The organism is Stenotrophomonas sp. FR024 (assembly GCF_047500745.2).
GTDB classification, from domain to species: domain Bacteria; phylum Pseudomonadota; class Gammaproteobacteria; order Xanthomonadales; family Xanthomonadaceae; genus Stenotrophomonas; species Stenotrophomonas maltophilia_A.
In genome coordinates this window covers 152,146-202,487 of the sequence record NZ_JAXAXM020000004.1, presented here as the reverse complement: position 1 = coordinate 202,487, position 50,342 = coordinate 152,146, and the positions used below count along the sequence as shown (strand labels likewise).

The 50,342-nt window shown below is 63.9% G+C and carries 44 protein-coding genes and 1 pseudogene; 34 read left to right on the top strand and 11 right to left on the bottom strand.

The window, feature by feature from the left end:
* Positions 1 to 179: 179 nt before the first annotated feature.
* The 7 genes from ndk (at position 180) to der (ending at position 6,811) form a co-directional block, all read left to right on the top strand.
* Positions 180 to 605 (top strand): nucleoside-diphosphate kinase, encoded by a 426-nt coding sequence (gene ndk, locus ACMZ91_RS06590; protein WP_008265389.1) that lies wholly within the window; start codon positions 180 to 182, stop codon positions 603 to 605.
* Between the two features lie 10 nt (positions 606 to 615).
* Entirely contained in the window at positions 616 to 1,821 is a 1,206-nt protein-coding gene (gene rlmN / locus ACMZ91_RS06585) for a dual-specificity RNA methyltransferase RlmN (RefSeq protein ID WP_005409296.1), read from the top strand.
* Positions 1,808 to 2,593, top strand: coding sequence for a type IV pilus biogenesis/stability protein PilW (gene pilW / locus ACMZ91_RS06580; RefSeq protein ID WP_262220586.1), 786 nt, complete (start codon positions 1,808 to 1,810; stop codon positions 2,591 to 2,593). Before rlmN ends, pilW begins: the two co-directional genes overlap by 14 nt.
* A gap of 18 nt (positions 2,594 to 2,611) precedes the next feature.
* A complete protein-coding gene (locus ACMZ91_RS06575; protein WP_197655989.1) occupies positions 2,612 to 3,484 on the top strand; it encodes a RodZ domain-containing protein in 873 nt (290 codons plus the stop codon).
* Between the two features lie 65 nt (positions 3,485 to 3,549).
* Entirely contained in the window at positions 3,550 to 4,188 is a 639-nt protein-coding gene (locus tag ACMZ91_RS06570) for a YfgM family protein (protein ID WP_032130493.1), read from the top strand.
* Complete coding sequence (gene bamB / locus ACMZ91_RS06565) at positions 4,188 to 5,396, top strand: outer membrane protein assembly factor BamB (protein ID WP_032130494.1); 1,209 nt, start codon at positions 4,188 to 4,190, stop codon at positions 5,394 to 5,396. The genes ACMZ91_RS06570 and bamB overlap by 1 nt, the downstream gene beginning before the upstream one ends.
* A 17-nt stretch (positions 5,397 to 5,413) precedes the next feature.
* Positions 5,414 to 6,811: a ribosome biogenesis GTPase Der gene (der, locus tag ACMZ91_RS06560; RefSeq protein WP_049453247.1), complete on the top strand. Its 1,398-nt coding sequence runs from the start codon at positions 5,414 to 5,416 to the stop codon at positions 6,809 to 6,811.
* A 138-nt stretch (positions 6,812 to 6,949) separates the two neighbouring features.
* Here the strand turns inward: der and ACMZ91_RS06555 are convergent, their stop codons facing one another.
* The 3 genes from ACMZ91_RS06555 to ACMZ91_RS06545 all read right to left on the bottom strand — a co-directional run bounded on the left by ACMZ91_RS06555 (position 6,950) and on the right by ACMZ91_RS06545 (position 9,353).
* Complete coding sequence (locus tag ACMZ91_RS06555; protein ID WP_414577724.1) at positions 6,950 to 7,732, bottom strand: lysine transporter LysE; 783 nt, start codon at positions 7,730 to 7,732, stop codon at positions 6,950 to 6,952.
* A 95-nt stretch (positions 7,733 to 7,827) separates the two neighbouring features.
* Positions 7,828 to 8,463 carry a LysE family translocator gene (locus ACMZ91_RS06550; RefSeq protein WP_049462682.1) on the bottom strand — a complete coding sequence of 212 codons (636 nt, stop codon included), beginning with the start codon at positions 8,461 to 8,463 and terminating at the stop codon, positions 7,828 to 7,830.
* A gap of 74 nt (positions 8,464 to 8,537) precedes the next feature.
* On the bottom strand, positions 8,538 to 9,353 hold the full coding sequence (locus ACMZ91_RS06545; protein ID WP_414577721.1) for an AraC family transcriptional regulator: 816 nt from the start codon (positions 9,351 to 9,353) through the stop codon (positions 8,538 to 8,540).
* Positions 9,354 to 9,442: 89 nt separating this feature from the next.
* Here ACMZ91_RS06545 and moeB point away from each other — a divergent pair, with 89 nt between their 5' ends.
* The 8 genes from moeB (at position 9,443) to ACMZ91_RS06505 (ending at position 21,423) form a co-directional block, all read left to right on the top strand.
* Positions 9,443 to 10,579, top strand: coding sequence for a molybdopterin-synthase adenylyltransferase MoeB (gene moeB, locus ACMZ91_RS06540; protein ID WP_049462684.1), 1,137 nt, complete (start codon positions 9,443 to 9,445; stop codon positions 10,577 to 10,579).
* 523 nt (positions 10,580 to 11,102) lie between these two features.
* A complete protein-coding gene (locus ACMZ91_RS06535; RefSeq protein ID WP_414577719.1) occupies positions 11,103 to 12,935 on the top strand; it encodes a monovalent cation:proton antiporter-2 (CPA2) family protein in 1,833 nt (610 codons plus the stop codon).
* 168 nt (positions 12,936 to 13,103) lie between these two features.
* Positions 13,104 to 13,982, top strand: a complete 879-nt coding sequence (gene folD / locus ACMZ91_RS06530) for a bifunctional methylenetetrahydrofolate dehydrogenase/methenyltetrahydrofolate cyclohydrolase FolD (protein WP_005409307.1) — start codon at positions 13,104 to 13,106, stop codon at positions 13,980 to 13,982.
* A 510-nt stretch (positions 13,983 to 14,492) separates the two neighbouring features.
* On the top strand, positions 14,493 to 15,950 hold the full coding sequence (gene guaB / locus ACMZ91_RS06525) for an IMP dehydrogenase (protein WP_005409308.1): 1,458 nt from the start codon (positions 14,493 to 14,495) through the stop codon (positions 15,948 to 15,950).
* 107 nt (positions 15,951 to 16,057) lie between these two features.
* Positions 16,058 to 16,534 carry a hypothetical protein gene (locus tag ACMZ91_RS06520; protein WP_414577728.1) on the top strand — a complete coding sequence of 159 codons (477 nt, stop codon included), beginning with the start codon at positions 16,058 to 16,060 and terminating at the stop codon, positions 16,532 to 16,534.
* Complete coding sequence (gene guaA / locus ACMZ91_RS06515; RefSeq protein WP_414577717.1) at positions 16,531 to 18,096, top strand: glutamine-hydrolyzing GMP synthase; 1,566 nt, start codon at positions 16,531 to 16,533, stop codon at positions 18,094 to 18,096. Before ACMZ91_RS06520 ends, guaA begins: the two co-directional genes overlap by 4 nt.
* A gap of 281 nt (positions 18,097 to 18,377) precedes the next feature.
* Entirely contained in the window at positions 18,378 to 19,703 is a 1,326-nt protein-coding gene (locus ACMZ91_RS06510; protein WP_414577715.1) for a hypothetical protein, read from the top strand.
* A 334-nt stretch (positions 19,704 to 20,037) separates the two neighbouring features.
* Positions 20,038 to 21,423, top strand: coding sequence for a hypothetical protein (locus ACMZ91_RS06505; protein ID WP_414577713.1), 1,386 nt, complete (start codon positions 20,038 to 20,040; stop codon positions 21,421 to 21,423).
* 296 nt (positions 21,424 to 21,719) lie between these two features.
* Here the strand turns inward: ACMZ91_RS06505 and ACMZ91_RS06500 are convergent, their stop codons facing one another.
* Both ACMZ91_RS06500 and ACMZ91_RS06495 read right to left on the bottom strand, forming a co-directional pair.
* Complete coding sequence (locus tag ACMZ91_RS06500) at positions 21,720 to 22,076, bottom strand: hypothetical protein (protein WP_414577711.1); 357 nt, start codon at positions 22,074 to 22,076, stop codon at positions 21,720 to 21,722.
* A 553-nt stretch (positions 22,077 to 22,629) separates the two neighbouring features.
* Positions 22,630 to 23,547 carry a LysR family transcriptional regulator gene (locus ACMZ91_RS06495; RefSeq protein WP_414577709.1) on the bottom strand — a complete coding sequence of 306 codons (918 nt, stop codon included), beginning with the start codon at positions 23,545 to 23,547 and terminating at the stop codon, positions 22,630 to 22,632.
* A gap of 96 nt (positions 23,548 to 23,643) precedes the next feature.
* Between ACMZ91_RS06495 and ACMZ91_RS06490 the strand changes: the two genes are divergently transcribed.
* The 8 genes and pseudogenes from ACMZ91_RS06490 to ACMZ91_RS06455 all read left to right on the top strand — a co-directional run bounded on the left by ACMZ91_RS06490 (position 23,644) and on the right by ACMZ91_RS06455 (position 31,810).
* On the top strand, positions 23,644 to 24,483 hold the full coding sequence (locus ACMZ91_RS06490; RefSeq protein ID WP_414577707.1) for a type 1 glutamine amidotransferase domain-containing protein: 840 nt from the start codon (positions 23,644 to 23,646) through the stop codon (positions 24,481 to 24,483).
* A 98-nt stretch (positions 24,484 to 24,581) separates the two neighbouring features.
* Positions 24,582 to 25,313: a hypothetical protein gene (locus ACMZ91_RS06485; protein WP_414577705.1), complete on the top strand. Its 732-nt coding sequence runs from the start codon at positions 24,582 to 24,584 to the stop codon at positions 25,311 to 25,313.
* Positions 25,314 to 25,392: 79 nt separating this feature from the next.
* Positions 25,393 to 25,872, top strand: a complete 480-nt coding sequence (locus ACMZ91_RS06480) for a hypothetical protein (RefSeq protein WP_414577704.1) — start codon at positions 25,393 to 25,395, stop codon at positions 25,870 to 25,872.
* A gap of 564 nt (positions 25,873 to 26,436) precedes the next feature.
* Positions 26,437 to 27,723 (top strand): alpha/beta hydrolase, encoded by a 1,287-nt coding sequence (locus ACMZ91_RS06475; RefSeq protein ID WP_414577702.1) that lies wholly within the window; start codon positions 26,437 to 26,439, stop codon positions 27,721 to 27,723.
* Between the two features lie 175 nt (positions 27,724 to 27,898).
* A complete protein-coding gene (locus ACMZ91_RS06470; RefSeq protein WP_032129299.1) occupies positions 27,899 to 28,933 on the top strand; it encodes a radical SAM protein in 1,035 nt (344 codons plus the stop codon).
* Entirely contained in the window at positions 28,930 to 29,976 is a 1,047-nt protein-coding gene (locus tag ACMZ91_RS06465; protein WP_414577700.1) for a hypothetical protein, read from the top strand. The genes ACMZ91_RS06470 and ACMZ91_RS06465 overlap by 4 nt, the downstream gene beginning before the upstream one ends.
* Positions 29,977 to 29,979: 3 nt before the next feature.
* Complete coding sequence (locus tag ACMZ91_RS06460; RefSeq protein ID WP_414577698.1) at positions 29,980 to 30,525, top strand: hypothetical protein; 546 nt, start codon at positions 29,980 to 29,982, stop codon at positions 30,523 to 30,525.
* A 501-nt stretch (positions 30,526 to 31,026) separates the two neighbouring features.
* Positions 31,027 to 31,810: pseudogene (locus tag ACMZ91_RS06455) on the top strand (3-hydroxybutyrate dehydrogenase).
* A 144-nt stretch (positions 31,811 to 31,954) separates the two neighbouring features.
* Here ACMZ91_RS06455 and ACMZ91_RS06450 read toward each other — a convergent pair.
* The 4 genes from ACMZ91_RS06450 to ACMZ91_RS06435 all read right to left on the bottom strand — a co-directional run bounded on the left by ACMZ91_RS06450 (position 31,955) and on the right by ACMZ91_RS06435 (position 34,439).
* A complete protein-coding gene (locus ACMZ91_RS06450) occupies positions 31,955 to 32,983 on the bottom strand; it encodes a hypothetical protein (protein ID WP_414577696.1) in 1,029 nt (342 codons plus the stop codon).
* A gap of 213 nt (positions 32,984 to 33,196) precedes the next feature.
* Complete coding sequence (locus ACMZ91_RS06445) at positions 33,197 to 33,655, bottom strand: SRPBCC family protein (RefSeq protein ID WP_414577694.1); 459 nt, start codon at positions 33,653 to 33,655, stop codon at positions 33,197 to 33,199.
* A 2-nt stretch (positions 33,656 to 33,657) separates the two neighbouring features.
* Positions 33,658 to 33,972: an ArsR/SmtB family transcription factor gene (locus ACMZ91_RS06440; RefSeq protein ID WP_005416268.1), complete on the bottom strand. Its 315-nt coding sequence runs from the start codon at positions 33,970 to 33,972 to the stop codon at positions 33,658 to 33,660.
* Between the two features lie 11 nt (positions 33,973 to 33,983).
* Positions 33,984 to 34,439 (bottom strand): SRPBCC family protein, encoded by a 456-nt coding sequence (locus ACMZ91_RS06435; RefSeq protein ID WP_414577693.1) that lies wholly within the window; start codon positions 34,437 to 34,439, stop codon positions 33,984 to 33,986.
* 165 nt (positions 34,440 to 34,604) lie between these two features.
* Here ACMZ91_RS06435 and ACMZ91_RS06430 point away from each other — a divergent pair, with 165 nt between their 5' ends.
* Positions 34,605 to 35,129, top strand: coding sequence for a GNAT family N-acetyltransferase (locus ACMZ91_RS06430; protein WP_414577691.1), 525 nt, complete (start codon positions 34,605 to 34,607; stop codon positions 35,127 to 35,129).
* Between the two features lie 141 nt (positions 35,130 to 35,270).
* Positions 35,271 to 37,040, top strand: coding sequence for an oleate hydratase (locus ACMZ91_RS06425; RefSeq protein ID WP_414577689.1), 1,770 nt, complete (start codon positions 35,271 to 35,273; stop codon positions 37,038 to 37,040).
* Positions 37,041 to 37,083: 43 nt separating this feature from the next.
* Here the strand turns inward: ACMZ91_RS06425 and ACMZ91_RS06420 are convergent, their stop codons facing one another.
* Both ACMZ91_RS06420 and ACMZ91_RS06415 read right to left on the bottom strand, forming a co-directional pair.
* Positions 37,084 to 38,274: a hypothetical protein gene (locus tag ACMZ91_RS06420; RefSeq protein ID WP_414577687.1), complete on the bottom strand. Its 1,191-nt coding sequence runs from the start codon at positions 38,272 to 38,274 to the stop codon at positions 37,084 to 37,086.
* A gap of 177 nt (positions 38,275 to 38,451) precedes the next feature.
* Positions 38,452 to 39,453, bottom strand: coding sequence for a helix-turn-helix domain-containing protein (locus tag ACMZ91_RS06415; RefSeq protein ID WP_414577685.1), 1,002 nt, complete (start codon positions 39,451 to 39,453; stop codon positions 38,452 to 38,454).
* A 261-nt stretch (positions 39,454 to 39,714) separates the two neighbouring features.
* Between ACMZ91_RS06415 and ACMZ91_RS06410 the strand changes: the two genes are divergently transcribed.
* The 9 genes from ACMZ91_RS06410 to ACMZ91_RS06370 all read left to right on the top strand — a co-directional run bounded on the left by ACMZ91_RS06410 (position 39,715) and on the right by ACMZ91_RS06370 (position 50,305).
* Positions 39,715 to 42,291, top strand: coding sequence for a TonB-dependent receptor plug domain-containing protein (locus tag ACMZ91_RS06410; RefSeq protein WP_414577683.1), 2,577 nt, complete (start codon positions 39,715 to 39,717; stop codon positions 42,289 to 42,291).
* Between the two features lie 52 nt (positions 42,292 to 42,343).
* The gene (gene msuE, locus ACMZ91_RS06405; RefSeq protein WP_049403172.1) at positions 42,344 to 42,925 is read left to right on the top strand and encodes an FMN reductase; all 582 of its coding nucleotides are present in this window, start codon (positions 42,344 to 42,346) and stop codon (positions 42,923 to 42,925) included.
* A gap of 157 nt (positions 42,926 to 43,082) precedes the next feature.
* The gene (locus ACMZ91_RS06400; RefSeq protein ID WP_005409341.1) at positions 43,083 to 43,445 is read left to right on the top strand and encodes a DUF3088 family protein; all 363 of its coding nucleotides are present in this window, start codon (positions 43,083 to 43,085) and stop codon (positions 43,443 to 43,445) included.
* 14 nt (positions 43,446 to 43,459) lie between these two features.
* The gene (locus tag ACMZ91_RS06395; RefSeq protein ID WP_414577681.1) at positions 43,460 to 44,437 is read left to right on the top strand and encodes an MsnO8 family LLM class oxidoreductase; all 978 of its coding nucleotides are present in this window, start codon (positions 43,460 to 43,462) and stop codon (positions 44,435 to 44,437) included.
* Positions 44,438 to 44,455: 18 nt separating this feature from the next.
* A complete protein-coding gene (locus ACMZ91_RS06390) occupies positions 44,456 to 45,799 on the top strand; it encodes an LLM class flavin-dependent oxidoreductase (RefSeq protein WP_414577679.1) in 1,344 nt (447 codons plus the stop codon).
* A 4-nt stretch (positions 45,800 to 45,803) separates the two neighbouring features.
* Positions 45,804 to 47,024, top strand: coding sequence for a M20 aminoacylase family protein (locus tag ACMZ91_RS06385; protein ID WP_121503103.1), 1,221 nt, complete (start codon positions 45,804 to 45,806; stop codon positions 47,022 to 47,024).
* On the top strand, positions 47,021 to 47,572 hold the full coding sequence (locus ACMZ91_RS06380) for a GNAT family N-acetyltransferase (RefSeq protein ID WP_049399083.1): 552 nt from the start codon (positions 47,021 to 47,023) through the stop codon (positions 47,570 to 47,572). The genes ACMZ91_RS06385 and ACMZ91_RS06380 overlap by 4 nt, the downstream gene beginning before the upstream one ends.
* Positions 47,569 to 49,314 (top strand): amino acid ABC transporter permease/ATP-binding protein, encoded by a 1,746-nt coding sequence (locus ACMZ91_RS06375; RefSeq protein ID WP_164079682.1) that lies wholly within the window; start codon positions 47,569 to 47,571, stop codon positions 49,312 to 49,314. Before ACMZ91_RS06380 ends, ACMZ91_RS06375 begins: the two co-directional genes overlap by 4 nt.
* Before the next feature lie 16 nt (positions 49,315 to 49,330).
* Entirely contained in the window at positions 49,331 to 50,305 is a 975-nt protein-coding gene (locus tag ACMZ91_RS06370) for an ABC transporter substrate-binding protein (RefSeq protein WP_414577676.1), read from the top strand.
* The last annotated feature ends 37 nt before the right edge of the window (positions 50,306 to 50,342 follow it).

The window sequence follows — 50,342 nt, the reverse complement described above, 5'->3', positions numbered from 1 at the left end:
CGGCAACCGCAGGCAGCCCGTGGGGCGCCAGCCTGCCGGCCAGCGGCCGGCACTACCACGCTGCCGCTTTATCTTTTACAATTCGCCTACGTTTATCAGGCTAAGCCCGCGTCCCGACGCGGGTTTTTTTCATGTTACCCTTCGGGCCATCAGCGGCCCGATTCCATTGGAGACATCCCATGGCGCTGGAGCGCACCCTTTCGATCATCAAGCCGGACGCCGTTGCCAAGAACGTCATCGGCGAAATCTACGCCCGCTTCGAGAAGGCCGGCCTGAAGGTCGTGGCCGCCAAGTACAAGCAGCTGTCGCGCCGTGAAGCCGAAGGCTTCTACGCCGTGCACCGCGAGCGTCCGTTCTTCAACGCGCTGGTCGAGTTCATGATCTCCGGCCCGGTGATGATCCAGGCCCTGGAAGGCGAGAACGCCGTCCTGGCCCACCGCGACCTGCTGGGCGCCACCAACCCGAAGGAAGCCGCTGCGGGCACCATCCGCGCCGACTTCGCCGAATCCATCGATGCCAACGCCGCCCACGGCTCGGACTCGGTCGAGAATGCCGCGATTGAAATCGCCTACTTCTTCGCCGCCACCGAAGTCGTTTCGCGCTGAGAGTAATGCCGTGAACGAGGTCGTACAGTCCCCCGCCATCCAGCCGCTGCCGAAGTCGGCACCCACGGCTGGCAAGCAGAACCTGCTCGACCTCGATCGCGCGGGCCTGGAGAAGTTCTTCGTCGAGGTTCTCGGCGAGAAGAAGTTCCGTGCCCATCAGGTGATGAAGTGGATCCACCATCGCTACGTCACCGACTTCGATGAAATGACCGACCTCGGCAAGGTCCTGCGCGCCAAGCTGCAGGCCCATGCCGAGGTGCTGGTTCCCAACATCGTGTTCGACAAGCCCTCCGCCGACGGCACCCACAAGTGGCTGCTGGCGATGGGCGTGGATGGCAAGAACGCCATCGAGACCGTGTACATCCCGGACAAGACCCGCGGCACGCTGTGCGTGTCCTCGCAGGTCGGTTGCGGCCTGAACTGCACGTTCTGCTCCACCGCCACCCAGGGCTTCAACCGCAACCTGACCACCGCCGAGATCATCGGCCAGGTGTGGGTTGCCGCACGCCACCTGGGCAACGTGCCGCACCAGATGCGCCGCCTCACCAACGTGGTGATGATGGGCATGGGCGAGCCGCTGATGAATTTCGACAACGTCGTGCGCGCCATGAGCGTGATGCGCGACGACCTGGGTTACGGCCTGGCCAACAAGCGCGTGACCCTGTCGACCTCCGGCCTGGTGCCGCAGATCGACCGCCTGTCTGCCGAAAGCGACGTGTCGCTGGCGGTGTCGCTGCATGCGCCGAACGACGCGCTGCGCGAGACGCTGGTGCCGCTCAACAAGAAGTATCCGATCGCCGAGCTGATGGCCTCGTGCGCACGTTACCTGCGCGCCAACAAGCGCCGCGAATCGGTCACCTTCGAATACACCCTGATGAAGGGCATCAACGACAAGCCCGAGCATGCCCGCGAGCTTGCCCGCCTGATGCGCCAGTTCGACAACGCGGTGCAGGCCAAGGATTCGGGCAAGGTCAACCTGATTCCCTTCAACCCGTTCCCAGGTACCCGCTACGAGCGTTCGGAAGAAGCGCACATCCGTGCCTTCCAGAAGATCCTGCTCGACAGCAACGTGCTGACCATGGTCCGCCGCACCCGTGGCGACGACATCGACGCCGCCTGTGGCCAGCTCAAGGGCCAGGTGATGGACCGCACCCGCCGCCAGGCGGAGTTCAACAAGACGCTGCAGGCGGGGAAGGGGAGCGATGCCGCGGCCTGACCGCCTCTGGCTGGCTCTGTTCGCAGGCATGCTGGCCGTTGCGGTCGGCGGCTGCAAATCCCATCCCAAGGCCAAGCTGGGCCCCAGCGAGGCGCCGGTCTACTCGGTCCGTGATCCGGACAGCGTGCGGCGCCAGGTGCGCCTGCAGGACCTGCTGGCCCTGGCCGCCCGCGACATGCAGGTGGGCAACCTCGATGCGGCCGAGCGCAAGGCGCGCGAGGCGCTGAAACTGGCCCCCGAGTCGCCCGATGCGCTGGTGCTGCTGGCCGGCATCGACGAGCGCCGTGGCCGGACCCAGCAGGCTGGCGAGAGCTTCCGCAGGGCTGCCGAGCAGGCGCCGCAGCGCGGGGACATTCTCAACAATTACGGCGCGTGGCTGTGCCAGCAGGGCCGGCCGGCCGAGTCGCTGGTCTGGTTCGATCGTGCGCTGCAGGCGCCGGGCTACGCCACGCCGGCCGAGTCCCAGGCCAATGCCGGGGGCTGTGCGCTGGACGCCGGCCAGTTCGAACGTGCCGAGCGCGACCTGCGTGCGGCGCTGGCAACGCTGCCGGGAAACCCGGTCGCGCTGGAGGCGATGGCCCAGCTCAGCTTCCGCCAGGGCCGCTTCATGGAGGCCCGGGCCTTCGCCGAACGTAGGATTGCGGCTGCACCCGCAACGCGTTCCGTGTTACAACTTGCGTCTCAAATCGAAGCGCGGCTGGGTGATCGGGCGGCATCTGACCGCTATCTTCAGCGCATTCGACAGGAATTTCCGCAGGAAGCGGGCTCCTAACTCCAGGGTTGATGCATTGTGATTGATGACCAGACTGTGAGCGCTCTCGAGACTGCGGCCGGCTGCGGCAGCCGCCTGCGCCAGGCCCGCGAGGCGGCCGGACTGACCCTCGAAGATGTCGGCTCGCGCCTGCGCATGCCGGTCCAGGTGGTCAAGTCGCTGGAAGAGGAACAATGGCAGAAGCTGGGCGCGCCAGTGTTCGTGCGCGGCCAGCTGCGCAGCTACGCGCGCCTGCTGGACGTGGATGTGAGCCAGCTGCTGGAGCAGGCCCAGGTCGGCCCGGTGGTTCCACCCACCCTGGTCAGCCATACCCACACCCCGCGTGCGCGCCGCATTGCCGAGAATCTTGGCCGTCGCGTGCTGTATGTCGGCATCACCGCGGTGCTGGCGGTGCCGGTGTGGTTCGCCACCCGTGGTCATTTTGATGGCAGTGCGACGCCGTCGCCGAACACCGCTTCGCTGGACGCGATCCCGGCCGCTGTGCCGGTGACCCCGTCTGCCGCCGGCGTCGAGCCGGCCGCCGTGGCTGACGTGGCGAGCGCCCCGGCCAGCAAGCCGGCCGCCACCCCGTACGTAGCCTCGCTGGCCCCGGTGCCGCGTTCAGCCCCGGCACCAGCGGCTGCCGCCAACACGCTGGACATGCAGTTCAGCGGCGACAGCTGGGTCGATATCGGCGGCCCGGACGGCGCTACCGTCGAGAAGGCGCTGATCAAGTCCGGCGAGAGCCGCAGCTTCATGCCGGGCCAGGTGACCCGGGTGACCCTCGGCAACGCCTCGGCGGTCCAGGTTCAGCAGAACGGCGCTATCGTCGATCTGACCCCCTACCAGCGAGCCAACGTGGCACGCTTTCAGGTATCCTCTGAAGGCTCCGTAGTCCCGGTTTCGCACTGAGGCGCGGTTTCACCACCTTCGATTAATTCCAATGGTCCCTCCCGATGGGCGGGGCGAGAGTACGCATGGCGATCGACGATCTGCTCGACGAGCACGAACAAAGTGAACGCGTCCGCAGCTGGCTGCGGAAGAATGGCGCCAGCATCCTCGGTGGCGTAGTCATCGCCATCGGTGCCATTGCCGGCTGGCAGTGGTACCAGAAGGATCAGGGCGGCAAGCTGGCCTCGGCCAATGTCGAGTACCAGAAGGCGCTCGTTGGCCTGCAGCAGAACAAGCTCGACGACGCCTCCAAGGCGGTCAAGGCGCTCGAAGCCGGCCCGTCCAGCATCTACGGCGACCTCGCGGCGCTGCAGCTGGCCAAGGCCCAGGTCGACGCCGGCAAGAACGAAGAAGCCCTGGCCACCCTGCGCGGCGTGAAGGTCGAAGGTGACCTGCAGCGGGTGGTCGACCAGCGTGTGGCCCGCCTGCTGGTGGCCACCGGCAAGAGTGACGAGGCGATCAAGCTGCTGGGCAGCGCCACCGACAGCAGCAGCCTGGAAATCCATGGCGACGCGCTGATGGCGCAGGGCAAGCGTGATGACGCCCGAGGCCAGTACGAGAAAGCGCTGAAGTCGCTGGACGTGGCAGCGCCGCAGCGGCGCCTGCTGGAAACCAAGGTTATGGACGCCGGCGGCACCGTTGCCGCCCCTGCGGAGTCGGTTTGATGAGTCAGAAGGTCATGATCACCCGCGTCGCCACCGTGCTCCTGATGGGCATGGCCCTGACCGGCTGCAGCACCGTGAAGGGCTGGTTCGCCGGCAAGGACGCGGCCGCGAAGAAGGCACAGGAACCGGCTGAGCTGGTCAAGTTCGAGCCGACCGTGAAGGTCAACAAGGCCTGGTCGGTCAACCTCGGCAAGGGCGAGCGCCGCATCGGCGTGCGCCAGGGCCCGGCCGTGGCCAACGGCCACGTGTTCGCTGCGGCACTCACCGGTGGCGTGCACGCCATCGACCTGCAGACCGGCAAGAAGGTCTGGACCTGGGAGCCGAAGAAGGAAAAGAAGAAGGCCAAGCTGCGCCTGTCCGGCGGCCCGGGGGTCGGTGAGAACCTGGTCGTGATCGGCACGCTCGATGGCCAGGTCATCGCCCTGGACATCAACGACGGCAGCGAGAAGTGGCGCGCCCGTGTTCCGGGTGAAGTCATCGCCGCGCCGGCCATCGCTCAGGGCGCGGTCTACGTGCGCAGCAATGACGGCCGCATCACCGCATTCGATGCCGGCAACGGCACCCAGAAGTGGTTCAACCCGAGCGAGCTGCCGGCGCTGACCGTGCGTGGCAACGCGCCGGTGGTGACCGGCCCGGGCGTGCTGTTCATCGGCAAGGACGAGGGCGCGGTTGCCGCCCTGGCCCAGCAGGATGGCCGCACCCTGTGGGAACAGAATGTGGGCAACGGTGAAGGCCGTACCGAGCTGGAGCGCATGGCCGATGTCGACGGTGCGCCGGTGCTGGATGGCAATACCCTGTTCGTGAGCAGCTTCAAGAACCAGACGATGGCCATCGAAGGCCCGACCGGTCGCCCGCTGTGGGCGCGCGACCATGGTGGTGCCGGTGGCGTGGCGGTCTCGTCTGGCAATGTGTTCGTCACCGACAACAAGGGCGGCGTGTTCGGCCTGGACAAGGCCAGCGGCGCGGCGATGTGGTCGCAGACCGCACTGGCCCGTCGCTCGCTGACCGGCCCGGCACTGCACGGTGACTACGTCGTGGTCGGCGACTACAAGGGATACGTGCACTGGCTGCAGACCTCCGATGGTGCGATGGCGGCACGGGCAAAGAGCGGCGGTGACGCCCTGCTGGCCCAGCCAATCGTCGTAGACGGGGTGCTGCTGGTGCAGAACGTTGATGGCAAGCTGACCGCCTTCCGGTTGGCAAATTAAAAATTGGAGTAATCGCGATGCTGCCTTTGGTCGCCCTGGTTGGACGGCCGAATGTCGGCAAGTCGACTATTTTCAATGCGCTTACGCGCACCCGTGACGCGCTGGTCCATGACCAGCCCGGCGTCACCCGCGACCGCAACTACGGTGTCTGCCGTCTGGACGAGGACAATCATTTCCTCGTCGTCGACACCGGCGGTATCGCGGAAGAGGAAGAGGGTCTGGCAGGGGCTACCACCCGCCAGGCCCGTGCCGCTGCGGCGGAAGCCGACCTGATCCTGTTCGTGGTCGATGCCCGTGAGGGTACCTCGGCGATGGACGACGAGATCCTGGCCTGGCTGCGCAAGCTGTCGCGCCCGACGCTGCTGCTGATCAACAAGATCGACGGCACCGACGAGGACACCGTGCGTTCGGAGTTCGCCCGTTATGGCTTCGGCGAGATGCTGACCGTGTCGGCTGCGCACCGCCAGGGTCTGGACGACCTGCTGGACGAAGTGGTCCAGCGCCTGCCGGAAGAAGGCAGCGGCGAAGAGCTGGACAACGATCCGAACCGCATCCGCATCGCCTTCGTCGGCCGCCCGAATGTGGGCAAGTCGACGCTGGTCAACCGCATCCTCGGCGAGGAGCGCATGATCGCCTCCGACGTGCCGGGCACCACCCGCGACTCGATCGCGGTGGACCTGGAGCGTGATGGCCGCGAGTACCGCCTGATTGACACCGCCGGCCTGCGCCGTCGTTCGCGCGTGGACGAGGTCGTCGAGAAGTTCTCGGTGGTCAAGACCATGCAGTCGATCGAGCAGTGCCAGGTGGCCGTGCTGATGCTCGACGCCACCGAAGGCGTGACCGACCAGGACGCCACCGTGCTCGGTGCCGTGCTCGATGCCGGCCGCGCGCTGGTGATCGCCATCAACAAGTGGGATGGCCTGACCGAGTACCAGCGCGAGCAGGCCGAAACCATGCTGTCGCTGAAGCTGGGCTTCGTGCCGTGGGCCGAGTCCGTGCGCATCTCGGCCAAGCATGGCTCAGGCCTGCGTGAGCTGTTCCGTGCGGTGCACCGCGCGCACGAATCGGCGAACAAGACCTTCACCACCAGCGAAGTGAACAAGGCGCTGGAAGTGGCGTACGAGACCAACCCGCCGCCGACCATCCGCGGCCATGTCTCCAAGCTGCGTTACGTGCACCCGGCCGGGGCAAACCCGCCGACCTTCATCGTGCACGGCACGCGCCTGAAGGAGCTGCAGGAATCGTACAAGCGCTACCTGGAGAACTTCTTCCGCAAGCGCTTCAAGCTGATCGGCACCCCGGTGAGCTTCATCTTCCGCGAGGGCACCAACCCGTACGAGGGCAAGAAGAACGTCCTCACCGAGCGGCAGGTCAAGGCCAAGCGGCGCTTGATGAAGCACGTCAAGGGCAAGTGATGCAGAAGAAGGCGGCCTGAGGGCCGCCTTTCTTGTTTGTGGTAGTGCCGGCCGCTGGCCGGCAACCCGATGATGCCTGGCGTGTTCACGAGGTTGCCGGCCAGCGGCCGGCACTACCCCCACGTCTACAGATCTCGATCAGGGCGGACTGCTGCGACGAGCGCGGCAATGCGGCAACGCGCATGGGATGCCTCGGCCGCGCCGCGATGTTGAAGCCGGTTGCACCTGGCTTGTGGCGGGGATCGATTCCGGCAGCTGCACCTGCCCCGTGATGCTTGCCCAGACCAGGGTCGTACCCAGTGCACCTGCCAGGTACGCCACCGACACCGCCCCGATCAGCAGGCCCGCGGCATGCTCCAGCCATGGAAGCAATCGGCAACACCCCTGTGCCCGGGGCGGATGGCTGCCGAGCCACGCCATCAGCAGGCCGAGCGACAGCGCGACGCCACTCAGGCCGGCCACGTAAGCGGCCTGGGTGCCCGTGTCGGCAACGAGGCCGGTAACCAGGGCTGCAATCGCGAACTGCAGCATCCAGTTGCTGCTGCTGGCGAGCGCCAGCAGGCATCCTGCTTCGGCGTGCCGCCAACGGGAGCGAGCGCGCAGGCCCCAGGGCATCTGCAGGGAAAGCGGAGAGAACGGGGTCAAGCCTGCGTCGCGCAGGCACATGCCCGCCAGGCGCAGCAGCAGGAGGCAGCCCGCGCACTGCATCGCCAGCGTCCACAGGCCGCGGTTTCCCAGCATGCCCGCTGCAACGAAAGCCGTCGCACAGATGACGCCCGTACCGATGGCGATACCGAACGACGCGGCCATGGCGGCGTGCCCGCCGGCGCCCATCGCGGTGCGCAGGATCTTCGCGTGATGCGAAGCAGGCAGGAGCATGGCGAAGCCGTACAGCACCGCGACGACGAAGAACTGCTGCAACGTAAACCTGCCACTGACCTACAGAAAGTGCAGAGTGTGGGCGGGTGTGAACGCGCGGTATTGAACGCCATTGCGACAGGCGCGAATCGCCGGCATCAGCCGGCCCACAGCGACACGACGATCCATAGCGCCAGTGCGATCATCAGAAGCCCTGCGGCCCGCTCCAGCCAGGGCAGGGCGCGTGCGAACCGACGCAGCACCCACGGGTGGCCGACCAGCGCGGCGACCACCAGATCCCAAAGCAGGACGATGCTGAACATCCACGCGCCATAGAAGAATTTCGTTGCGGCGTTGGCCTGCGGGCCGTTGAGCATTGCCGCCAACGTTGCGTAGAACAGCGCATTCTTCGGGTTCAGTAGCGCAGACAGGGCGCCCAGCCCTGCCGCCTTCCACCATCCATGTGCACCGCCCGCTGGCGATCCGGCGGCAGCTTCAGATGCCTGCAGCGTCGTCGAACCCGCATGGCGCAGGAACAGCGTGCCGAGGTACAGCAGGAAGCCGCAGCCCGCCAACTGCACCGCAATGAATCCTGCGCTGCCCGCGCGCAGCATGGCCATTCCAGTGAAAGCCGCCACGATGAAGACGCCATTTCCGAGGGCGATGCCTGCGCAGGCGCCACTGCCGGTGCGCCAGCCAGAGGTGATCGCAGTGCGCGCAACAAGGAAGAAGTCGGGGCCGGGTGAGAGCAGGGCGAGAAAATGTACGGTGGCGATGACCAGGAACTGTTCCATCGGGTCCGGCGGCGGCTGGCGGGGGCGCCAGTGTGGGGATGCGCCGCGCGATGGTATTGAACGTTATTGCAGGCTCAGCGCCGGTACTGGCCCGGGGTCGCACCGGCGTGGGCCTTGAAGACCCGCTGGAAATGACTCTGGTCGGCAAAGCCCAGTGCATGCGCGACCACGGCCAGTGACTGGCCTTCGCACAACCGTCGGCGGGCCTCCTGGATGCGCTGGTTGATCTGCCAGGCGTGTGGGGTCAGGCCCGTGGCACGTCGGAAGGCGCGGATCAGCTGGTAGCGGCTCATGCCTGCCAGCGATGCGAGCTCCTGCAGGGCCGGGGTGTGTTCGAGCCGCTGGCGCAGAACGTCCATCACCGGCTGCACCCGCTGCTGTAGTGCGGCATCTTCAGGCGGGCCGGCGACGGCTACACCATCGTGTTCATCCAGATCGCCGACGAACGCGATCAGGGCCGCTTCCTTGACGCTGACCGGATCGTCGGAGAACAGCGTCTCGTTGAGCTGGCAGTATTGCTGGTAGCGCGGGCGATGGTGGGAGATCCGGATCGGTTCCTGCTGCCAGTCGGGTCCGGGCAGGCCGTCATACTCGGCGCGGACCTCGGCCATCCAGCGCGCATCCAGATGCAGCATCTGGTAGCTCCAGACCTGGCCGGGCAGGGGGTTGCAGGCATGCACGCGGCCTGCGGGTACGCCGACCAGGCTGCCGGGCTGCAGCAGGCGCGGTCCTTCCGCCGCGCCGGTGAACACGCTGTTGCCGGCGTCCACGGCGCCGATCGAGAAAGTGTCATGGCTGTGCGGGCGATGGCAGGCGCGGCTGTCGCACGCCCGTCGGCTTTCGACGAAGGGCATGCGCGGGTCACGCCAGAATTCGGTGGCAGAGTGCATGCAGCGGTTCCGGGATGCAGGGAGCAACGCCCGCATGGTGCCATGTTCGGGGCAAGGCGCGTCGAGGGTGTCTGCGCGATAATGCGGCCATGAGCATCCAAGAGCTTTCCCCCGCGCAGGCGCGTGAACGCCTGGCCCACGGCGCCGTGCTGATCGATGTGCGCGAGACGCATGAACGGGCCGGGGGCATGGCCGAGGGCGCGCGTGGCGTGGCCAAGGGCGAGCTGCAGGCCGACCCGGCCGCGCATCTGCCGCGGCACGACCAGGAAATCCTGTTGATCTGCCAGAGCGGCAAGCGCTCGGCCGATGCCGCGCAGTTCCTGCTGGAGGCTGGATACACCAATGTGGCTTCCGTGACCGGCGGTACCGTGGCCTGGCGCGAGCAGTCGCTGCCGCTGGTGCAGCCGCTGGCCAGCGCCGCCGACCGCGACTTCTTTGATCGCTACTCGCGCCACCTGCTGCTGCCGCAGGTGGGCGAGGCCGGCCAGCGCCGGCTACAGCAGTCGCGAGTGCTGGTGCTGGGTGCCGGTGGCCTGGGCGCGCCGGCCGGTTTCTATCTGGCCGCGGCCGGGGTAGGGCACTTGCGTTTCGCCGACCACGACCGCGTGGAGCGCAGCAACCTGCATCGGCAGATCGTGCATACCGAAGCCAGCGTCGGCCAGCTCAAGGTCGATTCGGCGCGTGAGCGGCTGCTGGCGCTGAACCCGTCGATCGAGGTCGAGGCGGTGCCGGAGCGGGTCACCTCCGAAAACGTGGATGCGCTGCTGGAGGGCGTGGACGTGGTGCTGGACGGGTCGGACAACTTCCCGCTGCGCTACCTGCTCAACGATGCCTGCATCAAGCACGCCAAGCCGATGGTCTACGCCGCCATTGAGCGCTTTGACGGCCAGGTAAGCGTGTTTGACGCCGGCCGCCAGCGCGGCGTGGCGCCTTGCTACCGCTGCCTGTTCCCGGAGCCGCCGCCGCCGGAGTTTGCGCCGAACTGTTCCGAGGCCGGCGTGCTGGGTGTGCTGCCGGGATTGGCCGGCGTGCTGCAGGCCACCGAGGTGCTGAAGCTGCTGCTGGGCATCGGCGAGCCGCTGGTCGGCCGCCTGCTGCGCTTCGATGCGCTGGGCATGCGCTTCCGCGAGACCGGCATCCGGCCGGACCCGCATTGCCCGGTGTGCGCGCCGGGTGTGCCGTTCCCGGGGTATATCGATTACGCGGCGTTTTGCCGGGGTGGGTGAGGCTGGCCGGGGAATGCCTTGGTAGATGCCGACCTTGGTCGGCGCTCTCGTGCCAACCAAGGTTGGCACCTACCGAAGCGGGTGCATGGTTGGCGCCTACCGAAGCGGGCGCATGGTTGTCAGCTACCGAAGCGGCGCATGGTTTCAGGATCCCGCATCCGGCCGGACCCGCATTGCCCGGTGTGCGCGCCGGGCGTGCCGTTCCCGGGGTATATCGATTACGCCGCGTTTTGCCGGGGCGGGTGAGGCTGGCTGGGGAGTGGATTGGTAGATGCCGACCTTGGTCGGCGCTCTTGTGCCAACCAAGGTTGGCACCTACCGAAGCGGGTGCATGGTTGGCGCCCGCCGATGCGCATGCATGGTTGGCACCCATCGACGCGCATGCATGGTTTCGGGATGATGCTGGGGGTCGCTCCCTGCATCGTTCCACCTCCAAGACAATCCGGCGCAACATGCGTGCTATTGCCGTCATCGGCATTGCTCTATTGTTGAACCCGATTCTGGATCTTGGGGAAAACACCGCATGGCGGTAGAAGCAGCGACCAGCGAGCTGGTCAAGGTCGTGGCCCTGTTGGGCGCGGCGGTGGTGATGGTGCCTTTGTTCCGCCGGGCCGGCCTGGGCTCGGTACTGGGCTACTTCGCCGCCGGCCTGGCGATCGGACCGTTCGGGCTGGGCTGGTTCTCCGACCCGCAGGCGATCCTGCATACCGCCGAGCTCGGCGTGGTGATGTTCCTGTTCGTGATCGGCCTGGAGATGCGGCCCTCGCACCTGTGGAGCCTGCGCAAGGAAATCTTCGGGCTGGGCACGCTGCAGATCGTCACCTGTGCGCTGGTGCTGACCAGCATCGCCAAGCTGTTCGGGTTGCCCTGGCAGGTGGCCTTCATCGGTGCCACCGGTTTCGTGCTCACCTCCACCGCGGTGGTGATGCAGCTGCTGGCCGAGCGCGGTGACATCGCGCTGCCGTCGGGGCAGAAGATCGTCTCCATCCTGCTGTTCGAAGACCTGCTGATCGTGCCGTTGCTGGCGCTGGTGGCCTGGATGGGCCCGAGCGCCGGCAGTGCCGACGGTGAGGGTTCGCGTTGGTTGTCGGTGGCGATCGGTGTCGGTGCCATCGTCGGCCTGGTGCTGGTCGGCCGCTTCCTGCTCAACCCGCTGTTCCGCGTGCTGGCCGAGTCGAAGGCGCGCGAGGTGATGACTGCCGCCGCGCTGCTGGTGGTGCTGGGTGCGGCGCTGCTGATGCAGCTGTCCGGCCTGTCGATGGCGATGGGCGCGTTCCTCGCCGGTGTGCTGCTGAGCGAGTCGACCTTCCGCCATCAGATCGAGGCGGACATCGAGCCGTTCCGCGGCATCCTGCTCGGCCTGTTCTTCCTCAGCGTCGGCATGGCGCTGGACCTGGGCGTGGTGGCTGGCAACTGGCAGCTGATCCTCGGCCTGGTGCTGGCGTTGATGGCGGCCAAGGCGCTGTGCATCTACGTGGTCGCGCGCGTGATGGGCAGCGATCACGCGCAGGCGCTGGATCGTGGTGTGCTGATGGCGCAGGGCGGCGAGTTCGCCTTCGTGTTGTTCTCCGCCGCCGCATCGGCCGGCGTGATCGACCTGGAGATCAATGCCAACTTCACCGCCGTGGTGGTGCTGTCGATGGCGCTGACCCCGCTGGTGGTACTGGTCTACAAGCGCATCGCACCGAAGCCGACGGTGAACATGGACGGTGTGGACGAGGCCGACGGCCTGTCCGGCAGCGTGCTGCTGATCGGCTTCGGTCGCTTCGGCCAGGTTGCCAGCCAGTCGCTGCTGGCGCGCGACGTGGACGTGACCATCATCGACAACGATGTGGAGATGATCCAGAGCGCGGCCCGCTTCGGTTTCAAGATCTACTACGGCGATGGCACACGGCTGGATGTGCTGCATGCCTCCGGCGCGGCCAACGCGCGCGCGATTGCAGTGTGCGTGGACAAGGCCGAGGCCGCCGACCGCATCGTGGAGCTGGTGGCGCATGAATTCCCGCAGGCCAAGTTGATGGTGCGCTCGTTCGACCGCGAGCATTCGCTGCGGCTGATCCATGCCGGCGTCGATTTCCAGATTCGCGAGACCTTTGAATCGGCAGTGCTGTTCGGCCAGGCCGCGCTGGTGGAGCTGGGGGCGGATGAGGATGACGCGATCGAAATCGCCGAGCAGATCCGCCGTCGTGATGCCGAGCGCTTCGAGCTGGAGATTGCCGGCGGTGGCTTGAATGCCGGCGCACGGATGATCTACGGCAACAGCCCGCAGGGCGTACCGACGCCCACGCCGTTCACTGCGCCGAAGCGGGAGAGCAAGACGCTGAACCCGCAGGATGTGCCGGAAGAGGAAGAGTAGCCCCGGTAGTGCCGGCCGCTGGCCGGCAGATACGGGAACGTTCCGACGTCATGAGGTTGCCGGCCAGCGGCCGGCACTACCAGGTGGGGAATTACCCAAGCCGTGGCGGTGGGCGAGGGGGCCTGAATCGGGGACAATAGCGTCCCCGCCGCCCCACGCCCGCTCCCGATGACCGATTCCGCCTCCCAGCTTCCTGCCCGCATCCTTGATGGCCGCCGCATCGCCGAGGACCTGCTCGACAGCCTGAAGGTGCGCGTCGACGCCCGCGTGGCCGCCGGTGGCAGCCGCCCGGGCCTGGCCGTGGTGCTGGTCGGTGGTGACCCGGCCTCGACCGTGTACGTGCGCAACAAGCGCCGTGCCGCCGAGAAGGTCGGCATCGAGGCACATGACTACGACCTGCCGGCCGGTACCACCGAAGCCGAGCTGCTCGACCTGATCGACCAGCTCAACGCCGATCCGAAGATCAACGGCATCCTGATCCAGCTGCCGCTGCCCGGCATCCCCGACGCGCGCCGGCTGATCCAGCGCATCGACCCGCGCAAGGACGTGGACGGCTTCCACCCGGAAAACGTCGGCCACCTGGCCCTGCGCGAGTTCGGCCTGCGCCCGTGCACCCCGCGCGGCATCACCACGCTGCTGGGCCACACCGACCAGCCGGTGCGCGGCCGCAACGCCACCATCGTGGGCGTGAGCAACCACGTCGGCCGCCCGATGGGCCTTGAGCTGCTGATTGCCGGCTGCACCGTGACCAGCTGCCACAAGTTCACCCCCAAGGACGTGCTGGAACAGGCCGTGCGCAACGCCGACATCCTGGTGGTGGCGGTGGGCCGCCCGGGCATCGTGCCGGGCGAGTGGGTGAAGCCGGGCGCGGTGGTGATCGATGTGGGTATCAACCGGTTGGATGACGGCCGGTTGGTGGGTGATGTCGGGTTTGAAGCGGCGGCCCAGCGGGCGAGCTGGATTACCCCGGTGCCGGGCGGCGTCGGCCCGATGACCGTGGCCACGTTGATGCAGAACACCCTGGAAGCCGCGGAAGCGCTGAGCTGACCTGCTGTTGGGGAGATCTGCCGTTGGTGGGTGCCGACCGTTGGTCGGCACAATGCTGGGGCACGCCGGTGACCCGCTCCTGGTAGGTGCCAACCTTGGTTGGCACACATCCATCGGGGCCATCGGCCCATCTGGGGCACCGGTGCCGCACGGATCGTGCCAACCAAAGTTGGCACCTACCAAAGGCAGTTCCAGGACTGGCCCGAGTAATCCTTTTAAGGTGGGTGCCGACCGTTGGTCGGCACAATGCTGGGGCAGGCCGATGACCCGCTCTTAGTAGGTGCCAACCTTGGTTGGCACATCCATCGGGGTCATCGGCCCATCTGGGGTCCAGGTGCCGGACGGGCCGTGCCAACCAAGGTTGGCACCCACCAAAGGCGGTATGCCGCCGGCCCGGCTGGTCCCCCTGAACCAACCACCGCCCGCGCGACACTGCGTCGCATCTACCCCCTGCCACAGGGCGCGAAAAAGGGGTAAAATGTCGCGCTTCCCCACATCTCGGGTATGCCGATGCTGCGCATCCAGGCTGAAGCACTCACTTACGACGACGTCTCGCTCGTCCCCGCCCATTCGACCATCCTGCCCAAGGACGTCAACCTCGAAACGCGGTTGACTCGCGACCTGAAGCTCAAGCTTCCGATCCTGTCCGCAGCCATGGATACCGTCACCGAAGCCCGTCTGGCCATCGCCATGGCACAGCTCGGCGGCATGGGCATCATCCACAAGAATCTCAGCCTGGAACAGCAGGCCGCGGAAGTGGCCAAGGTCAAGAAGTTCGAGGCCGGTGTGATCCGCGACCCGATCACCGTCGGCCCGGAAACCACCATCCGCGACGTGCTGGCCCTGACCCAGGCGCACAACATCTCCGGCGTGCCGGTGGTGGGCAGCGACGGCCTGCTGGCCGGCATCGTGACCCACCGCGACATGCGCTTCGAGACCGAGCTGGACGATCCGGTCCGCCACATCATGACCAAGAAGGATCGCTTGATCACGGTCAAGGAAGGCGCTGCGTCCGACGAAGTGCTGCAGCTGCTGCACCGCAACCGCATCGAAAAGGTGCTGGTGGTCAATGATTCGTTCGAACTGCGTGGCCTGATCACCGTCAAGGACATCCAGAAGAACACCGACTTCCCGAACGCTGCCAAGGATCTGTCGACCCGCCTGCTGGTCGGCGCTGCCGTCGGCGTGGGTGGCGATACCGATCGCCGCGTGGAAGCGCTGGTCGCCGCCGGCGTGGACGTGATCGTGGTCGATACCGCGCACGGCCATTCGCAGGGTGTGCTGGACCGCGTCAGCTGGGTCAAGAAGAACTTCCCGAACGTGCAGGTCATCGGTGGCAACATCTGCACCGGCGAAGCCGCACTGGCGCTGCTGGACAGCGGCGCGGACGCAGTGAAGGTCGGCATCGGCCCGGGCTCGATCTGCACCACCCGCGTCGTCGCCGGCGTCGGCGTGCCGCAGGTCACCGCCATCGACCTGGTGGCCGAAGCGCTGCAGGACCGTATCCCGCTGATCGCCGACGGTGGCATCCGTTACTCGGGCGACATCGGCAAGGCGCTGGCCGCCGGTGCCTCGACCATCATGGTCGGTGGCCTGCTGGCCGGTACCGAGGAATCGCCGGGCGAGACCGAGCTGTACCAGGGCCGTTCGTACAAGAGCTACCGCGGCATGGGTTCGCTGGCTGCCATGGAGAAGGGGTCGAAGGACCGCTACTTCCAGGACGCCGCCACCGCCGACAAGCTGGTGCCGGAAGGCATCGAAGGCCGCGTGCCGTACCGCGGCCCGGTGGGCGGCATCATCCACCAGCTGATGGGCGGCCTGCGCGCCACCATGGGCTACGTGGGCTGCGCCACCATCGAAGACATGCGCAGCAAGCCCAAGTTCGTGAAGATCAGCGGCGCCGGCCAGCGTGAGAGCCACGTCCACGACGTGACGATCACCAAAGAGCCGCCGAACTACCGCGCCTGATGCGCTTGCGAACTGCTCTTGCGATTACGGGCAGCCTGCTGATGGCAGGCTGTTCGTTGTCCGAACCGCCGCCGCGCTCCGGGTCTCCGGGCGCGGCGGTTTCGCAATTGCAGGACGTGCAGGCGTGCCAGAACGCGTTCTCGCTGCCGAAGGGCTGGCAGGTGCAGGCCGCTGGCGAGCAGCGCTGGCTGCTGAAAGGCACCGGCGAGCGCCCGCTGCAGGTCACGCTGCAATGCATTACCGAGCTGCTGCACGGGCCGGATGATCCGGTGCTGACGCCGGTACTGGGCGCGCTGGAGCCCGCACGGATGAGCGTGCGCTGGGCATCCTGGGGCGCTGCGGATTCGGGCGTCTCGATGGCGGCGCTGCAACGGCGCATCGTGCCCGGCACCGAAGTGCAGGAAATTGCCGAGCTGCCGCGCGCTGACCGCTCCAACCCCAACGCACCGCATGGCCTGCTGATGCTGCGCTGGGACGAGGAAGAGACCTCACATATTCAACAACGCGAGGCGTTCATCGCCACGCTGACGCAGAGCCTTGAAGCGCCGGGCGCTGCGAAAAACACCACTGGAACGGCACCATGACCAACATCCATAACGACAAGATCCTCATCCTCGATTTCGGCGCGCAGTACACGCAGCTGATCGCCCGCCGCATCCGCGAGCTGGGCGTCTACTGCGAAATCTGGGCGTGGGACCACAACCCGGCCGAGATCGCCGCGTTTGGCGCCAAGGGCATCATCCTGTCCGGTGGCCCGGAATCGACCACGCTGCCGGGTGCGCCGGCCGCACCGCAGGAAGTGTTCGACAGCGGCCTGCCGATCTTCGGCATCTGCTACGGCATGCAGACCCTGGCCGCGCAGCTGGGCGGCGCTACCGAAGCCGCTGACCAGCGCGAATTCGGCCATGCCGAAGTGAACGTGATCAACCCGGATGCGCTGTTCAAGGGCCTGAGCGACCACGGCGGCGAGCCGAGGCTGAATGTCTGGATGAGCCACGGCGACCACGTCTCCGTTGCACCGCCGGGCTTCACCATCACCGCCACTACCGACCGCATTCCGGTGGCCGCCATGGCCAACGAAGAAAAGCGCTGGTACGGCGTGCAGTTCCACCCAGAAGTGACCCACACCCTGCAGGGCCAGGCGCTGCTGCGCCGCTTCGTGGTGGACGTGTGTGGCTGCCAGACCCTCTGGACCGCCGCCAACATCATTGACGACCAGATCGCCCGCGTGCGCGAACAGGTGGGCGATGACGAAGTGATCCTGGGCCTGTCCGGCGGCGTCGATTCGTCCGTGGTGGCCGCGCTGCTGCACAAGGCCATCGGCGACAAGCTGACCTGCGTGTTCGTGGATACCGGCCTGCTGCGCTGGCAGGAAGGCGACCAGGTGATGGCGATGTTCGCCGAGCACATGGGCGTAAAGGTGGTGCGCGTGAATGCCGCCGACCGCTATTTCGCCGCGCTGGAAGGCGTGAGCGACCCGGAAGCCAAGCGCAAGATCATCGGCAACCTGTTCGTTGAGATCTTCGACGAAGAGTCGAGCAAGCTGAAGAACGCCAAGTGGCTGGCGCAGGGCACCATCTACCCGGACGTGATCGAGTCGGCCGGCAGCAAGACCGGCAAGGCGCACGTGATCAAGAGCCACCACAACGTGGGTGGCCTGCCGGAGCACATGAAGCTGGGCCTGGTGGAGCCGCTGCGCGAGCTGTTCAAGGACGAAGTGCGCCGCCTGGGCGTTGAGCTGGGCCTGCCGCGCACCATGGTCTACCGCCACCCGTTCCCGGGCCCGGGCCTGGGCGTGCGTATCCTGGGCGAAGTGAAGCGCGAATACGCCGAACTGCTGGCCAAGGCCGATGCCATCTTCATTGATGAGCTGCGCAAGGCGGATCTGTACGACAAGACCAGCCAGGCGTTTGCCGTGTTCCTGCCGGTGAAGTCGGTTGGCGTGGTGGGTGATGCGCGGGCTTATGAGTGGGTGATCGCGCTAAGGGCCGTGGAGACGATCGACTTCATGACGGCGCATTGGGCGCATCTGCCGTATGAGTTCCTGGGGACGGTGAGCAACCGGATCATCAATGAGTTGCGGGGGGTGTCGCGGGTTGTGTATGACATCTCGGGGAAGCCGCCGGCTACTATTGAGTGGGAGTGAGTTGAAAGAACGAGGGCGCCGAGAGGCGCCCTTGTTGTTTATGATTGCTGCTAGCTGTGGGATGTGGCATCAATCCATTGATATCCGGGCTTGGAGTTGAGGGATTGGCGAAGGCCGCTGCTCAATCGTTCTAATGCCGGTAATGGCGGTTGAGCACCATTTGACCCTAAGTGGATGTCGAGCAAGCGTAATGTGGGAGGAGCCTTCAGTCGTCCGGCGTGTCAGGATGTGGCTGCTTCAAATGGAGCTCAAGCTGTGAGAAAAAATATGGAGATAAGTAAATGTCGGCAATGATCCCCGGTCCAAACGAGCCAGTGCTACCGGCACTTCCTTCGACTGTTCTACCAGCAATAGCGGCACTCACGGACTCGCTCGGCATCCCACGAGCGGTTTTAGCAAGTGACGAAGAGATCGTCTACGCATGGCGGGATCTTCCGCGTGAGATTCGAGAAATTCCCGACGAACTGCGCGATGCTCTGATAGCGAGGATGTGCGTGGCCGTCAGCGCTGGACTGTTTGATGGCGCAATAAACTATGCATGGAATGCTGCGATCATTCAGTTGAGAAGGAAGGTCCAGAATTTCGGATTTCCTATCGTTTCCCAGATCATGCAGACAGATTTTGAAGAGAAGCACTTGCTTGAACTTCAGGATAGCCGCCTTCTGGATCTTTGCCTGAAACTTAATTTGATCACGGAGGATGGCTTCTTCTTTCTTGATCAATGTCGAAATGTTAGGAATAACTATTCTGCCGCTCATCCGACGATTGGCTCGGTTAACGACAGGGAGTTTGTTACATTCCTTAATCGATGTGTTCGCTATGCGTTGGCGGATACGTCGTCACCGCGCGGCGTGGACATTGGTGCATTTGTAGCGGCTGTCAAGGGGGCTAGATTCACAGAAAATCAGTTGAGTGTCTGGATACAGCGTCTCAAGGAAACGCATGATGCCCAGCGGCAGCTTTTGGTGGGCATGGTCCATGGTGTTTACTGCGATCCGAATTCTTCTGAGCCCTTTAGGCTTAATGCTCTGGATGTTTGCGATAGCCTAAAGTCTACGTTCAATGCGGCGATAAGGTCCGATCTGATCAATCGGCATAGCGAATATGCCGCTAAGGGTGATGAGTCAAGGCATACCGCTTCAGCTCAATTCTTCGAGAAAATTGGTTTGCTCGCTATTCTCAATGAGTCTGAGCAGCATGCCGTATTCTATCGGGCGACTGAGCGCTTGTGGAATGCCCATAATGGGATGAATAATTTTTACAATGAACCGCCTTTTGCTGAGCGGCTTTATGAGATATCTCAGCAGAGCGCGATCCCGGAGACGGTTCAGGAAAACTTTGTTCATGTCATTTGCTGCTGTTATGTAGGTAACGGTTATGGGGTGTCGTGGGCTGCTGCAGAAACCTACGAGAAGCTTATTCAATCATTCTCGCCCAGGGAGGTCGCGACAATGATTAGGTTGGGCGCTTCGAATCAATCGGTACTTGGGCGGCGTATCACTAGTCATGCATCATCTCGAAAACGTTTTAAGGAGGCGTTGAATTTAATCGACGAGGCGACCGTTCCAAGTGGCGTCAAGGCCTCGTACGATCATTTCATCGCTTGATTTGGCGTGATTAACCCCCGCGGTAATCTTAATTACCTTGCGGCCCAGTTTGGCTGAGCCTCCATTGTCATCGATCTTTGCTGGGGTTGCCGCGCATTCTTGTGGTGGTTAGTCAGGCTATTGTGTAAATTCCGGCCGTCTGCGAGATTCTTTGTTGAGCCCGTTGCAGGGCATTATTATCAAAACTCAGGGATGAATTGATGCACCCACGATGGGATCTATTGCTCTCGCTAAATATGCTGTGCGAAGTAGCAGGAGCGACGGAGTGCGTTGATTGGCTCGTTTCATTAGGCAGTCGGATCGTTGAGTGCATTTCGATTTATGAGGAAATTTGATGAACAATGTCACAGATGAGCTATTCGAGGATCTGCCAGACCAGGATCTAGATGCTGGCTATCAATTGGATCCAGCTAAGCCATTGGTGTTGCTGTTGGGGTGGGTTGACCATGAGGGAATACTCAGTTCCCTTAAGGCTAGTGGGCGACAGTACAAGAAGAAGCTCTTGGATTCCTTGCCAAGGAACTGGGAGAGCACGGTCGATATATTTTCACAATACAAGGTAACCGCCGTAGTAGGGAAAATTCCGGCTCATGTTCTGAGTCTTGTGGTGGACGCTCGATACGCCGGAATTAGGGATCGTCTGTTTTCATCTATCGGGGCGGTTCCAAATCAAATATTCATGTTTGAGGCAATACTCGAGGGTGGTGATAGGAAGAGAGTCAACGAAAATTATGAATCATACCCTCCTGCGGAGAAAATTCAGGAGGCGATTGATTTTCTTAGGGGGCATGGCGTACAAATTCTTCCTTATACTTCACGGGCGGAAGTGACTGTATTGGCGGAGTCCTTTCTGGATGATATAGATAAGAATTTGATTCTCCGCATGTATGTGCCAAGAGGGCGGTTGTGGGCATCGGAGACGGATCGATTTCTTCAGCTATTCCAGGATTATGTAACGGGCGTAGAGCGACTTGAGGTGCGTCTAGATCAGAAGCGTACCGAGCATGGGGTCATATATGAATTCCATGGAAACGCCGCAAAAGGCCAGAAGGATCTTCAGGAGGAATTTAGAGAATTCTCCAAAATAATGGGGCTGTTTGAATTCGATGCTGATGCGGCTGAAAGTCTGCTGGCTGAGAGGGGGTCAAATGTTAAAGAGATCGCTCGCCTTGTCTCCAAGTATTCCAAGGAGGCGAAAAGGCTTCAGCTGGATTTGAAGCATGAGGCTGAATCAAAGTCTCTGTTTATTCGCCATCGGTTGGAGTCTGAGCTTATGGATCTTAATCCTACGACCCAGGAATGGTTGAATATTCAAGGGCTGGTTGACGGTGCGATTCCCCGTTTCGGTAGTTTTTCGGGGGGCGCGCTTGCGATTGGGAGGGCGTCGGATCCGTTAAAAATTGAATCTGTATGCGTTAATAACTTTCGCCCAGTGTTTATCGAAACATTGAATGGAATAATTGCCGAGGAAATTAATGGGGATCAACACTTTGAGCCGGAACATCATCAGTTGATGGAGTTGATCTCTCGTCATGGTGCGGATAAGGTCAAGGAGCTTGAGGCGGCCGTGTACGAGGTTGCTGACAAAGGCGTTGGTGGCGTAGGTAGATTGCGCGCGAAACAAAAAATACTTGCGTTTCTTGTTGAATTTGGAAAGAAAACTGGCGACGTGGCATTCGGTGTACTGCAAGCCTATGTTGAGAAAAAGCTTGGGCTTTAGGTGCGCCTCTTAGATTATCGGTGTAATATCGAGGATGAGAATGTAGAGGGAGTTGGCGTTCAGTGCGACGACTCCGTATTTATGAACTCTCGATGCTCGTGAGTTTTTCCGAATCGCCAGACTCCTTTTGGGAAGGGTCTGGTCATCTGCGAAGGTCCCAGATTGCGGCCATAACTTATGGTGTCGCCGGGGACGTTTCGTGGTTGAAAGGGCTTCTTGGTCGATTGGGAGGTTGTAAAAGTTTTCTGAATAGATATGTGGGACGTCGGGCGATGAGCAGCCTAGACGGTTTCGCGCTACGCCGGCCTCACCTCGTGGCAAGCCCACTCAACCAGCCCGCGGCAGGCCAGAAACAGCCCATCCACAATCCCTTCATCCAAATGCCGCTCTGGGTCCGCCGCCACCCGACAGCGGTCCGCCGCATGCAGCAGCTCGAGCACTGTCAGCGCCCCCACCATCGCGCGCTCACTCCGTGCCAGGCTCACTCGTCGGCCGGGTGACACATCGGTTTCTGGCCATGGGTGCCCATCAGCGCCCTCGCAGCCGCGCATGCGCTTGAGGATGCCAAGGAGGGAGTTCAGATCGGGCAATGGAGTGTCGTCGTTGATGGGTTCAACAACGGAGTACGAGGAGAAGGTGTCGGATTCGCTCATGGCGTCGGCTTCCGTGGCTGTGCTTAACAGCGCCACCGCGTAGCGGGGTGGCGGACGATGCGTGGCTGCAAACCGGGATGAAATAGCACCATAGACCGGTGGGCCCGAGGGCCCCCACGCACCGCCCGCCAGAAAGGCCGACGGATTGCCCGCCGGCACCGGTTAAGGACGGTGCCGACGGGCAAGCGCAAACTACAGGTGCATCTCTCATCACGGGTTTGCAGACCCGCTGCCACCCTTTTTCGGTGGCGCGCCATGGTGTTTACGCCGCCGCTTCGAATGCCAATAGAAATTCGCGAAGGAATCGCGGAATTCGAGAGCGAAGAACTATTGTTGCACGCACCCTTCGTGCAGCACGCGACGCCAGCAGACGCATTCGCGCCGCTACTCTGCTAATGGCGAATCAAAGTGGCGCAATCGCCCATGCCACAAGCGAATAGCGCGACAGCTTTCTTTGCAACAGTTCTTAGTCCGCTTCGGCAGGCAGCGGCGCGCGACCGATCGCACAGCCCGAAAATCGGTTCAAACCCGACACCGTAACAAGCTCACAGCTTCACCCAACGCCATCCTCACCCGCATTCCCCACCAGCAACTCAATCATCGCCCGCGCCGCCGCCGACTGCCGCCGATGCGGCGCGTAGATCACCGAGAACGGCCTTGACCGCCCACGCAACTGCGGCAGCACTTCCACCAGCTGCCCACGCTGCAACCGCTCGCGCACGATGAACGCATAGCTCTGGCAGATGCCGATGCCCTGTTCGGCCAACGACACCACGCCCAGCACATCGTCAGAGGTCTCGATGGACGAACGCGGCAGCCAGTCCACGTCGCGCCCGCCGTCGCGAAAGATCCACGGCGCCAGCCGCCCAGTACGCGGCATCACAAACGGCAGGCACAGGTGCAGCTGCAGGTCGTCCAGCGTCTGCGGTGTGCCGCAGCGCTGCAGGTACTCCGGCGACGCCACCAGCACTAGAGGCGCATCCTCCAGCTTCCGCCCTACCAGCCCGCTGTCCGGCAGCTGGCCCAGACGGATGGCCAGGTCGAAGCCTTCGGCCACCAGGTCCACGTTGCGGTTGGTGATGTTCAGTTCCACCTGCACCTGCGGGTACTGCTGCGCAAAGCGCGCCAGCACGGGCGGCAGCCGGTAGTGGCCATAGGTGGTGGGCACGCTCAGGCGCACGCGGCCGGCCAGCGCACCGTCCTGGGCCAGTACGTCGCGCTCGGCGTCGTCCAGCAGGCCGAAGGCGGTGCGCACCTGTTCCAGATAGAGCCGCCCGGCGTCGGTCAGGCCCACGCGGCGGGTGGTCCGCTGCAGCAGCTGCCGGCCCAGCCGCGCTTCCAGGCGGGTGATCGCGCGGCTCAGCACCGAGGGCGTGGTGGACAGTGCCACCGCGCCGGCCGTGAACGAGCCGTGCTCGACCACTGCCAGGAACACCTCCACATCGCCCAGGTAGTCGAACTTGCGGCTCATTTGGCTCTCCGGGGAACAGATGTTTTGCGATGAGGCTAATTTATCGCCGCTGGGGCGATGAATAAAGTGGCGGCCATTCCCCGATAGGAGCTCCGCATGAACCTGATGACCCGGCTGGCCGCAGCGCTGGCCCTGACCCTGGCCGCAGCCGGCGCGCAGGCCGCCAACGTGCTGGTGGTGCTGTCCGACGAAAACCACCTGGACCTGAAGGACGGCAAGGTGCTGTCCACCGGCTTCTATCTCAACGAGCTGATGCAGCCGGTCAAGCTGCTGCTGGACGCGGGCCACGAGGTGACCTTCGCCACGCCGCAGGGGCGGGCGCCGACGGTGGATGCGTCCTCGGTGACGCCGGCGTACTTCGGCAACGATGCCGCGCAGCAGACGTTGCACAAGGATCTGCTGGAGAAACTGGCGCTGACCTCGCCGACGGCCTCGCCGGTGGTCAGCCTAGCGCGCGTCGAGCAGCAGGGCTACGCGCATTTTGATGCGGTCTACATTCCCGGTGGCCACGCGCCGATGCAGGACCTGCTGAAGAGCCCGGCGTTGGGCCGGCTGCTGGCCGACTTCCACCAGCGCAACAAGACCACCGCGCTGGTCTGCCACGGGCCGATCGCGCTGCTGTCCACGCTGCCGGATGCTGCGGGTTTCGTGGCGAAGCTGGAAACGGGTGCGATGCCGGCCACACCGAAGTGGATCTACAACGGCTACCAGATGACGGTGATCAGCAACCAGGAAGAAGAGCAGGCCAAGCCGCTGCTGGGCGGTGGCGAGATGAAGTTCTACCCGCAGACTGCGTTGCAGCGGGCGGGTGCGAAGTTCAGCAGCAATGCCACGCCGTGGACCGGGCATGTGGTGGTGGACCGCGAGCTGATTACCGGGCAGAACCCGGCTTCAGCGTTGGAGGTGGGGCAGCGGTTGGTGGAGCGGTTGAGGTAGGGCGGGTTCTGCATCGCGTGCGGTGCCGTGGCACCATGGCGGACTGGCTTCGTCCTTCCGGGCGGGGCCGTTTTCCCAGGGAAGCCCTCGAACACGACATGCGAACGTCTTTTTTCATTCTCTCCGCCCTGTGCCTTGGCCTGTTGTCTGGCTGTGCCAGTGGCCCGGAGGAGCACGCCTCAAGCCGCGAGATCACGGGTGCGTTCGTGGCCGACGACGGCCAGTTGTATCTGCTGCCGCGCTTTGAAGAGCCGATGCGTTTCAATGCCGAGCCGTTCCGCGAGTACCGCGCGCTGATGGACAGCCCGCTGCGCGAGGCGGTGGCCTGCGCGCAGATGTACTTCCATGAGGATTGGCGCGACCCGGCCAACAAGGCCAAGGTGCACGGCAGCTATGCGCTGCTGCTGCGGCCGGAGCAGGTGACGCCGGAACAGGCCGCGCAGTTCAAGCTGGAGCGGATTGAAGTGCTACCGCGCGAGGCGAAGTATGTGGATGAGCGGGCGCGCTACTACCTGCCGCAGGACCGGAGCCGTTATGCGCTGGCGTTTGATCGGGCCTGCAATCTTTCAAAGAAGGGCGGCAGCTACTACAGCGCGCTGTTCGAGGGCGACGGCGAGCGGGTGAAGTTGCCGGACGCTGCAGCGTTGGCGGAGAAGGGGAAGCTGGCACAGCCGATCAGTGCGCGGGCGCAACGGATCCTGCCGGAGCGGGAGGACAAGCCGGGTGTGGGTTCGGCGGCGGACAAGGTACTGGGGGCCGCGTTGATTCCTGTGGCCGTTCCGGTGTTTGTGTTGAGCCTGCCGTTCCTGGGGCCGGATCATTGGAAGTGATGGGGCGTTGAGGGAGAGCCATCCACGCGTGGCGTGGATCTACTTGGGCATCGCCTGAAAGTTTATCCTGGAGATCTGTGTGCCCAGCACGCTGGAAACTGTTTTGAAGACCGTAGGCTTCATTGTCCTCGCGGCACTTCCGTTGGTGATCCTCTGGTTTACCCTTCGGCGAATGTCGGCAACTGCTCGCTCGTCCGTGATATCGGGGCTGCATTTGGATCCTCCTCGCCGGATCTCCGGAACATCCATGACCTTGGTGATGGTGGATGGCAAAGAGGATCGCGAGCACTATTTCTTTGATGCGGCGTCCTTTTACCTGCGGCGTGGGCCGGTGCCCACGGCGGTTCCGCTTTCGCAGATCACCTCAGTCACACGAACGTCCGACAAGATCTACGGGCGCTATGTCTGGCAGGTGTGCTTCAGCAAGGCATCGGGCAGAAAGTGCGTGACGTTTACCAACAACCTGACGCTGTTCAACCGCGACTTCCTGCTGTTCCTGGAGGCGGTGCGGAAGGTCAATCCGCTCGCGACCGTTGAGCGGGCAAGCGTCATCTTCTAGAGCGTGTTTGAAGTTCGGTATGAACAGTGTCACTGCAATGGCATCACAGCGCGCAGCCCCTGTTCGACCGATGTGATCGATGAGAAATGGGCGTTTGTTGCGCAATCGACGTGCGGGGGTGGCCCGCGCGCAGGCTATGACGACAATAAACGCAAGAATGGAAGCAAGTTTCACATTGCCGTGGACACGCTCGGCCATATATTGCCCGTGCTGGCGAATGAGCAGGAGCGCGCGCAGGTTGGCACTCTGGCTCGGAAGGTCCAGCATGTGACCGATCAGGCTGTGAAGCCGGCCTGTGTCAGCGAGGGGTATATCTGCTTCAAAGTTCGTAGCGCACTCTAGACGAATATCCCCGCTTGCTTGCGACCCATCTCCAACCAAGAATCGCAGCCACCTCTAGCACACGTTGACCTCCGTACCCGCATGCATCCATGATGGCGTCATTCAGGATGAACTGCGTATGCGCTGCCTCGACTCAACGAATCCGCCAGAACTGGGTTGGTGAGCGCTATCACGTCGACGCTGACTACCTCTGTTGGGCAGCGGCAAGATGGAGCTATAACATTGAAGAAGCGCATTGGGATGTTGATCTTGTCGCTAACGATGCTTGTTCATTCAGCGGTCGCAGCAGAGCCTGAGCAAGTCGTAGCCCGCTTGCTCGATCACCTGGAGGCTGGGCGCATCGCTGAAGCCGAAGCAATGTTCACTCCACAAATGGCCGAAGCGGTACCGGCGGAATCTCTCAGCACCCTGTGGAACTCATTGGGGACTTTGAAGAGTCGTGGCCTGGCAGCGATCAGCACTCATGAAGGCATGCAGCTGGTGTTGGTGCCATTGCAGTTCAGCAACGGTCGATTTGTTGCACAGGTGGTGGTCGACAAACAGGAGAAAGTCGCCGGGTTAATGTTGCGGCCCGCCGCGCCCGAACAAGCGGCGCCGGCCCCGGCCAATGCCAGCTACCATGAGATCGATTTCGTCGTTCCACAGGCACGCGGTGCGCTTCCAGGCACGCTATCGCTTCCCAAAGGAGAAGGCCCATTTCCCGCCGTTGTGCTGGTGCATGGCTCAGGACCGCAGGATCGTGACGAAACCGTTGGACCCAATCGGCCCTTCCTGGACGTCGCGCGCGGTCTCGCCGCGCAGGGTATCGCAGTACTTCGATACGACAAGCGAAGCCGTGCGCGCCCCCAGGATCTTAATGGCGACTTCAGCATTGATGATGAAACAACCGACGATGCGGTTGCCGCGCTCACGGCGTTGGGCGCTGATCGAAGCATAGATGGCAAGCGTCTGTTCGTGCTGGGCCATAGCCAAGGCGCGATGCTGGCGCCGCGCATCGCCCAGCGATCACCTGAAGTGAGAGGGGTAGTCCTATGGGCCGCACCCGCGCGAAGCCTGTTGCAGATTATTCCAGAGCAGACCCGCCGCCTCCTTTCGGTAGACGGGCAGCTTGGGCCAAAAGCGGAAGAGCAGCTGGCCATGCTGGATACACAAATCGCGGCTGCTTTGGGTGATCAGGAAGTTGAGGCCAGCAAGCTCCCGCTGGGTGCACCCCAATCCTTCTGGAAGAGCATCGAAGCAGTTGACGCGCGCGGCGACGCCAGGTCACTCCGGAAACCATTGCTGCTATTGCATGGTGGCCGCGATTTTCAGGTAACAGCGATTGACTGGCGCATGTGGAACGAATCGCTGGAGGGGCAGCAGGAAGTGCAACTGAGAGAGTATTCCGCACTCAACCACCTCGGCATTGCAGGTGATGGCCCGGCTTCCCCCCAGGAATACATGCAGCCCGGAAACGTGGACCCGGTAATGATCAGCGATCTCGCACGTTGGCTTAAGGCCCAGAAGTAATGAGGCTGTCGGGCCATGAAGCGCCCGTAGGCGTTCTCCCGTCAAATATGCAATCGAAGATCTGCGGGGTTTCAATCTTCCGAAATATTCCTTATGGTGGATCTGCTGTTTGGACCCGCCGTAGTGTCCACAGGCGGCCCGGATTGGCCCTTGCCAGTAACATGGAGAAGCAAAAATGGATTTATGCGCTACCCAGGTGCTATCGCCCAGGACGCTGACGTTTATCACAACCTATCGCTGCACTGCGGCATGCGTTCAGTGCTGTTTCGAGTCGAGCCCGACGGTCAAAGGAAGGCTCAGTCGCGATGAGATGATCACAGCGCTTCATGATGCCAAAGGCTCCTTCCCCTCGCTGTCTGTCATCGTCTTCACCGGCGGCGAGGCGACACTTCTCAAAGACGATTTGATCAGTGTGATAGCCGAAGCGACATCGCTAGGGCTCGGCACGCGGATGGTATCGAATGGCTCCTGGGCGAAGACCCGATCCACCGCGAAGCGTTGGGCTGAAAAGCTTTCAACCGCGGGATTGAAAGAGCTCAATATCAGCTCCGGCAAAGATCATCAGGAGTGGGTACCTCATTCTTCCGTGGTCAATGCTGCCGAGGCCGGCCTCACTGCGGGGCTGCACGTTCTCGTGACGGTGGAGGCAGACACGGAAGACGGTCGAACAATGGCGACCTTCGCCGAGGATTCGACAATACGGATGCTTCTGAAGAAGGGCTTGCAACTGCAGTCAAACAGCTGGATGGAGTTCAAAAGCGATCAGGTCAAGCGCGAGAATACGGTTCCACAGCACCTGCGAATAGCCCCGTGCCACCAGATTCATGACAACATCGTTGTCACGCCCTACAAGGAAGTCGCTGCCTGTTGCGGACTGACACTTGAGCACATCCCAGAGATGAAAGTTGGGCGTCTCGAGGATGGCGTCAGCAACGCCTATCTCTCTCAAACGGACGATTTCCTCAAGTTCTGGATCAGAGTGGACGGCCCTGCGGAGATCATCAGGCGCGTGATGGGCGAAGAGAAAGCCGATGAACTACTGAATGGATCGGTGCACATGTGCCACGACTGCGCGGTGCTTCACAAGAACAGTGAAGTGCGCGCAAGACTTGAATCGGATTACCAGAAGTTCATTCCAGAGGTAATGAGTCGCCACGCACTCGGTAAGGCAGTAGATACCCTTTCCCGGCAACAAGGAGCGTTCAAATGAAGCGGCGGAAGTTCATCCAGTCCACACTCGCGGCCAGTGCTGCTGCATCAATTTCCGGGGCGGCGGCTGCCGCGGGCGACAAGAGGGTGTTCGGCACACCTGCGAGCCTTACCGGCGGTACGGATGTCAACGCAACACGAATGCTTCTTCCACTCTCGCGTAGCGGCATGCCTGCAGCCGGCTGGGATCACTGGTCAAAGTTGAGTGCCGCTGCTGTCGATATGTTTTCTGACGAGAAGAAGCGTTCGCTCTTCAACACCAATCCTGGTCGATATCTTTCCACGCTTGGGTTCGACACCAGCAAAGAGACACTGAACGCACCATCTCTGGCTCTGCTGGTTGCTCTGTCGGATAGGGATGTACAAGACGCGGCCAAACGTCGTGACTATACGCGAATGTTGAACTATCTCCAGGCATCTGGTGCGTTGGCGCGTCCAAAGGAAGACGTGCTCACCATGAAGATGCAGCACGCACTCCAGAGCAATATAGACATGATCCGCGGCGTGATGGAGCTTTCTGGGGACGAGTCTCCCGATGCCGAATCGGTACTCGCTTTCATCAAAGCTACTGACAAGCCTCCTACAACGGCAGACCTCGCGGCCCTCGCCAGTGTGGCGGAGCTTCTGCGGACAGCCCCTGGTCAAGCGGTTGTTGGCGCGGCTGTGATTGTGGTTGCGGCTGTTGACGCCATTGTTGGTGTGACCGTAGCCGTGGCTGCATTCACCATGGTTGCCGTTGTGAACAAGGTAGTGGTTGCCGGAAACGAGACCCAGATACCGTCATACAATCATGTGTTCAACGGCCAGCTGAGTCGGCTGGACGGTGACATCTGCGACAGTTGCGACGTTGCACATCGTGCAGCTTCCATCCTGGGAGCCCCCGGCCTTTACGACGAACACGCAAAACTCGTAATAAAGAACGAGGTTCGCTCGTTCCTGCGCGCGATGCGAAACGTCGGCCTTGTCACCTATGAAGAAGATGCATTTGAGACGATTGTCGAAGCGACTTACGTTTACGGCATGCGGTCAATCTCTGCGGAGTAGTTCATGATGATGTGCCGATCCACGCTGGACGTCTCCCTGATTCATGCCTATGCGCTTCCTCTCGGCATATGCGTGGCAGCAGCCGTGGTTCTGATCGCAGTATGGCTGGCACCCCGCTCTGGCGGGGTGCCAGCCAGGAATATTGCGCTCGGCTCGGCGCTGGCCGTTGTTGTCGTAGTTGCCTTTGGCCTCGTATATCAAGCGCGGACAGCGTACATCGCCGTTACAGATGGCCAGCTGATTGGGTCAGCAGCGTTTGTCCGACTGCAGCTCCCGCTTTCCAGTGTCTCGTGGCAGGACGCTTCCGATGCTTCAAGGATCACGCTGCCTCACCGGCAACTTGGAACGAGCACCGGTGGCGTTGAGCTTGGCAAGTTCCGCATGCACAGCGGTCGCAACGTCTTCGTGCTGCGCACGGACCGTAGCTCTGTTCTCGTCAAAGCCAGAGGGGATACTGACTTGATTCTGGACCGACGTCTTCACGAACAGCTCAAAGCATGCATGGATCAGGTACGTGAGACCGGCGGCCATCGAGGAAGATTGCAATGATCAGCAGGAAGTACTGGTTTACCAGGAAAAAGTACGGATGGGGTTGGGGGATGCCGTGCGCGTGGCAGGGCTGGCTTGTGTACGCAGTCGCATTCGGCCTGCTGCTGGCAGGTCCGTTTCTGTTCTCTCCATTTCGCGAGCCCATCGCGTTTCAGCTCTACACATGGGCCGTAGTGTTGGTCCTTGTCCTTATCTGCTGGATGAAAGGCGCTCCGCCCGGTTGGAGGTGGGGGGAGTAGAACGGCCGCAGAAGCTATTTTCGGACGTGTTCGATCCGCTGGGCAAAGCATGGATGCATTGCCCTTGTGGGAGTCGGACAGTATCGCCAGCAGGCCACGGCTGCGCCCCCTCTGAGGTGTACCGTCCGTTTTGAATGAACGCTGGACACTTCCCTCGGCGGATGCCCAACGCGTTCTAACCGTTGATTGACCAAGGTAGCGTCGCTTAAAGGGGGCACCGGTGAAGCTACACTGACCACCTACGCCCGATGGAAGCTCGCCCATGTTCTCTGGAAAGGTTGCGGTGGTCACCGGCTCCACCAGCGGTATCGGTCTTGGCATTGCCACCGCGCTGGCGCGGCAAGGTGCCGACATCGTGCTGAATGGCTTCGGCGACGCGGCGGAAATCAAAAAAATTCGTTCCCGGTTGGAAACCGAGTTCAGCGTACGGGTGACGCATGATGGCGCCGATCTGTCGCGGGGTGCAGCGGTGCGCGGGATGATCGACCACGTTGTGGCGACGACGGGGGCGCATCGATATCCTGGTGAACAACGCGGGCATCCAGCACACCGCGTCGATCGAGGAATTCCCGGTCGAGAAGTGGGATGCGATCCTGGCGCTGAACCTGTCGGCGGTGTTCCATGCAACGGCGGCGGCCTTGCCCCATATGAAGCAGCAGGGCGCTGGTCGCATCATCAACATCGCGTCGGTACACGGCCTGGTGGGCTCGGTGAACAAGTCGGCCTATGTGGCGGCCAAGCATGGCGTGGTGGGCTTCACCAAGGTGACCGCGCTGGAGAATGCGGGCACCGGCGTCACCGCCAATGCCATCTGCCCGGGCTGGGTGCGAACGGCGCTGGTCGAGCAGCAGATCACCGCATTGGCGGAGAAGGAAGGCACGGATCAGGAATCCGCTGCCCGTGCATTGCTGGCCGAAAAGCAGCCTTCGTTGCAGTTCGTGACGCCCGAGCAGCTGGGCGAGATGGTCGTGTTCCTGGCCTCGAACACCGCAGCGCAGATCACCGGCACGGCACTGCCGGTGGATGGGGGTTGGACGGCGCGCTAGTGTGCCGGTTGCCTGCGCCGTTCCCGTTGAAGTATTGCCGCCCACCGAACTAGGTTCAGGGGAATCGACAGCATATCGCCCGCGTTTGTCCAGGGCACCGGTGGCGGGCCCTTGTGCGGGAAATAGTTCAGTGCGACAAAGCTGTTAGAGCTTGGCGCACTTGTCGAGATAGCTATCTGAGAAGGCGCGCAGGCGTGCCCGCCGTACTGACATCTCTTCCTCAGAACCAGGCGCCGCTCGGCGAGGCATGTACGCTGAAATAGCGTTGCCGAGGTAGGCGTGAAGGTGGCCATTGGGATTGGGTTGCCATGCGCCGTTGGCCCGCCCATCGCTCATCGTCAATATGACTCCGCACCGGATCTGAGTCAGTAGTTCCTGGAGAAGATAGTCGCGTGTAGCGATGTAGGGTACGACAAGGCTGTTGCGCAGGCCTGCGGAGAAGAGGGCAACCGCAGGCAGCATGGTATCGAGTGCTAGATTCAGTGCGGCCTTCTTCTGCAGTTCCACACTGGCCCACAGTTTGGTGTCCTTGGTGACTTTGCTGACGACCTTCTGAGGAAAGAGCTGTGGCTGCTCTTTGACCAGAAAAAGTAGTGCGGCAAGATAGAAAGGGATCTGAAGATAAGGAAGGTCATTGGCCTGAATGAGACCTGCCAGTTGTTGCAGCTTGAGTTCTGCGCTTCCGCCTTGATGGAAGAGATGGATTGTCGCAGGGATGTAGCCGGAGAGAAGGTCGATGTTTCTCGCCATTTCTGGCTTTCCATGCAATAAAATTCTCTCGAAATCCGCAGCGTTGGCCTTTGCGGTCCAAGAGCCGAACGTTCTGCCAAGCAGCTCAGCCAGGTCGTGAACGGATTGGCTGGCACCAGCAAAGTTCTGATGTTTCTCGATCAATGCCATGACCGGATTGAGTTCAAGCGGCGTGGAGCGGAAAAGATTGCTGAGGTACTGGAGATCGGACGGGCGTCGATTCTCCAGCATGTCGGTCAGGACATTGTTGTCGAGAAGTACAGAATGGATAATCCTCAAATCCTGAGGTGCGGCGCCGAGCTGGTGCACCAACGGCGCAATGTAGAGAGCATTGGCGTCCTGCGGCCTTGCATCCAACGCATTGCTGTCCTTGACCCACGTTTCCTGAACAAGTGGTTCTACCAACTGTGCATCTTGCGTCATTGCTTCTTTCTCGTTGAGTAGGTGCAGGGGCAGGTACAGGTCTCGAAGCGATCGCGGATGTTGGGACCGCAACGAAATGGTGCAGCCCTGGTGCGTCAAAGTGCGTGCTTCACGCAAGAGCGATTACCGATCGTCGCGGTCTTTGTTCAGGCAGGTCCGCTACCCTTATGGGCCGGTCTCGCTGGAGATGCGGCGGCCGTACATGGACCGACACTACTTTGGCTTCGCAAGCACATCCAGCCCCTTGCCCGTTTCCAGCAACGACTTCAGGCTCGACAGCACGATCGGCCAGCCTTGGCGGATGCCGGTATCCATGCCACTGCCGGGTTCAAGCTCGTCGTGGGTAACCGTCAGCCGCACCATGTCCTGGTAGGGCACGACCTCGAAGGTCACCCGGCTGTAGGCAGCGGGGTTGTCGGCCTGCGAGGCGGCGGCCCAGGTGATGACCAGCCGCGAGGGCGGGGTGCTTTCCACCACTTCGCCGACCAACTCGACCGAGCGCGTTTCGTTGGCGCGCACATGCTGCCAGCGCGAGCCGGGTTTCCAGTCCGAGACGTTCTCGTGGCCCCAGTAGCGGCTGGCGATCTCGGGGCGGGTGATGGCCTCGAACACCTTCTGCGGCGTGGAGGCGATGTAGATCACGTGGATGAAGCGGGTGGACTCTGCGGACATCGTCATTCTCCTTCCAGTTCTCGTTTCAGGTCATGCAGCAGGCTCAGGCGCTGCTGCTCGAACTTGCGTACCCAGCGCTCGTAGACTTCGTGCAGTGGCACCGGGTTGATGAAGTGCAGCTTCTCGCGGCCACGGCGCACGGTGCTGATCAGGTTGGCGTCTTCCAGCAGGCCCAGGTGCTGGGTGACCGATTGCCGGGCCATGTCCAGGTGCTCGCACAGCTGGCCGAGCGTCTGCCCGTTGTCTTCGCAGAGCAGATCCAGCAGCGTTCTGCGCGTGGGATCGGCCAATGCCTTGAACACCTTGTCTGCATTCATGCGGGGCGTCTTCAATTCCAGTTGTCGATCCTGATGTCGTGTGGGTTGGGCTGGCCCTTGCCGGATTCCACCAGCGCTTTGAGGCTGAGCAGGAAAACCGCCCACTTGGTACTGCAGTGCGAGGTGAACTCGACGCGTTCCTTCCAGCCTCCATGGGTGAACAGGACGATGCAGTAGTCACCTTCCTGTTTCAGCACGAAGCGCGCGTGGGTGCCGATCCATTCAGCAGGGCTGGCGACGAACTGCCAGAGCACGAGCTCGCCTGGAACAAGCTGCTCAAGTTTCATTTCCATGGCGCCGATTTCCTGGCCGTTGTTCGTGAAGCGAACCTTGACCGTCCCGCCGGCCACGCGGTCGCCATGAATGTCTTCAGCCCACCAGGCGGCGACGCCTTCGGGGGTGGCCAGCGCCTGGTACACCTGGCTTGCGGGGGCCTTGATGCCGACCCTGTGTGCGATATCGACCATTACAGGTTCCTCGCTTGGGCGGACAGGCGCCGTCCTTGGGTGGACTATAGGCAGGTAAATACCTGCATGTCAAATCCGGTGGACGGGGGGCTGGATCAATACACTGGGCACCTGCCAGGCATGGCCTGGCACTACTGGATCTACGGGACGTCAAGGAGTGCAGGCATGACTGAAGCTGGAAAGGAAATCTTGAACATCCGCCGCGCCAACGTAGACGATGCCCCTGCGGTGCTGATGCTCTTCGATGAAGTCATCGAATGGTTCGTGTCGATCGGCAACCTGCAGCAATGGGGCAGTGAGCCATGGTCCACGATGCCGCGCCGGATCACCCAGGTGACCGATGCGTGCGCGCTGCCGGGTGCATGGGTGGCGCAGAACGAGCAGGGTGACGTGCGCGCGTTCCTGGCGCTGGGCGAGTCGATGCCCTACGTGCCTGCGCCCACTGGCCCGGAACTGTATGTGCGGGTACTGGTGGCATCGCGTGACGCCCGCGTGCGTGGTATCGGCCGGCGCCTGATGGCCTTTGCCGATGAGCAGGCGCGCGCTGCCGGGCTCGACCATCTGCGTGTGGACTGCTACGGCGGTGGCAGTGGTGATCTGGTGCGCTTCTATGAGACCTGCGGCTACACGCGCATCGCGTCGTTCAATGTGGATGGCTGGCCGGGCATGCTGCTGGGGCGACAGCTCTGACGTGGCTGCGTCATTCGGTCACAGCGTGCGTGCAGGAAACGGTACATCGGTTCGGCGCTAGAGTAGGGGCATGACCTGCATGGAATGGCTGTGTCATTCCACTGCGGGTTCCTGATGACCCCCTCCAGGAAGGAGCAACGCATGTACTACAGCAGTGGCAACTACGAAGCCTTCGCGCGCCCGCGCAAGCCCGCCGGTGTCGATGACAAGCGCGCATGGTTCGTCGGTTCGGGCCTGGCCTCGCTGGCCGGCGCCGCGTTCCTGGTGCGCGACGGCCGCATGGCCGGTGAGCGCATCACTATCCTTGAGCAGCAGCAGATAGCCGGCGGCGCGCTGGATGGCCTGAAGGTGCCGGAGAAGGGCTTCGTGATCCGCGGCGGCCGCGAGATGGAAGACCACTTCGAGTGCCTGTGGGATCTGTTCCGCTCGATTCCGTCGCTGGAGATCGAGGATGCCAGTGTGCTGGACGAGTTCTACTGGCTGAATAAGGACGACCCCAACTATTCGCTGCAGCGTGCCACGATCAATCGCGGTGAAGATGCGCACACCGACGGCCTGTTCACCCTGACCGAGCAGGCGCAGAAGGACATCATCGCGCTGTTCCTGGCCACCCGGCAGGAGATGGAGAACAAGCGCATCGACGAGGTGCTGGGCCGCGATTTCCTGGACAGCAACTTCTGGCTGTACTGGCGCACCATGTTCGCCTTCGAGGAATGGCATTCGGCGCTGGAGATGAAGCTGTACCTGCACCGCTTCATCCACCACATTGGCGGCCTGCCGGATTTCTCGGCGCTGAAGTTCACCAAGTACAACCAGTACGAATCGCTGGTGCTGCCGCTGGTGAAGTGGCTGCAGGACCACGGCGTGGTGTTCCAGTACGGCACCGAGGTGACCGACGTCGACTTCGATCTGGCGGCCGGCCGCAAGCAGGCCACGCGCATCCACTGGACGCGCGAGGGCGTGGCCGGTGGCGTGGATCTGAGCGCGGATGACCTTGTTTTCATGACGATCGGTTCGTTGACCGAGAACTCGGACAACGGCGACCACCACACGGCTGCGCGTTTGAATGAGGGGCCGGCGCCTGCCTGGGACCTGTGGCGACGCATTGCCGCCAGGGATCCTGCGTTCGGGCGCCCGGATGTGTTTGGCGCGCATATCCCGCAGACCAAGTGGGAATCGGCGACGGTGACGACGCTGGACGCACGCATCCCGGCCTACATCCAGAAGATCGCCAAGCGCGACCCGTTCAGTGGCAAGGTGGTGACCGGCGGCATCGTCAGTGTGCGTGACTCGCGCTGGTTGATGAGCTGGACGGTGAACCGCCAGCCGCATTTCAAGAACCAGCCCAAGGATCAAATCGTGGTCTGGGTGTATTCGCTGTTCGTGGATACGCCTGGAGACTACGTGAAGAAGCCGATGCAGGACTGCACCGGCGAAGAGGTCACCCGCGAGTGGCTGTACCACCTGGGCGTGCCGGTGGAGGAGATCGACGAATTGGCCGCGACCGGCGCGAAGACGGTGCCGGTGATGATGCCGTACATCACCGCGTTCTTCATGCCACGCCAAGCCGGTGATCGGCCGGACGTGGTGCCGGAGGGTGCGGTGAACTTCGCCTTCATCGGTCAGTTTGCCGAATCGAAGCAGCGCGACTGCATCTTCACCACCGAGTATTCGGTGCGCACACCGATGGAAGCGGTGTACACGCTGTTAGGTATCGAACGCGGTGTGCCCGAGGTGTTCAATTCCACCTATGACGTGCGCTCGCTGTTGGCGGCGACCGGTCGCCTGCGCGATGGCAAGGAGCTGGATATTCCCGGGCCTGCGTTCCTGCGCAACCTGCTGATGAACAAGCTGGACAAGACCCAGATTGGTGGCCTGCTGCGCGAGTTCAAGCTGGTGCAGGAGGACTGAGCGCGCGTCAGCGTGGAGGGGAGCGCGCCGGCAACACCGCGGATCAGTCTGCCAGCACGTTACCCGCTCCTTCGCCATAGGTCGCCCTCGCGCTGCCACACACCGCGTAGGTGGCAGCGCTGGCTGGCAGGCCAGTGGCCTTGATGCCGCGCCGCGAATCGCCGTCAAAGACCTCGGCGTAGCGTTCGGCGGCCAGCGCGTCATCGGGCAGCATGTACAGCAGGACGCGCTGCAATGTGGATTGCCCCTGCAGTGGCTGCGGCTGCCGGAACGCGGGCACCTGCACGCGCGCGCTGTGCCACCGCGTCGGCGCGTCTGCAGTCTGCCAGCGCACCTGCAGGGGCAGGTTGAGCGGCAACAGCGCGGGGCTGACCGGGTAGCCGTAGGCTGTGCAATCCCGGGGCGCTTCCGGGATGTTCGCGATGGCCCCGTCGCCGATGTCCAGTGTGAGGCCATTGATTTCCACCCGAAGGATGGGCGCACTGCCGTAGTTGTGGATCTTGAACAGCGTCAGGCCTTCGAAGCGGCTACGCTCCAGATCATCGGTGGTGAAGCCACTGAGGCGTGCGAGTGCGGGCGCGACCTCTACGTGATCGCTGTAGTGGTAGTAGATATGCACGAGCTCGGGTGTACCCGCGCGTCGCCAGGCCGCATTGAATGACGCAAGGTCGGGGTACGGCCGACGGACCAGCGGCACATCGGTGACGGCGCGATCTCCAGACGGTGTGGCGTAGCGGTAGTGGTTGACGGAGGGCTTCAGGCGCGCATCTTCATATGGGAACCCCCTGTCTGCATCGGACTGCGGGTTGGGGTAGCGGTGGAAGGCCATGAACCGCTCGGGCAGGTCGTCCTGCATGGGCAGGTCCGGGCCAGCGCCAGAACCGGTGGATGCATACGGCGAGGTGTCCAGCCAAAGGGGTTGCCCGCTGAGGTTGACGTGCAGCTCGGCGATGGATGCGCGTGAGCCGCCGGCCAGGCTGTCCACACTGCCTTGCAGGGCGTGCCACAGTGGGATGATGAGCATGGAGGCGGCGGTTGGCACGAACATCAGCACGTGTATGCGGCCCGGCACCTGCCCGCGCTGGCGCACCATGTAGCGCAGCCAAGCCAGCAGGAGCACCAGCAGCAGCGGGACGCCGGCCCAGATCGCGATGGTAGCCAGCGCCACGACGCCCCAACCCAGGTTGGGGGTAGCCACGGCAATCAACGAGAGCGTGGCGATCAGCGCCGCCAACAGCAGCGATACGCCGATTCCGACGCGGTAGGTCCTGTAGGGGCTGTCGGTCATCACCGGTCCGTCGGCAGTGCGGGGCATGCCCCTATAGTGCAGTGGTGGTGATGGCGTGGAAAGTCGTCGACGAAGAGGGCGGGGGGCCTTGCCTGCCGGTCAGGGGCCGGCACTACCCGGGGTTCAGCAGCCGACCAGACGGTCCGCATTGATGCCGTTGCGATGCTGGCTGCGGTACTCGGTGGGGCTGGCATCGACCTGGCCACGGAAGTGCCGACGGAACGACTCCTGCGAACCAAAGCCGGCCTGTTCGGCAATCCACTGCAGTGGCCGGTCGGTGGTTTCCAGCAGCTCACGGGCGAGGGCTACGCGCTCGCGGATCAGCCAATCGATGGGCGACAGACCGGTGGCTTCCAGGAACTGACGTTGCAGGGTGCGCTGGCTGAGCGCGGCCTGCTCGGCGAGGCTGCCGAGTGAGTGTGGCTCGCGCAGGTTGCGGCGCATCCATTCCATCAGCTTTGCCAACCGTGTGGGCTCGCCATTGGGAATGGCGCGGCTGACGCGTTGGCTGCGCCCGGCGTCACGCCATGGCGCCAGTACCAATCGCTCGGCCACCAGGTTGGCCACGCGCGCGCCGTAATCCTTGCGCACCATGTGCAGCATCATGTCCATGCCGGTAGCCGAGCCGGCCGAGGTGATGATGCTGCCGGTGTCCACGTACAGCACATCCTCGCGCACATCGATGCGTGGGAACTCGCGTGCCAGCGCTTCGGTGAGGCGCCAGTGGGTGGTGGCCTCGCGGCAATCGAGCAGCCCGGCCCAGGCCAGCACGAACGCGCCGGAGCAGATCGAGGCGATGCGTGCGCCGCGTGCATGGGCGCGGATCAGTGCATCGAGCAGGGCCTGCGGCGGACGTTCGCTGGGCTCGCGCCAACCGGGGATGACGATGATGTCGGCGTCATCGACGCTGCTGAGATCGTAGGGCAGCTGCACCTGGGTGCTGCCGAGCATGCGCAGTGCTCCGGGTTCGCCCGCGCACAGCTGGGTGCGATACCAGGCCACGCCCAGTTCAGGCCGTATCGGTGCGAACAGGCCGACCGCACAGCCGAACTCGAACAGCCCCTGGCCGTGGCAGGCGACGATGGCGACGAGCGGCGCAGTGGGATCGGCGGAAGGGCTGTGCATGGCCTGATGCTACGGGTGGCGATGCGTGGCGCAGAGTGGTGCGCGGGCATGAGGTGATGCCTGCGGGGTATATGGAGGCCGGGGTCGGATCCCTTCCGGAGGAAGGGCTCTGACCCCGTGTGCGCAGGCCTGCCTAACGTCATTACCAGCGGTCATGTGGGTGGCCGGATATGACGGTTGGGTGACGCGATCCCGCCTGTCGCGGTGGGTGAACAGGCCCTTGAATGGAAGCGTGTTTCCGGCCCACCCCCACGAGCCCCCATGCCTGCCGCCCACGCCCCTGTCCTGAGCTCTCTCGCTGTTCTGATCACAGCCATCCTCGCCGCGTCGTCCAGCCATGCCGCTGAAGCCGATGCGGATCCTGCCACCACGGCAGCCACCGCCAATGTCGCAGCATCCACGCTGGATGCCGTGGTGGTGACCGGCTCGCGCACCAGCACGCGCACGGTGAAGAACAGCTCCACGCCGATCGACGTGATCTCCGCCGAAGACCTCACCGCCACCGGCCAGGCCAACCTGCTGGAAGCACTGCAGCGCGCACTGCCGTCGCTCAGCCAGATTGGTGGCTACCAGAGCGACCAGGAGAGCCTGATCCGTGGCTACCAGCTGCGCAACCTGTCGCCCGGCTACACGCTGGTGCTGGTGAACGGCAAGCGCCGCAATGCCAGTGCCTATGTGAGCGGTGCCAATGGGGGCGGCTTCCCAGGCCATGCGTGGGCGGACCTGGCGTTGATTCCGGTGTCGGCCATCGACCACGTGGAAGTGCTGCGTGATGGTGCGTCGGCCATCTATGGCTCCGATGCGATTACCGGTGTGGTCAACGTGATCCTGAAGTCGCAGGCGCACGGTGGCGAGCTCGCCGTGGAAAGCGGGCAGAGCATTGATGGCGATGGCTCGCGAACCAGCGTGCGTGCCAACGTGGGCCTGCCGTGGGGTGCCGATGGCTTCGTCAACCTGTCTGGCGAGACCACGCGGCAGCACCACGCGATCCGTACCCGCCGTTACATCGATGGCTACCTGAGCTACCCGGCGGTGGATGGTAGCGGCAATCTGGTGGCGCTGCGGCCGAATAATCGATTGCCGGCCGGCGCATCGCCGAACCCGGCCGAAGCCAGCCGCAATGCCGAGGCCAACACCATCCTCAGCTCCCCGTCGTATGCGCTGAAGGCGTTCGCGGTGAACGTGGGCCATGGCCTGGGCGAGAGCGCGCAGTTCTACGCCAATGCCACCGCCAGTGATCGCACCGCGCAGGCGATCCAGAACTTCCGCCTGCCGGCGACCATCTTCACCACCTACAAGGCTCCAGGCGTGCTGAACGTGTTTCCCGATGGCTTCCTGCCGGTGCTGGAAACAAAGGAGAAGCAGTACACCGGCACCGCGGGCGTGAAAGGCCAGATCGCAGGCTGGGACTACGACGCCAGCCTGACCGGCAACCGCAGCACGGTGCGTACCTATACGCGCAACTCGGTGAACTACTCGCTGCCGTACCCCGGTTCGCCCACTGACTTCTATGACGGCAAGCTGGACTACCAGCAGGGCATCGCCAACCTGGACCTGCGCCGTGGCTTCGAGGTGGCGGCGTTTGCGTCGCCGCTGGAGGTGAGCGCGGGCGCCGAGTACCAGCACGAACGATACGAGCGTGGGGCAGGGCAGTGGGAGTCATACACCGGCTTTGGTGCTGCGGCCTTCGTCGGCTATTCCACTGCGGACGCGGTGAAGGCGACCCGCAACAGCAAGGCGGTGTACGTGGGTGCGGCCACCAACATCACCTCGCGCTGGTATCTGGATGCGGCGGCGCGCTGGGAAGACCATTCCGACTTCGGCAGCGTGTCCACCGGCCGCCTGACCACGCGCTTCGACTTCACCGATGCGCTGGGCGTGCGTGCCACGGTCAGCAACGGTTTCCACGCGCCCAGCCTGGGCGCGCAGTTCTACCAGGCCACTGGCAGCTGCCCGTGCGGCACCACGCTGGTGGCGCAGGTGTCTTCGCCGGCGGCGATCGCGCTGGGTGCCACGCCGCTGAAGCCCGAGAAAGCCACCAACTACAGCCTGGGCGTGACCTGGGACCCGAGCCCGGCGTTCCACCTGGCCGTGGATGCCTATCAGATCGACATCCGCGGCCAGCTCGGCCAGTCCAGCCAGATCGGCTACAACGCGCAGGATCCTGCACGCGTCACCGACAACAGCGGCACGGTGCTGAGCGCGGCGCAGAAGAACACCATCGATGCGCTGCTCGGGTCGGCCGGCATCAGCATCCTGCCGGGTGATGCGTTCTACGCCAGCTACTTCACCAACGTGGGCAATACCCGTACGCGCGGCGTCGAGCTGACCGTGGAAGCGAACCAGGAAACGGCCTGGGGCAAGCTGCGCTGGAGTTACGCGGCCAACGTGGGGCGCACCACCATCCAGAAGATCAGCGACATTCCGGCTGCGCTGCAGGGGCTGCCGAACATCAACCTGCTGACCAAGTCCAGCGAGTACGCGCTGCGCTTCCGCACGCCCAGCTACACCCAGGTGGCCGGGCTGGGCTGGCAGAACGGGCGCTGGCGCTCGAACCTAGACTTCACCTACTACGGCCCGATCAAGCGCCTGAACAACGGCGTGGAGTACAAGCAGCCGCCGGTGCTGGTGACCAATCTCTCCGGTGCCGTGGAACTGGGCGCAGGCTGGAGTGCGGCGCTGGGCATCAACAACGTGTTCGACGAGCGCACGCGCAAGGTGCCGGAGTACGCGCGCAGTGCCACCGATGTGGCGAGCATCGAGACGACCTGGGACAACGGCGATGTGCTGGGCAACGTCGGCGCGTACTGGTACGGGCGGGTCAGTTACCGGTTTTGAGGTTCACGCCAAAGGCGGCCGGACGTGGTTCGGCATCATCGAGGAGCATTTCATGTCTTCTGCATTGAAGGTGGTGGCAGTGGTGGGGTCACCGACCAGCTCGGCGACGTCGCGCACGTTGCTGCTGGTGCGGCACTTGTTGGCGTCGTTGCAGCAGCGGGTGCATGCCAGCGTGGAGCTGGTGGAGCTGGCGCCGATCGCGCGTTCGCTGGGGCAGTCGCTGTCGCGCGATGAAGCGGAGCCAGCCGTAGAGCAGGCACTGCAGGCAATCGAGACGGCCGGGCTCCTGGTGGTCGCGGCACCGGTGTATCGCGGTTCCTATCCCGGGTTGTTCAAGCACCTGGTCGATTTCATCGGGCTGGAAGCGCTGGTGGATACACCGGTGCTGCTGGCGGCGACCGGTGGCAGCGAGCGCCATGCGTTGGTGATCGACCACCAGTTGCGGCCGTTGTTCAGTTTCCTGCAGGCGCACACGCTGCCGATCGGGGTGTATGCCACGCCTGCCGACTTCGATGGCGAGCACATCAACAGTGCAGCCTTGCAGGCGCGCATCGCACTGGCGGCCGAGCGCGCGGCAGGGCATCTGGCTTCGCAGGCGCTGGCAGTACCGGCGCCGCTGCGAAGGATCGCCTGACGGCATAACCGGCGGCGCTTTGCTTATGGCCAAGGCGCATCTGCATGGCCGGATCTGACCGCCGATTGTCGCCTGGCATCGCCGTGCCGACCGCCGTCATCTCTAGCATCGATATCGAAGCGGCATCGCATTGCCGCCCCCCGATGAGGACGACCCCTTGAGTCTGGACGCAACCGACAAGCCCATCCTGTTCCTGCTCGACCGTGAGTTCGAGGACGGACAGATTCCCGGCCAGCGCTTCTTCTGCCGGCACAGCCTGTTGCTGGAAGGTGCGCTGTCGAGCATCGACGGCCTGGACGCGCAGCTGGACGTGCGCCGCATCGGTTTCGCACGGCCGCGCCGGGAGGTGATCGCCGAAATCGGCGAGCAGGACCAGTCGCTGCCGAAGCTGGTGCTGCCGCAGGGCGTGCGCAGTGACCTCGCGAGTGGCGTGCACCAGGACCGCCAGTACATCTCCGGTGCCGAACCGATCCTGGCCGCGCTGAACGGGTTGCTCGGCATCCCCGTGGCCCATCCCTGAGCGAGGACGTGACCATGAGCTATCAGATCAGCGTGCTGGACAAGAGCCCGGTGGCCGAAGGTGCCTCGCCGGAGCAGGCGCTGCGCAACAGCCTGCAGCTGGCGCAGCGCGCCGAGCAGCTGGGCTACCACCGCTACTGGTTTGCCGAGCACCATGCCGCACCGACGCTGGCCAGCCCGGCACCGGAAGTGTTGGCGGCCTGGGTGCTGGCACAGACCCGGCGCATCCGCATCGGCAGTGGCGGGGTGATGCTGCGCCACTACGCGCCGTACAAAGTGGCAGAGAACTTCAACCTGCTGGCGGCGCTGGCGCCGGGGCGTGTCGATCTGGGCGTGGGCAAGGCCCCCGGTGGCCTGCCGGCCTCGACCGCGGCGCTGGCGGCCGGGCGTCCGGCGTTTGCCGACTTCGACCAGCAACTGCGCGACCTGGAAGGTTATCTGTCCGGCGCCGAAACCGAGGCACAGGCTCGGCCGGTTCCGCAGCAGGCACCGGAGCGCTTCCTGCTCGGGGCCAGCCCGCAGAGCGCGCAGCAGGCGGCCGAGCTGGGCTGGCGCTTCGTCTACGCCGCGCACTTCGATGGTGACCCGAAGCATATCGAGGCCGCGTTCGATGCCTACCGCACCGTTTCTACGCAGCCGCCACTGCTGGCCACGGTGGCGTTCGCCGCACCAACTGCCGAAGCCGCAGCACGTCATATCGGCGCGCTGCGGGTCTACAAGCTGCACCTCGGTCCCGGGCAGACGGTGAACCTGCCCAGCCCCGAAGCAGCTGCTGAGTATGCGCGGCAGGTGGGCGTGGCCGACTTCCGCATCGAGGAAACGCGCCCCAGCGTGTTGTCCGGTGATGCGCAGCACGTGCGTGACGAACTGGATGCGCTGCACCGGCGTTTCGGTGTGGGCGAGTTCGTTCTCGATGCGCCGGTGGCCGACCTCGACGCGCGTCTTACATCCCTTGAACTGCTGTCGCCCGCGCCGCGCGCGGCGGTGGCCTGACCTGCAGGAGCGATTCCCATGAGCACGACCCCGCGCCACATTCCGTTCGGCATCATGCTGCAGGGGCCTGGCAGCCACATGCATGCCTGGAAGCATCCCTCCAATCCGGCCGATGCCAGCGTCAACCTGCAGTTCTACATCGACATCGCGCGTACCGCCGAGGACAACGGCATCGCCTTCGGCTTCGTAGCCGACGGCCTGTACATCAACGAGAAGTCGATCCCGCACTTCCTCAATCGCTTCGAGCCGATCTCGCTGCTGTCGGCGCTGGCCACGGCGACGAAGAAGATCGGCCTGGCCGGCACGCTGTCGACCTCCTACAGCGACCCGTTTACCGTGGCCCGCCAGTTCGCTTCGCTGGACCTGCTCAGCGGCGGGCGTGCAGGGTGGAACGTGGTGACGTCGCCGCTGGAGGGTTCGGGGCGCAACTACGGTCGCCCGCACCCGGAGCACGCGCTGCGCTACCAGATCGCCGACGAGTACCTGGACGTAGTGCAAGGGCTGTGGGATTCCTGGGACGACGATGCCTTCGTGCGTGAGCGCGACAGCGGCACGTTCTTCGCGCCGGACAAGTTCCGCCGCCTCGACCACAAGGGCCGCTTTTTCCAGGTGGAAGGGCCGCTCAACATCCAGCGTTCGCCACAGGGGCAGCCGGTGATCTTCCAGGCCGGGTCGTCCGACGATGGCATCGCGCTGGCCGGCAAGTACGCCGATGCGGTGTTCACCCATTCGCCATCGCTGGAGGAGACCCGCGCGTTCACCCAGAAGGTGAAGAACTCGGCGATCGCCCACGGCCGCAGCGGCAATGACGTGAAGATCTTCCCGGGCATCGGCCCCATCGTCGGCCGCACCGCGGAGGAGGCTGAAGCCAAGTACCAGGCGATCGCCGCACTGGCCACGCTGGAGGATGCGCTGGCGTACCTGGGGCGCTTCTTCGACCATCACGATTTCAGCCAGTACGATCCGGACGCGCCGTTCCCGGAGCTGGGTGACATCGGCAGCAATTCGTTCCGTTCCACTACCGACCGCATCAAGCAGGATGCACGTGAGAAGGGCCTGAGCCTGCGCCAGGTGGCGCTGGAAGCGGTGAGCCCGCGACCGAATTTCATCGGCACGCCGGAACATGTGGCCGACGAGCTGATCCGTTGGTTCGATGCCGGTGCCAGCGACGGCTTCATCCTTGGTTTCGCGGCACAGCGCGAAGGCCTGGACGATTTCGTGACCCAGGTGCTGCCGATCCTGCAGGCGCGCGGCTACCACCAGCGCGAGCTGGAAGGGCAGACCCTGCGCGCGCATCTGGGCCTGCCGTACAAGGCCAGCCGCCATGCGACCGATGCCGAGCCGGCGCGGAAGGCAGGGTAAGGCGATGAGCGGAGAAAGCGCGGCAGCACCGGGCCATGCCCGGCGGAATTCCCCAACGACTGGCGTGCTGCCGGAAATCGCGGCACGCGCCGAGGCGGCCATCGCGATCCGCCATGACCTGCATCGGCACCCGGAGCTGGCCTTCGAGGAACACCGCACCAGCGCACGCGTGGCCGAGCTGCTGCAGCAGTGGGGCTATGAGGTCACCACCGGCCTCGGCGGCACCGGCGTGGTCGGTACGCTGCAGCGCGGGCAGGGCAGCCGTCGACTTGGGCTGCGTGCCGACATCGATGCACTGCCGATCCACGAGGACTCCGGGCTGGCGTACGCCAGCCAGAACGAAGGGTTGATGCATGCCTGCGGCCACGATGGGCATACCGCCATCCTGCTGTCCGCGGCGCACTACCTGGCCCATCACGGCCGCATCGACGGCACCCTGCAGCTGGTGTTCCAGCCGGCCGAGGAAACCGGTTCGGGCGCCTCGAAGATGATCGCCGACGGCCTGTTCGAGCGCTTCCCGGTGGATGCGATCTATGGGCTGCACAACTGGCCGGGCGTGCCGGTGGGGCACTTCGGCTTCGTCGACGGTCCGGCGATGGCGTCGGTGGACTGGGCGCGGCTGAAGGTGATCGGCAAGGGCGGTCACGGCGCCGAGCCGCAGGGCAGCGTCGACCCGATCCTTGCAGCAGCGCACATCGTTACCGCGCTGCAGAGCGTTGTCTCGCGCAATGTGGATCCACGGCAGATGGGCGTGGTCACCGTCGGTTCGATTCACGGCGGGCAGGCCGCCAATGTGATTCCAGACGTGGTCGAGCTGAAGCTGACCGTGCGCGCCTACCTGCCGGAAGTGCGCGACACGTTGCGGCGCCGGGTCACCGAGATCGCCGAGCAGACCGCCGCCGCGTTCGGCGCGCGCGCGGAGATCGAGTTCCCGCGTGGCTTCCCGAGCGTGATCAACCACCCTGAGCAGACCGCCTACATCCGTGAGGTGGCCGTACAGGGCTTCGGCAGCGAGCAGCTGGTGCCGGAGTTCGCGCCACGCACGGCCAGCGAGGATTTCGCCTTCCTGCTGCAGGCGCGGCCGGGCAGTTTCGTGTTCGTCGGCAACGGCGACAGCGCACCGCTGCACAGCCCGCGCTATGTGTTCAACGACGCCGCCATCGCACCCGCCGCCAGCCTGTGGGCGCGGCTGGCTGAAGACTATCTGGTGAAGGACGTGGCATGAGCAGCAACGAACGCTTCCTCTACACCTCGGTGGATGATCCACTGGCGCGGCCGCTGTTCGATGGCCTGGAGCAGGAGTACGACAGCCGCTACGCCGACGTGCGTCGACGCATCGGCGGCAGCGCCCGCGAGGAACTGCAGCGCTACCCGGCGCAGGCGTTCGCGGCGCCGGTAGGGGCGTTCGTGTTGCTGCTGCGCGATGGTGTGGCGATCTCCGGCGGTGCCTTCATGCCGCACCGCGATCCGGACACCGCCGAGTTCAAGCGCATCTGGACGCTGCCGGGCCTGCGCCGCCAGGGCATCGCGCGGCGTGTACTGCAGGAACTGGAGGACCAGGCGGCGCGCCAGGGTTACCGACGGGTGTTCCTGACCACCGGCTTCCGCCAGCCTGAAGCCGTCGGCCTGTACCTCAGCCACGGCTACACCGCGCTGTTCGATCTGGAGGCCGATCCGGAATCCATCGCCCACTTGCCGTTCGAGAAGCACCTGGGCGTATCGGCACCCGCCGTTGTGCCATCACAGACCGTGCTGCACGGAGCCCACGCATGAGCACGCCTTCGACCGCGCTGGATGGCATTGCCACACGCCCGGCGCCAACCCCGGCGTTGAAGATCGTGCCGGCCCGGCATCCGCTGCAGGTGGTCGGAACCCTCCTCGCGTTGGCGCTGATCCTGATCGGGCTGCAATCAGTGTTGGGCAATCCGCGCTGGGGTTGGGGCACCTTCGCCGAATGGTTCTTCGCACGCCCGGTGCTGGAAGGCCTGGGTCGCACACTGCTGCTGACCGCACTGGGTACCGGACTGGGATTCGCGCTGGGTACCTTGCTGGCGTTGGCCCGCGTGTCCGGCTCGCCACTGCTGTCGGCGGTGTCGTGGGGCTATGTGTGGCTGTTCCGTTCGATCCCGCTGCTGGTCCTGTTGCTGCTGCTGAACAACCTGGGCTACCTGTACAGCACCATCGAGCTGGGCGTGCCGTTTACCGGCATCAGCCTGTTCTCGTACCCGACCACGCAGCTGATCGGTGTGTTCACCGCCGCAGTGCTGGGTCTCACCTTGAACCAGGCCGCGTTCTCGGCCGAGGTGATCCGTGGCGGCATTCTGTCGGTCGACCACGGCCAGTACGAGGCTGCGGCCGCGCTTGGCCTGCCGCGTGGTCGCCAGGTGCGCCGCATCATCCTGCCGCAGGCGATGCGTTCGATCCTGCCGGCCGCGTTCAACGATGTGATCGGCCTGGCCAAGAGCACCTCGGTGGTCTACGTGCTGGCGCTGCCTGAGCTGTTCTACACCGTGCAGGTGATCTACCGGCGCAACCTGGAAGTGGTGCCGCTGCTGATGGTGGCCACGGTCTGGTACCTGGTGATCCTGACCGTGTTGTCGCTGCTGCAGCGGCGCGTGGAGCAGCGCTTTGCGCGCGGCCAACTGCAGCGCGAGCGTTCGGTATCGCGTGTCTCGTCACCGACGCGCGCCACAGGTGAGGCTGCACCGCGCGTGGTCAATCGCCCGCGCATTGCCGCGCAGGTTGAGGCGGGTGAGGGGGCATCGGTGTCGCTGCACGGTGTGGGCAAAGTGTTCGGCGACCAGCCGGTGCTGGAAGACGTGAACCTGGACCTGCGCGCTGGCAGCGTGACGGTGCTGATCGGCCCGTCCGGCGCTGGCAAGTCCACGTTGCTGCGGCTGATCAACCACCTGGAACGTGCCGACAGCGGTTACGTGACCGTCGGCGGGCAGCTGATCGGCTACCGCCGCGATGGCGACACCCTGTACGAGCTGCCCGAACGTGAGATCCGCCGCCGTCGTGCGGAGGTCGGCATGGTGTTCCAGGGCTTCAACCTGTTCCCGCACCTGACCGCGCTGGAGAACATCATCGAGGCGCCGATCGCGGTGCGCGGCGTGCCGCGTGCGCAGGCCGAGCAGCAGGCGCGCACGCTGCTGGAACGGGTCGGCCTGGCCGACAAGGCCGATGCCTTCCCGCGCCAGCTGTCCGGCGGCCAGCAGCAGCGCATCGCGATTGCCCGCGCGCTGGCCCTGCAACCGAAGGTACTGCTGTTCGACGAACCCACGTCGGCGCTGGACCCGGAACTGGTGGCCGAGGTGCTGAGTGTGATCGAAGAGCTGGCCAGCTCCGGCACCACGCTGGTGATCGTCACCCATGAGCTGAGCTTCGCCCGCCGCGTGGCCGACCACGTGGTGATGATGGACCAGGGGCGGGTGATCGAGCAGGGCACGCCCGAGGCGCTGTTCGAACGTCCGCGCCAGCAACGCACCGCCGATTTCCTGGCCAAGACCCTGTAAACCCGGAAGGAAGACCATGAGCCCTGCAGCACCGCGTCGCCCCTCGCGCAGCACCCTGTTGGTCGTGGGCGTGCTGGTCATCGGCATCGCCGGCATCGTCTACTCGCGCGTGCGTCAGGCGCCGGATACCGGCACCGTGGCCGCAACCAGCCTGGCGGGTGCGAACACCACCATCCTGAAGGGCACGCTCGATCCGAAGGCGCAGGCGTTGATCCCGGCCGACTATCGCTTTGTCACGCCCGGTACGTTCACCGTGGCCACCCATCCGGGGCAGCTGCCGCTGGCCGACTATGGTACCGACAGCAAGGACGTGGTCGGCATCGAGCCGGACATCGCACGGCTGATTGCCGATGGGCTGGGCCTGAAGCTGGTGATCGTGCCGGTGGCGTGGGCCGACTGGCCGCTGGGTCTGGAATCAGGCAAGTACGACGCGGTGCTGTCGAACGTGACGGTGACCGAAGAGCGCAAGAAGAAGTTCGATTTCTCCAGCTACCGCTACGACCTGCTCGGCATCTATACGCGCACTGATGGGCCGATCCAGAAGATCGAAAAGCCGGCCGACGTTGCTGGGCTGAAGGTGGTGGTCGGTGCCAGCACCAACCAGGACCAGATCCTGCGCCAGTGGGACCAGCAGAACATCGCCGCTGGCTTGAAGCCGGTGGAGTACCAGTACTTCGATGACGCCGTGGTTGGGCGGCTGGCAGTGATCACCGGGCGCGCCGATGTCTCGTTCGAGCCAAACGCCACCGGCGCCTATTCGGCGCGCGATGGCAAGGTGCGGCGTGTGGGCCTGTTCCCGGGGGGCTGGCCGAACGCCGCGGCGATCTCGGTGACCACGCGCAAGGGCAGCGGCCTGGCTGATGCGGTGACGCAGGCGCTGAACACCCAGATCGGCAGCGGCACCTATGCGCAGGCGCTGAAGCGATGGAATGTGGCCGAGGAGGCCGTGCCACAGTCGCAGACCAATCCGCCGGGATTGCCGACGTTGTAGATGACGCCGGGCATGGCCCGGCGCGCCCCTGTAGAGT

Bases quoted from the DNA above. Each gene is read 5' to 3' on its own strand.
- ndk (WP_008265389.1), top strand. From the start codon at position 180: ATGGCGCTGGAGCGCACCCTTTCGATCATCAAGCCGGACGCCGTTGCC.
- pilW (WP_262220586.1), top strand. From the start codon at position 1,808: ATGCCGCGGCCTGACCGCCTCTGGCTGGCTCTGTTCGCAGGCATGCTG.
- ACMZ91_RS06570 (WP_032130493.1), top strand. From the start codon at position 3,550: ATGGCGATCGACGATCTGCTCGACGAGCACGAACAAAGTGAACGCGTC.
- bamB (WP_032130494.1), top strand. From the start codon at position 4,188: ATGAGTCAGAAGGTCATGATCACCCGCGTCGCCACCGTGCTCCTGATG.
- der (WP_049453247.1), top strand. From the start codon at position 5,414: ATGCTGCCTTTGGTCGCCCTGGTTGGACGGCCGAATGTCGGCAAGTCG.
- ACMZ91_RS06550 (WP_049462682.1), bottom strand. From the start codon at position 8,463: ATGGAACAGTTCCTGGTCATCGCCACCGTACATTTTCTCGCCCTGCTC.
- ACMZ91_RS06545 (WP_414577721.1), bottom strand. From the start codon at position 9,353: ATGCACTCTGCCACCGAATTCTGGCGTGACCCGCGCATGCCCTTCGTC.
- moeB (WP_049462684.1), top strand. From the start codon at position 9,443: ATGAGCATCCAAGAGCTTTCCCCCGCGCAGGCGCGTGAACGCCTGGCC.
- ACMZ91_RS06535 (WP_414577719.1), top strand. From the start codon at position 11,103: ATGGCGGTAGAAGCAGCGACCAGCGAGCTGGTCAAGGTCGTGGCCCTG.
- folD (WP_005409307.1), top strand. From the start codon at position 13,104: ATGACCGATTCCGCCTCCCAGCTTCCTGCCCGCATCCTTGATGGCCGC.
- guaB (WP_005409308.1), top strand. From the start codon at position 14,493: ATGCTGCGCATCCAGGCTGAAGCACTCACTTACGACGACGTCTCGCTC.
- guaA (WP_414577717.1), top strand. From the start codon at position 16,531: ATGACCAACATCCATAACGACAAGATCCTCATCCTCGATTTCGGCGCG.
- ACMZ91_RS06510 (WP_414577715.1), top strand. From the start codon at position 18,378: ATGTCGGCAATGATCCCCGGTCCAAACGAGCCAGTGCTACCGGCACTT.
- ACMZ91_RS06505 (WP_414577713.1), top strand. From the start codon at position 20,038: ATGAACAATGTCACAGATGAGCTATTCGAGGATCTGCCAGACCAGGAT.
- ACMZ91_RS06500 (WP_414577711.1), bottom strand. From the start codon at position 22,076: ATGAGCGAATCCGACACCTTCTCCTCGTACTCCGTTGTTGAACCCATC.
- ACMZ91_RS06495 (WP_414577709.1), bottom strand. From the start codon at position 23,547: ATGAGCCGCAAGTTCGACTACCTGGGCGATGTGGAGGTGTTCCTGGCA.
- ACMZ91_RS06490 (WP_414577707.1), top strand. From the start codon at position 23,644: ATGAACCTGATGACCCGGCTGGCCGCAGCGCTGGCCCTGACCCTGGCC.
- ACMZ91_RS06485 (WP_414577705.1), top strand. From the start codon at position 24,582: ATGCGAACGTCTTTTTTCATTCTCTCCGCCCTGTGCCTTGGCCTGTTG.
- ACMZ91_RS06470 (WP_032129299.1), top strand. From the start codon at position 27,899: ATGGATTTATGCGCTACCCAGGTGCTATCGCCCAGGACGCTGACGTTT.
- ACMZ91_RS06465 (WP_414577700.1), top strand. From the start codon at position 28,930: ATGAAGCGGCGGAAGTTCATCCAGTCCACACTCGCGGCCAGTGCTGCT.
- ACMZ91_RS06460 (WP_414577698.1), top strand. From the start codon at position 29,980: ATGATGATGTGCCGATCCACGCTGGACGTCTCCCTGATTCATGCCTAT.
- ACMZ91_RS06450 (WP_414577696.1), bottom strand. From the start codon at position 32,983: ATGACGCAAGATGCACAGTTGGTAGAACCACTTGTTCAGGAAACGTGG.
- ACMZ91_RS06445 (WP_414577694.1), bottom strand. From the start codon at position 33,655: ATGTCCGCAGAGTCCACCCGCTTCATCCACGTGATCTACATCGCCTCC.
- ACMZ91_RS06440 (WP_005416268.1), bottom strand. From the start codon at position 33,972: ATGAATGCAGACAAGGTGTTCAAGGCATTGGCCGATCCCACGCGCAGA.
- ACMZ91_RS06435 (WP_414577693.1), bottom strand. From the start codon at position 34,439: ATGGTCGATATCGCACACAGGGTCGGCATCAAGGCCCCCGCAAGCCAG.
- ACMZ91_RS06430 (WP_414577691.1), top strand. From the start codon at position 34,605: ATGACTGAAGCTGGAAAGGAAATCTTGAACATCCGCCGCGCCAACGTA.
- ACMZ91_RS06425 (WP_414577689.1), top strand. From the start codon at position 35,271: ATGTACTACAGCAGTGGCAACTACGAAGCCTTCGCGCGCCCGCGCAAG.
- ACMZ91_RS06415 (WP_414577685.1), bottom strand. From the start codon at position 39,453: ATGCACAGCCCTTCCGCCGATCCCACTGCGCCGCTCGTCGCCATCGTC.
- ACMZ91_RS06410 (WP_414577683.1), top strand. From the start codon at position 39,715: ATGCCTGCCGCCCACGCCCCTGTCCTGAGCTCTCTCGCTGTTCTGATC.
- msuE (WP_049403172.1), top strand. From the start codon at position 42,344: ATGTCTTCTGCATTGAAGGTGGTGGCAGTGGTGGGGTCACCGACCAGC.
- ACMZ91_RS06395 (WP_414577681.1), top strand. From the start codon at position 43,460: ATGAGCTATCAGATCAGCGTGCTGGACAAGAGCCCGGTGGCCGAAGGT.
- ACMZ91_RS06390 (WP_414577679.1), top strand. From the start codon at position 44,456: ATGAGCACGACCCCGCGCCACATTCCGTTCGGCATCATGCTGCAGGGG.
- ACMZ91_RS06385 (WP_121503103.1), top strand. From the start codon at position 45,804: ATGAGCGGAGAAAGCGCGGCAGCACCGGGCCATGCCCGGCGGAATTCC.
- ACMZ91_RS06380 (WP_049399083.1), top strand. From the start codon at position 47,021: ATGAGCAGCAACGAACGCTTCCTCTACACCTCGGTGGATGATCCACTG.
- ACMZ91_RS06375 (WP_164079682.1), top strand. From the start codon at position 47,569: ATGAGCACGCCTTCGACCGCGCTGGATGGCATTGCCACACGCCCGGCG.
- ACMZ91_RS06370 (WP_414577676.1), top strand. From the start codon at position 49,331: ATGAGCCCTGCAGCACCGCGTCGCCCCTCGCGCAGCACCCTGTTGGTC.